The sequence below is a fragment of the Nonomuraea sp. NPDC003707 genome (genome assembly GCF_053587055.1).
This window is the reverse complement of the sequence record NZ_JBSFNK010000060.1, coordinates 1-42,194: the sequence shown is the minus strand read 5'-3', so window position 1 is coordinate 42,194 and position 42,194 is coordinate 1. Positions and strand designations below refer to the sequence as shown.

Below are 42,194 nucleotides of genomic sequence, written 5' to 3'. Positions count from 1 at the left end.
GGCCGCTCTTCTGTCCGGGGTGTTGGTGGTTGTTGGGGGGTTGTGGGGGGGTTGTTTTATTGCGTTCGGGCCTACCCGGTTTCTTTTGGTGGTGTGGGCGCACGGGGGCCTCGTGCCCCCCCCGCTTCCGCCTTCTAGGAAATCTACTTTGTAAAGGGCGCCGGATTGAGACAGGATCTCATTCAGAAGATCACAATGGCACGGGCTTCGCCCGTACATCATCCAAAATCAGGGACCCATCGGGGCCGTTGGAAGGCGGTACCGAGGAGTTGCCGGAATTGCGCTTCTGCCGGCGTTCCAGCTCCGCCACCCGCACGCTCAGCTCACCGCCGGCAACCGAGTCCTCGACGAACGGCTCAAGGCCGCTGGCTCCAACGTCCGTTTCCAAGAGCGGCGAATCGCCGACCTTGAAGCCCGCCTCCTCGACCACGGATCGGGGGCGTAATACCTGTCGCCACTACATCACGGCCTGCGGCAGCCGAGGGGCGGAATCGGGTTGCAGTGGCGGCCGCCGGGCCGGGAGAGTGCCACGATGAGGGAGATTCTTCTATTGCCCGGCGGTGGGCGGAGGTCCACGGACTGGCGGCTCGCTGCGCCGTCGTTGGAGGCAGCGGGGCTACGCACGGTGGCGGTCGGGTTGCCGGATCTAGGCTCGTGGTCTTGGGCTGGAGCTGTCGAGTCTGTGGGTGAGGCGATCAACGACCATGGCTTGGAGGCATCCTGCCGTGGTCGGGCACTCGCTGGGCGGCATCGTCGCGGCCCTGTGGGCTTCAGAGCATCCCGAGTGCCCGCTCGCGGTCAATCTGGACGGGCATACCAATCCCACCGGGCCCTTCGATGGAGTCGACCCGGTCGGTGCCGAGCGCACAATGCGCGCGTTCCTCGCCGAACAGACGGAGGGCGATCCGGGAATGACCCACTTCATCACGCAGATGGACGCGCTCGACCTCGTCGCCGTCTACCGGGCGGCCCGCTGTCGCCTCCTCGTCGTTTCCTCCAGCGGCTCGGACCTGAGTGCGATGTTGCCCCCGGCCGTCTCGGTGGCCTTCGACGCCTACGTCCGCGGCTTCGCTCGCGAACTGAAGACGGTCTCCGCGCAGACTCCGCTGCTCTCCCTTGCCGACCTGGCCACTGGCCACGACATGCACCTGGAGGCCCCGAATGAAGTGGCGCGCCTCATCCTCGGCCATTTGAGCTCCGTAGCCGGGAGACTCGAGCTTGCCGCGCCCACCAGCATGCCGTCGGAGCATCTGATCACGAGTTGAGCACTTCACCGGCGAAGCCCGCATCCATCGCGTTGAAATCGGACCCATGCGCCCTCTGGACGTGTGGACTAACGCCGAACTTGCCAGGCCCGTTGCGCCGCCTGAGCCCTCGGGCTGGCGGCCCTTGTGGTGGGGCTTGCCCACTGGGTGGGATGCGCCGATCTACTCGGCCGATCTGAAGGGCTGGGTGTCCCACGAGGCGTATCGCCGTTACGGCAAGCTGTGGCCGGCCGTACCGGCCGAGTTGGCCACCGCGGAGCATCTGGCCGCGTGCGGGCTGCGGCCGCGCAACGCGCTGGGGCCCGACGCGTTCCTCATCGGTCCTGCCTACGTGAACGGGCATCGAGCTTCCGTGCCCCGGTCTGTACAGAACGCCGCCGTCGACGACCACCATCTCCTCGTGGCCGCATCTTTGGGTATCCCCGGCAAGTTTCCATGCATCGTCGACCGTTACCCGGTACGTGCCCTGTATCGACGCAAACAGGCGCTGCCTCACGACCTACCGCCCACGGCAGCCGAACGTGCCGAGGATCGCTGGGATGCGGCCGCGTGGGCTGCGAGCGTGCTGGCCGATCCCGACAGCGTCATCCTGGAAGTCGGCACCTGGGGAGAGATCGACGACCCCATCGATGGTCCGCAGGAGCGCGCCATGCTGTGCGACCTGGCGATCTACAGCAGCACGGGCGAGCCCTTGCTGAAGACACTGGTCAACCCACTTCCCGGCGAAGTTCTTCCGGCCGCGGACCTAGCACGGCACCACGTCACGCCCAAGCAGGTGCGAGCCGCCCCGGCCTTCCGTGAGATTCATGCCACGGTGGCCGCGATGCTGCAGGGACGCCAGGTCGTGTGCCTGGACCGGGCCCGCACCTACGGCGTCTTGTTCTGCGAGCTGGAATTGCGCGCCGGTGACGGCATCCATTGCGACTTTAACGGCGAGCTGCTGCCCGGGCACAAGGTCATGCTCCACAGGTTGAGCCATACCCGGTTCGCTTGCCTGCGCCTGGCCCGCTCACGATTCACCGGTCAGTGGGACAACCGATGCCAGCCCCAGCTCGCCGGCCGGGTGACCGAATCGGCCCGGGCGTTCGAGCGCGCGCAAGCGGCGCTGCAGACGCTGGCGGCGATGGCCGCGGCGGCCCCGAGCCAGTACCGGCAGTGGTGCCTGCAGGCCGAAGCCGCCGAGCGCACCAGCCGCGATCAAAGGCGGACGTTGATCGTTCGCGAGCAGCGAGCCAGGCAGGCCAGAACTCGCAAGGCTGTCCTGGAGCGCAGCGGCGGCTGGTGTGAGAATCCCACCTGCACCGACACCGGATACCGGCACGATGTCACCGATGCCGGCGGCCCGCTGCTGGAGGTCCACCACGCCGACGGGGACCCCGCCGCCGCGTTCGCCCGCGGAGCCCGTGACCATCCGTCCACCATGCTGGCCCTGTGCCGCAATTGCCATGGCCTGGTCACCCACGGCCGCAACCGCGCCGCGCTTAACCTGGTCTTCGCCGCAGCGGCGAAGGAAGCACATCAGCGACTCTGGGCGCATGCAGCGCGCTCAGGAGCGTCGGGTTGATCTCAACGACAATCGAGGCGCCCCGGTCAGGCCCATGGGAGTGCGGGCTGGGGAGCCGATGGGCGAGACGGGTAATCGTGCTGTCCCGACGGCCTTGAACGAAGAAGCGGAGCGGCTGGCAGCGACGACGGCCCCGCAATCGCGGTGCGGGGAGTCCCAGGAGAAGTACACGCCGATCTGGTGGTTGACGTGCTGGTCCTCCATCCGGGCGAGGGTGTAGCGGGTGACCGGACCGCCCACGGCAAAGCCGCCGATGAGTCGGTGTCGTGGGTGGTGGTCGACGAGGATCTCGAGTTGCATGTCGAGGCGTGCGCGTACCTGGAGGGGCTTCGCGGGGCGGGCCGGGCGTTCAACACCGAGAAGACCTACGCGGCCCGGATCGCCTTGTACTTGTCGTACTGCCGAGGCCATGGGCTGGACTAGGCCGGCTAGTGCGGGACCGTGTGGAGGACGTGCTGGCCCGGCGGGGTGAGATGTCGGTGCTGCTGCGGATCCGGCCGATCCCCGAGGTGCTGGTCAACGCGCACTTCTTCACTGACGCGGAGATCGAGGTCGATTTCGAGCCGCTGGAACTGCAGGGCCAGGAGCGGCTCGACGTGGTGTGCGCGTTCCTGCGGGCCGTCGGCCGGTGCTGGGCAAGCCGATGGTCCTCACCGGAGGGCAACGCCGAGCATCCGTTGATCGGCTATGACCTAGCCACCGATCGCGTCGTGGCGTGGTCCACAGCTTGACTGATGGTCAGATTCGGTGTTCTTTGTGGCGTCGTGACGGCTTCGGCGGTGGCATACTCCCGGAGGAAGATCATTTGCTGAACCGGCTGCCGCTTCTCGAAGGAGATCGACCGTGACGACATCCCTCCGTACGAGTAACCCGAGACTTGAGATAGTCAAAGGGATCGCCCGCGTAGGCAGCCACGTCGTCCGGGAGGGACTCAGCCGGCGCGAGTCGGCCGACATTCCCGTGTCGGGCAAGGAGGTCACCCGCGAGTGGCTGACCGCCGTGATCTGCGCCGGGATTCCGGGGGCGGCCGTCGAGTCGTTCACGACCAGGAACGTGAGCAGCGGCACGTCCTCCCGCTGGAGGATCACGATCGACTACAACGACGCCGGCCGCCGGGCGGGTCTTCCCTCTGTCCTGTTCGCCAAGTCGACGGCGGGGTTCAAGCAGCGCCTCGTCCTGAGCCTGGCCAGCATCCTCGAGGGCGAGCCGAACTTCTACCGCCATCTCCGGCCCGACCTCGGCATCGAGGCAGCGCGCGGTTACTACGGGGCAGTCGATCTTCAGTCGGGCCGCTCGATCTCGCTGATGGAAGACATCGTGGCCACCAAGGGTGCGACCTTCTGCTCGCCCCAGACGCCGATCTCGCGGGAGCAGATCGAGGATCTCCTCGCCAACATGGCGGCCTGGCACGGACACTACTGGAACGCCCGCGGGCTGGCCGGACACGTCTGGCTGAAGCTGCCCAGCTCGCACTTCGGCAACCTCGACAGGCTGATCGGCATGGAGAAGCGGGCCAAGGTCGGAGCCCGGCGGGCCAGGTCGGTGCTGCCGGAGGCGATCGTGTCCCAGCAGGACACGCTCTACCGGGCGCTCGAACGATCACTCGACGTGGCCAGCCAGGGCCCCCTGACTCTGCTCCACGGAGACTCCCACATCGGCAACACGTACATGACCGCGGACGGCCGCATGGGGTTCACGGACTGGCAGGTCGTCATGCGCGGCACCTGGGCCTACGACTTCACCTACACCGTCGCGTCCGGGCTCACGGTGGAGAACCGCCGCGCATGGGAACGTGACCTGCTGGCGTTCTACCTGGACCGGCTCGCCGCGGCCGGAGGCGAGGCGCCGGCGCCGGATGACGCCTGGCTCGCCTATCGCCAGCAGGCGTTCTACCCCTACTTCGTCTGGCTGACGACCATCGGGCACAGCGTCATCCAGCCGAAGTACCAGCCCGACGAGATCAGCCTCGGCATCATCGAGCGGACGGCGAACGCCGTACTGGACCTGGACTCGCGCAGCGCCGTGAACGCCCGAGGATAGGCTGGCGGGCGCCGACCTTCCCGGGCGATCCGCCGACCTTCCCGGCAAGCGCCGCACCGACGACGCCATCACACCCCGAGGCAACAATGGAGGTGCTCGATCCGGTGATCGACCTCCTCCAGGACCTCCCCGACCAGGACCGGCAAGCTCTCGCCGACGTGATCAACCAGTTCGCCTGGCAGGAGACCGACCCTGAGCGGCAGCTGACCGCCTGGGAGGCACCCGAAACCCTAGGTCTCCTCGTCTGAGGGCATGGGCGCCTGAGAACGCCGTGTGAGCGAGGCCCAGATGCCCGCGCGCGCCTCAACGAGGCTGCGGCAACTTGACACAGATCATCGCTGCAAGAAGAGGATACGGCGTGAGATCAATCGTTATCGTGGGTAGTCAAGCGAAATAGCTGGTCAGCTGCTTGAAGGTCTGTCAGGCACGTAAGGCAAGTAGGTTGGCCATGGCAATCTCGGAAGTCGGCGCGGTGCTCTTTAACCGGGGAGTCGCCGTAGCATCCGGGAAATTTTGGGCGGATATGATCGACTAGGCTCCTTAGCTGCGGATCTTCGGGCTGTGGCGAGGGGTGCTGGTTGGTCGCTCAGGTCTTCACCGACCAGCAACTTGAGGCACTGCGCCAGTTCCCGAGATCGGGCGCGAGGAGCTGTTCCGGTTCTTCGCCCTCCGTCCGGATGATGAGGTGGCACGGTGACAAACCACGATGAGGCGGCGGCTGTCCGACCGTTGACACTGGCTTGGGTGAGCCGGCACCTGGAGGTCGGCGAACGGATCGTCGAAACCGAGGCGCTGCACGGCGGCATCAATGCCGAGATGCGGAGGCTGACCATCGGCACGCGGCACGGAGGCACCCGTGACCTGGTGCTGCGGACCTTAGTCAACATGGAGTACGCCGAGGACTGGCTGAACAGGGAGGCCGACGCCCTGACCCTGCTCACGGGGACCGACGTGCCGGTTCCTGGACTGGTCGCGGTTGATCCGACCGCCGCGCATTGCGAGTATCCCTCGCTCCTCATGACACATCTGGCGGGCCGAACGGTCCTCGACGATGAGGGATTGGAGACACGCGTCCCTCTGCTGGCCCGTCAACTCGCGGCGATCCATGCGCTGCGGCCCGCCGAGCGGCCCCGGAAGTATGTGACGCTGACGACCGCCGACACCGTCGTGGTTCCGAAGGGCGCCGACGCGGCGGCATGGGCCGCGGCGATCGACGTGATCCGCAAGCCGGCGCCGCCCTATGAAGGACGATTCCTGCACCGGGACTTCCAACCCGGCAACGTGCTGTTCGACATGTCGCCCCCAAGCCCGGCAGGTGCCCGGATCACCGGCGTCGTCGACTGGGCAGCGACCTGTTGGGGCCCGGCGGATCTCGACGTGGCGCACTGCTCCACCAATCTCGCCCTGCTGCACGGCCCGGCGTGGGGTCTGCGGTTCGCTGAGGCGTATCAGGAGGCCGGCGGTGTGCTGGCCGCGGCCGCGAGCGAGCGGCTGTACTGGCAGGTGCGGGACGGGCTGGCGTGCTCAGAAGAAGTGCAGGTGGTGTCGCAGCCATGGAGGGAGGCAGGGAGGACAGAGCTGACGACGCGTGCCGTGGAGGAGCGGCTGGATGCCTATGTCACCGCCCTGATGGACGCACTGGCCTGAGCCAGGGCGGTCCGGGGCGGCCCTCGGCGCGGTGGGCACCAGGATTTTGCGGCCGATGCGCAGCGCGGGCAGAAATCTGATCACAGCATCAAGACAGCAGCCCTCAGACCAGGAGACCCAGGGTTTCGGGCGCTTCCCAGGCCGTCAGATGCCGCTCAGGGTCAGTTTCCTGCTGCGCGAACTGGTTGATCACGTCGGCGAGAGCTTGCCGGTCCTGCTCGGACAACTCCTGCAGGAGGGCGGCCACCGGCTCGATCACCTGCATCGTGGCCTCGGGCGTGATGGCGTCGTCGTCGCTGAGGTCTAGCCTGATGACGACCTCGGTGAGCGCTTTGGCGAGGGTGTATTCGAGCGGGGTCATGACGGATCTCCTGGCCGGAGTCGTTGGGGGTTGCGGTGCGTCCGGGGACCGGCTGCCATGGCCCGGTGGCGGCCGGAGTCAGCCTGTTGCCGGCTCGGTGAGCCGGGCTTCGAGGTCGGCGATCATCTGGGTGAGCAGGCTGGTGTTCTCGCGCCGGACCGCCTGCGGGCCGACCGTGTCGATGCCGGCGACCTTGGTGATGCACTCGTTGGCGGCTTGGGCCATGGTGGCGAACTCCTGGCGGGCGATGGAGTGGGGGTTGGCGGCCTCGAACGTGGTGGCGCGGTGCATGTCCTTCGTCGCGGTCATCGCGGCTCGTGCGGCGGACATGGCGTCGCGGGCGCTGAACTCGTCGCCGTGCCCGGAGCGCATGTAGCGGGTGGTCCAGACCCGGCGTCGGTCAGCGTCGCGCCGGGCGGGGTCGGCTGAGGGCTGGAATCTTTCCAGGCGGTCGCCCCGGTTGGCCGCGAACACCCGGACGACGCGGACGGCCCGCCGAAGTGGGTGACCGTTTGAGAACTTGACGCCGGCTTGCCACCGTGCTCGGTTGGCAACCGTCTGCTGGTCTCTCTGCCCTGCGGCCGACGGCGAGCGCGGCCAGGCCCCTCCCCCGCCGCTGGCTGGCGCGGGAGCGTAGTAAAGGAGCACTCCCGTCGACGGCCCCGCGGCGTGCCCGGGCGGGGGTTCCTTGCGGGGAAGCGGGCGGCGCTGTCGCACAACAGGATCAAGGACGCCGACCAAGGACCTCGGGCACCCGGTTGTGCTGCCGCACCATGGTGGCCAATCCCGCGTCGATGTAGCCGAGGCACTGCAGGATCGCCTCGTGGTCGGCGACAAGGTGGCGGTGATGGATCGGTCCGTGATGGGCGATCTTGTTACGAAAGATCCTGAGGTGGTCGACCTGACGGTGCAGGAGCCGGCGGCGGCCGCGGTAGGCAGGGAAAGCCCGGTACAGAGCGGTGCGCCAGAGCCGCTGGTCGTAGCCGTTGCCCGGCCCGAGCAACGAGACGTAGAAGCCGAATGGCAGTTCCTCGCTGACCATGTGAGGCGTGGGGGTCAGACCGATGCGCTGCAACTGTTGCTCGGCTTCGATGATGCGCTGGCGGCCGCCGTAGGTGAGCTGAGGGCGCGGATCGCTCCACCAATCCTCACGTCCGAAGTAGGTGGTCAGCTCGCGCGTCATCGCGCTGCGCATGGCCACCTCCAGGTACTGCAAGGGCCCGTAGAACGCCTCGCTGATCTCCGTGTTCCAGCAGTGCAGCCGCAAGGCGGCGACGTCGTCACCGCCGCAGGCCAGCTGGTATTCGGCGAGACGGAGAGGAGACAGGAGCGTACACAACCGCTTGGCCTCAGCTTCCTGCATCGTGGCCGCCTTCTGGTTTCCCATAGTTTCCTGCCAACACAAAGGGTGGTACTGTCGAGGCATAAGCCCCGGTCCTGCCTCTGCATCGCACGCAGCCGGGGCATAGCTATTTCTCGGTGCGGTGCGGCGTTCGTTCAGTCCGCAGCGCGCCGACGTCGGCGCAGCTCGCGTGCGGCCTGGGCGCGCGCGCAGTTCGTCGAGCAGTATTTCACTCCCTGGCTGCGGTGCTGCCCGTGCTGACCATCGTTATCTTGGGTTCTTGGCCTCTTCTCGCAGGTCAGAGCGTGATGATCTTGTAAGGCACGTTGGCTGGCATTGAAGGCATACTGCATCGGTGGCGGCGCTGAGGGGACTGGCTTAGTCAGCGGGTGCATCGGCGGCGGGCGGGGTCGTGCTCGGCGGTGCCGCGAGCTGGAGGTCTCCTCGCCGAGGCGGAAGGCGTGGCCGACGCCGGCCCGACGTTATCTTGGGTTGACGGGCTTGACCCGCAGGTCAGAGCGAGATGATCCTTTCTTTCACGTGTGGCACGTTGACCGCCTCTTCCACCATGTCGCGCAGCCGACTGCTACGCCGCGGTGATGGACCGCTGGGAGGCCGCGGCCGCCGCCACCTGGAACCGGCACCTGTCCGCGCTGGTCTCCTTCACCACCTGGGCGCAGCGCCAGGACCTCCTGGCGACCAACCCGGCGCGCCGCTTGACACGGCGCAAGACCGTCCGCCGCGGTGATCGCGCCATCCCCCAGGCCCGCTTGGAGAAGCTGTTCACCGACGACCGGCACCCGCTGCGGGAGCGGGTGCTGTGGCGCCTGTTGTATGAGACCGCCGCCCGAGCCGAGGAGATCCTCGACCTCGACATCGACGACCTCGACCTCGAGTACCGGCGCGCCCGCGTCACCTCCAAGGGTGGCGCCACCGAGTACGTGCACTGGGCCACCGCCACCGCCCGCCTGCTACCCCGTCTCCTCCAAGGCGGCCAGGCCGGGCCCGTCGTCCTAGCCGGTCGGCGTGCCCCCACCTCCGGACACCGCGCGCCCGCGGCCGCCGACATCTGCCCCGTCACCGGCCGCGGCCGCCTGTCCTACCCGCGCGCCGAGCACCTGTTCAAGACTGCCTCCACCGCCCTCGACCCGCACGGCCACGGCTGGACCCTGCACCAGCTCCGCCACAGCGCGCTGACCCACCTGGCCGCCGCCGGCCGCACCGCCCCCGAACTGCAGGCCAAGTCCCGCCACCAGCACTTGTCCAGCCTCGGCCACTACGTCCGGCTCGGTGAGGAGACCTCCGCCCATATCACCGCCGAGCACGACCCTGCGGCTCGGCGACGCAAGCGCTGAACCGAATCAGACGCCTGGACCACGCGGTGTGTTTCCGGCGTGCTCCGCCCGTACCCCTGCCAGGGCGACTTCAGGCGGCCATACGCGATCGAAGACCGCCCGGACTGGTTTCGACGATAGGCCTCCCGTGCCGCGATCTGGCGGTTAGCCTCTGCCCGGGTACGCCGCGTCAACCGGACCGGCGCGGGATGTGATCGTCGTTCAGGAGGAGTGGACTTATGCCACTGCGGTCCTATGGTGTGCTGGCCGGGCGCGCGGTCGACCGGCGTCGCGAAGGGGGCGCAGACACCCCGCACTACCAGATCCACCTCACCGACGCCGCAGGGACCGATTACCGGGTGGCGGTGAACGTGCAATCGCAGCAGGCCCCTCCGAGCTGCTGTACCTGGCGGCCGAGGACTTCCGCCACCCCGTCGTCCAGCTGCTTCCGGCCGCCGGCAGCGGGTGGACGCCGCTGGCGTCCGCGCCCGGCGGAGCCGCCGTGGATTTCATCCGCGGCAACCTCTTCGACCCCGCCGCGATGCGGCCGCTGCCGCCCGAGCTGCCGGGCGACGACAACGACCTGGCCGACCGGCTCGACCACTTCGTGCAGCGTGCGATCAGCGACCCCGACGCGCACATGTTCGTGTTCGGCGAGCGGTGGGGTCCCGAAACCAGCGCCCCGGACAAGGTCTTCGGGTTCCGGCCGGGCAACGGCGTGCACGACGTCCACATGAACCAAGGCAACAGCGGCCGGTTCCGGTCCGACGACGGCGTCTGGCAAGACGGCGGCCTGCTGCTCCATTTCCCTGGCGCATCGCGGTGGGTCGCCATCTTCCTCGCCTTCCAATCCCAGGCCTGGCACACCGACGACCGCACCGGGCACGCCATCAAGACCGCGCCCGCCCGGCCCGCCGGCGAAGAACCGGTGCGGATTGTGGCCGCGCTGGTCAACCCCGACGGACCGGCGCCAGAGCGCGAGACCATCACACTGATCAACGCCTCGCCCGATCCGATCGACTTGCAGGGCTGGCACCTGACGGATCGGGCCAAGCGCACGCTCGCGTTGCCGGCCGGGCCGCTCGCGGCCGGGGCCACCCTGGTGGTGCCGGTCACCGAAGCGCTGCAGCTGGGCAACAACGGCGGCGCGATCACCCTCCTGGATGACACCGGGCTCAAAATTCATGGTGTCGCCTACACCGCAGACCAGGCCAACCGCGAAGGGTGGACCATCGTTTTCTGACGTCCCGCAACGAAGGGCAGGCACTCCCGTCCTCAACGCCGGGCGGGGGTGTTCGTCGTCTCCTGTCCCATGGTGGCCGCCGCGTCCGCCCCTCAAAGCCGGCGACCCTCCGCCAGGCCGACCACCGAGGACCCCTTTCACTGTGCCGCGCCACCTCACATCCGGGCCCGCAGCGTGATCGTCCGTCTGTGCTTCTCGGTGGCCACCGTGGCGCGGACCTCGGCCATGGACGGGCAGCTGGACGTACTGCTGACCGCGAGCTTCGCCTGGTTGGCCTGCCGGTAAGGATCGCGCCACACGGCCCCAACGAGCGGCGTCGCCAAGGGTCGGCGTGCGCGATGATGTCACTCGTAGAGGGCCGGTTTCGGTCCGGGCGTTCGGGGATGAGTCAGGCGCCCTGCGGCGCGATGACGCTGGATCGAGCGTTTCCGCAGGTCGCGTTGCTCGCTAACAGGCTTTATGTCAACCGGCTGCCCCTTCCAGCCGTACTTGGGCTGTGGGCCTACCCGGCATGGGATGAGGTCGTGGGGCCCGGCCATGCGGCGAGAGGTCTGTGGTCTGCGAGCCCCGACCCGGCCGTAGCCGTCCGGGGGCTCCGCGCGCCTGCCAGCCATCAATTCAAGGGGATTGGCGTCGCGCGCCGGCGAAGCCAAGCCGCTGTCGACACCGATGGATGACCCGTGAGCGTCGGCCATGCCGGTGTCGCTGGGGGACGAGCCTCCTTTAACGTGGTGTAGATCAGTCGCGAGGCTGCCGCTTGGCCAAGCCCCGTACCCCAATGACGGCGACAACCAGGGCGACGATGACCACCACCGGGCCGATGACCGCCCACGCGGTGACGCCGCTCATCACGCTGCCGCCCAGAACGCCCAGCCCTTGCAGCGTCCACACCGCTCCCAGCAGGGCGAACAGCACACCGCCGACGAGCAGGATCCATGCTTTCACTGCTGATCTCGCCTCTTTTCGGGAAGGGGTCACCGCTCAGTGTGCGCACCCTGCCGGCGAAGAGGCAAGGCCGCCATCGACTCACCGGCGGCTGTGTTCGGCCACAGGCGAGCGTGTCCGGCCACGGCCAGTCAGGCTCCGCGCAGGCGGCGGTGCCGTCGACGGCGCCTTTGACGTCCAGGTCGACGCCGAGCACGTTCGAACGCCAGCAGCCGCCGCCGATGTTGTCCCCGGCGAAGCCTCGCCCAACACACGCTCATCGCGGCCAGCACCGGCGCCGCCCGCGACGCCAGCGACATCGGCCAGGCCACCCTCGACAACATGCCCTCCGATCGCGTCACCGACCACGATCGCTCCCCCGCCGACGCGAAACGCTCCCCGCAGCCAGCCCACCGCGATACCGGCAGCTCTCACAGCCCCGCGCCGGCCTACGTACTGCACGACCCCGGCCAACCGTCGAGTTCAGGACACCCGCGGTAGTAGCTCGTGTCGACGTTGCCGCTCGGTCCGGCCCGGCCGTACTGGGGATGCCATCCACTCCAATGACGGGTATTACACGGGCTGCACAGCGGCGAACGAATCTGTGCCGGTGGCAGTGATCCCACACCTGCGCCAGCGGGCAGGCTATTTCGGAAACTGGGCGCTGGCGTTCGGAGCCACCGGCCTTCGAGGGCTTCGGGCGGCCCCTAGCCGAAACGCCTGGGACGACGGCCCGCCATACGACCGGGACAACTACACCGCCACCACAGCAACCACCTGGGCTGAACTCAACCAAAGACCCGGAGCAATCACCCGTCGCCTCATCGGCGCCTTCCTTCGAGCCCTCTCGACCGAGACCTACTACTCGTCAGCTCTCACCGATCCTGACCCAGACAGCAACCTGGGCGGCCAGTAGTTCAGTGAATACATCAACACCTTGATGCTGCAGGACGTCCTGGCCGACCGCGAGTGGGCTGAGCTGCTCAAACTCGCCGACCGGCGTGGGCTGACCCCGCTGTTCTGGCAGCACGTGCAGCCCTACGGCGAGGTACGGCTGGATGTGGCCAAGCGACTTTCGCTCGGCGGAGCTGCGCAAGCTCCGGAGGCGGGCGGCCCGGCGGCGCACGAGATGCCGTTGTCGGCCCGGGCGCGAAGATCATCCCGGCAGTGGAGACTTATACTCCTTCAATGTTTCGATCTTCGTACAATATTCTTGTACTCATGCAAAAAATGTTGCATGCTTCTTGTATGACTTCACGTGAGATGCTTACTGATCTCGCGGCGATCTGCTACCCGATGCCGGTCGCCACCGAGCACAACGAGACCACATCCGAGTCGTTCGACACTGCGGTCGCCGGCGTCGAGGAAGCCCGCGCCGCGTTCGTGGAGAGCCTGGACGCGGCATGGGACGCCAGCGGACCCGGTTTCGATCCCCTGCTGACCACCATCGAGGACTTGGTCGCGGTCAAAAGGGACGCCGACGCTCAGATCCGGCTCCTCCTCGCCTACGGCCGCGTCTACGTCGCCCCGCGTCCCTACACCCTGGAAACCCTGGGGCAGGCCGCCGACCTCAGCCCATCCGGCGCCAGCCGCGCCTTCGGGGCCGACGAGGTCGTCGAGGTTGGCGACCGCACCGGCCTGCGCCCACCCGCCACCAAGATCGAGGACTACGACCCCGCCGATCCCCGACTCGGCCAGGCCAGCCGCACCCGCTGCACCTGGGGCGGCGGCGACCGCAACAACCCCTGCCCCAACGACCCCAAATACACCGTTACCGACAAGTCCGGCACCCGTTGGGCCTGCTGTGACGATCACCTCCCCCGCTACCTCGCCTCCCGGCCCCCGCGCTGAATCAATACCAGGGAAGCCGAGCGGGCAGCTCGAGCACCCTCGTTCTCGTCTCCGCAGGCACCCCTTGGACCACACCACCAGGAGGAACCAGTGTCATACCCGCAACTACTCACTCCCGAGGAGAAGCTCGCCGACGCGAAGAAGCTGTTGAGCCTCCCGCGTATCGTCGTGATCTGTGGCTCCACCCGCTTCATGACCGAGATGACCGAGACCGATCTGCGGGAGACCAAAGCCGGAAAGATTGTCGTCAAACCGGGCTGTGACATGAAGTCGCCGCACGAACTTTGGTCCGATCCTGTCGAGGCCGAGGCGCTGAAGGTTCGACTCGACGATCTGCACCGGGCGAAGATCCGGCTCGCTGATGAGGTGCTCGTAGTCGGCGACTACATCGGAGACAGCACCCGAGCCGAAATCGCCTACGCCCGGTCGCTGGGCAAGCCCGTGCGGTTCACGCGCCCCGAAGTCGACCCTGACGCCTGACCGCCCGCTGCCACCTCGACAACCAGGGCCGGCAGCCCGCCGCCTGACCGTCTCGCGGTGGCTTCGGCCGCCGCCCCACCCACACCCTCCGCAGGCATCCCTTGGAATTGATCATCTAGAAAGACTTGGAGCTCTCATCGTGACCGTGCTCGAGCACGGTCCTGCGAAGACCCTCGCCGTCAATCAGGCGGACTCGCAGATGCAGAGTTGAAGCGGCGTATCCACGGCAAATGGCCGGCCGGACCAGTCGCCGAAGCGCTCGACGAGCCGAAGGCCGCCGAGCGAGACGAGCAGCGGCAGCTCCTGCGGGAAGATGCTCCTGATTTCGAGCGGTGCGACGACGAAGTCGGGCTCGGAGTCAGTCGAGAGGTGCCACGTCCCGCGTGTGACTTGCGCGGGCGCATCGTAGATCTCGGCGACATCGACGCTGACATTGCCACGGTCAGGATCCATGAACGACTCCCGGGTGCGCCGCACGCCATCGGCTTCGGCAAGCAGGCGCACGCTCGGGTTGAACACATCGAAGACGAACCGTGCTCCAGGTGCCAGGTGTCGTCGGACCGACCGGAAGCAGCTCACCAGATCCTCAGCCTCATGCAGATGCAGCAGGGAATTGGCTGTGATGAACACGAAGTCGAATGTGCGGCCCAGATCGAAGTCCCGCATGTCGCCCTGCACACATTCCACCGCCACACCGCGCTCATTCGCCTTACGCTGAGCCTCAGCAAGCATGTCTGACGAGAAGTCCAGGCCGACGCACGGATGCCCGTCGGACGCGATGGGGATCAGCTTGTGCCCGGTGCCGCACCCGAGCTCCAACACGCGCCCGCCTTGCCGATCGGCCTCGGCCCGGTAGAAGTCGACCGCGGGCCCGCCGCCCGGGAACATCAGGTCGTACAACCTCGCGTGCGAGTAGAACGCTTCACTCATCAAGCGCCTCCTCCTTTACGACTCATCCGCAGCTGGCCGTGGTGGCCTGCTGATTCAAGCGTGTGTGCCACAGCCGCGACAACAGCTTTACCGTCATCCGCTCCAACCTCCGCTTCGCCGCGGTGATGACTCGCCAGACCAAGATCAAAAGCTAATCGTTGGTTTTTGCTGGAAGCTACGGGCGGGCCCTTAGCCGCGGTGGGTGCCTGGTTCTTCTTCGAGTGCGGGCAGAGCAGGCCCGGCTTGGGCCTCGGCCTCCAGCCGACTTGCCCTACGTGACAGAAGAGATCATTTCTCCCTGACCTGCAGGAATAGTCCACCAACCCTAGATAACGATTGCATGACGTCGTAGCGGGCCAGCGGGCCCCGCATTGTGTGACGGAAGTCGATGCCGTCCAGGACGATCTTGTCCTCGTACGCCTTACGCGGCGTCCCGGCCGCAATCACTGAGCCGTTCATGGTCGTTACGGTCGCGGACCGCTCTGATGCCCGGCCGGTGTCGCGCTGACGCGGCCGCTGACACGGCCGGCGCGGCGCAGGCATGGGCCTCGCCCCCAGAGCGCATGCCTGCCTGCAACGCAGCCAACATGGCTTACGTGCCTGACAAGATCATAACGCTCTGACCTGCGAGAAGAGGCCAAAGACCCAAGACAACGATTGGTGGACGTGGCCCGCCGCGTCTGGCGGCTGGAGGGGTTCGACGGCTAGGGCACCCTGAAAGCAGCAGGCCCCGGCCATGATGGATGGCCGGGGCCGCGGAAGGTTCGAGAGCTCATGCCTCGGAGGAGTGGTCACTCCCGCCTATGTAGGCGACGCCACCATCCCTTCCATGCAGGTACGTTGCCCGATAAGGCATCGCCACTGCTGTCCCCCATGTCGGAGGAGTCCGATTCGCGGAAGGTCAGCTCAAGCTCACCAAGGAATCTGGTCTTCCACTTCAGCGACTCCACCTTGTGTGCGTCGCCCTTGGCCATAAGGCGAAGGACTCCCAGAAACGCCACGACTGGTAGAGCGATCGGTAGGAGCCAGACGTAGGGGCTGCTGGCCGTTTCACCGATCGCAGCCCACACCTTGTGCTAGCTGTCCTTACGAAGGGCTAGGGACATCGACCCCGTCCTTTCCGATGGCAGGCACGAACGCGTGTAGTCGGGGGAACCCCGCCCCACGGCTTGTGGGACGAGTTCGCACTGCAACAGCCCAGCCCTTGGGCGAGGCATGGTCTGGGAAACCACGCCCCGTGTAGGGCACCTAGCTCTTGGGGCGACCACCGCGTGCACAGGGACGGATGTCGAGTGGCAGATCAACGGATTCCATGTCGGTCTCCGCTTCTCTGCTCCGACACCCCTCGAACTCGATGTGCCATGTCGGCTCACCTTGTCCCGATCGCTCGTCAACAATCTACTCCCGCCAACGGCTGGCGCGGAGGGCGTCTTGCAGGCACCGCGGCCACGCGGAATCTACGAGCCGGCTTGATCGGAGCTTGGCTGCCACAGGATCTGCGGAGGATCAGCGGTGTAGGCGTGCTGGACGACAACAGCGTCATGGGTGATCTCCATGGCGGCAGACGGAAGAGCGAACGCCAGACGCCCGTCGCTCAGGTCGATCTCCGCGTCGGCCAGAGCGTCGCCCAGGATCGGGTCCACGGCGTGGTGGCTCACCCGGAGCCGGACTCGCCGGCCGTACCCGAGCTCGGCCGTCACGCGTTCGGCTATGCCGGTGAACAACCGAGATACCTGCTCTTGGCTGATCACACCCTCATCGGCCGCTGATCCTGGCATCGCCGCGGTGGTGGGTTCGAGTACTGCTGTGGCCGGGTCAACCTCAGTCAGGTCCCCCTCGTCGACGTCTGGAGCGCACAGGTAGTTCGCCCACCACGCGGCGGCGAAGTCGGCACTGGAACATGCTGCGTGCGGATGGATCATGTCGCGGGGGCTCCCTGCGCGGGCTCGCCGGCGGCTCCTTGCTTGCCTGAGGTGGTCATCCCCTGCTCCGGTGTGTCGCCGGGGTCCGAAGCGGAGGTCAGATGCTCGCTGGCCAGCCATTCGTTGAGGTAGTCGAGCACGTCGTCCAGCCGAGGGACGCAGCCGGGGGCCAGACGGCGCCGGTGTCGGGCAGCACGCGAATCTCCGCATCGAGCAACTCGGCTCGGGTGAGGACGGCGCGTCCGGCCTGTCCCTCGAGCACGGCCTGCGGGGCGGCATAGGTGAGGCGTCCTTCGTCGGTAAGCACCGGAACCGTTCGGGAGGGGTGTCCGGCAGGTGCGGGCAGGAGCAGCGGCGTGGCATGGGCGCGGGTGAGCCGAGGCGGATGCGTGGTCACAAGGCATCTCCTTGCTGGAGGCGGGCCGATTGGCCGTCGGGCAGGGGCGGGCCGGGCTGCTCGGCTGTGGGGTAGGTGACGTGTGCGGTCGGGTGGCACAGGACGCGGCCGGTTGGGTCACTGTCGAAGCGCACCAGCAGGTAGGCGCCACGGAAGCCGAGGATGGTGCCCGGCTGACCGTCGACGACGATGCGGGCTCGCCGCTTGGCCGTGGGCAGCTGGTAGCGGCGGCGCACGTACAGGGCGGCCTCGCCCCCGTGGTCCCATTCCCCGGCTTCGGGAGCGGCCCGACCTGGACGGAGCGGTTCGGTTTCGATGCCGTACACCGCTGCGAGCGCGTTCGCGTGGCCACCGCACATGCCGGTGCGCATGAGATGCCGTGCTTCCTCGGTCCTGGTGATCGGGTCCGGGCACGGCTGGTTCAACCGGTCGCCGGGCCACCTGCGGCCGCACTCCTGGCATGCGGTCGCCGCGCTGCTGACCGCGAGCGTCGCTCCATGATCGGGGCACACGCCCCAGGGAATGCCGCACAACGCGCCACGCGTGTGGGTGTCCCGGGTCGAGCATGCTGGGCAGCAACGTTCGTAGGTCAGCCGCCGCTGCTCTGCGCAGATCTCAAGCGGGTCGCCGCAGACCGCGCAGGGCTTGTCGTCGCCGGTATCGGACACTCCGGCCTCCTTGTCGGGTAACCATGCTCGTCAGCGATCGGGAGCAGCGCCGGGTCCATCGTGTCTGCGCCGTTCCACCAGGACACGGAAACGATAGGACTCCAGCAGTTGAGCCGCGGCCAGAGTACCCACTCGTACGGCGGCTCCCGGTCAGCCTGGATCTGGAGGGGTCGCCCCGGAGTATGGCGGACATGCGCCGCGCGAGAGCGCTGACCAGCCGGCACCTGAGCAATGTCCCATTCCTGAAATGGCGTCCTCCCAGGCCGGCGCAATAGAGCGACTGTGGGAGGCAATCCGGTCCTGTGTTGGACACGGTCATCCACAGCAGCCGCCTCAGCGTCTGACCTGCAGTTTCCGGTGACGCCCGACTCGATCCTCCTGGTCGCGATTGAGGCGGTTTTCCGGCGTCTATAGGTCCTCGACTCGCTGGCCTTCGCCAACGCCGGTGTTGGTGACGCCGGGGACGGCCGAGCGCTCGGAGGTGAGCACGATCGTGTTTCGCGTGGTCACGAGCTCGGCAGGGATGTCATTGTCGGCCACGATCAGCTGGATCCGGTCCTTGTATGCCCGGGCGAGGGTGGCCAAGCGGGTGTAGATGCGGCGGCCGAGTTCGCGGTCCCGGTCGACGGTGCCGATCGCTTTGCGCGGGGAGTCGATGATCAGCAGGCTCGGCAGCAGGACGTTGGGGTGGTCGAGCGCGGTGGTGAGCAGGGTCAGGTGGTAGGCGATGTTGAGTGCAGTGCTGGCGCCGCCTCCGCTGGCCTGTAGGTTCTCGAATGCGGTGTCTCCCACCAGCGGCAGGAAGGTGTCCGGATCGATGTGGGCGGTGCCGTCGGTGGGGATGCCGATCAGGTTGACCTCGTCGGTGAACGCCGCGCTGATGTCATCGAGCTGGGCGCCGCGGGCGCGGAGGGCTTTCTCCCGTTCGGTGATGTCGACCTTGAGCTGCCGGTCCGTCTTGCGGTGGGCAGCGGCCTCGGCGCGGACCTGGTCGAGCTGCCGCCACATCTGCGTGTGCCGGCCGGTCTCGTCGATGCTGTGGCGTAGGGATTGCGCCTGCCGGCTCAGCTGGGCGACCGCCTCGATCCGTGGGGAGGCCGTGCTGGCGGTCGCCTGGTCGTATTCGCGGTGGAGGGTGTCCAGGTGCAGGTCCGTGTGGCGGGCCGTCAGCCGGGCCTGTTCGAGCGCGGTGATGTCGGCGTGGAGGAGGGTTTCCGTTTCGGCTATCTGTGCCCGGATTCGGTCGGCGTTCTGGTCGGAGGCGTGGACGTCTTCGATGTCGACCGGGGCGAGCGGCTGGCAGCACAGGCGGCAGTCCGTCTCGGGAACATCGCGGCCGTTGAGGTCCTGCATGCAGCGCGGACAGGTGGCGAATTCGAATGGCGCGAGCAGTCCGATCGCGGTACTGCGCCGTTCGGCTTTGCCCAGGTCTAGGCGCAGCTGGGCGAGGGCGGCCTCGCGGCCGCGAACGGTGACCGCGAGCAGGTCGGCTTCCTCGTGCCGCTTCTGCGATGCGGTCAGGGCCTCGGACAGCTCGGCGCGGCGGTCTTCTTCCGCACTGGTCAGCGCGGCGAATTCGTCGCGGGTCGCCCGCAGCTTGTCCTCCGCCGCTGCGAGCTGCTGCAGCAGATTCATGCGGCGGGCCCGCAGCTCGTCGACATCGGCGATGCCGGTGTCGCGGATGAACCGGTCGATTGCAGCGGCGTCCTTGTCCAGTTGTTTGGCACGGTCGCGGGCGATCCCTCGCTGGCGTTTCAGCTCGACAAGCTCCGGGTCGGTCAGGCCGAACATCAACTCGAACGCGGCGATGCGTTTCGGGTTGATGTTCGTGGTGTCGAGGTGCCCGACCACCGACCGGTCGATCTCCTTGGCCTGCAGGAAGCAGTACCGGAAGATGTCCTTGAAGGTCAGGGCGACGGTGCGGGAATTGACACCGGCCCGGGACGTCGGCACCCGTTCGACCGGGATCCCCAACGCCTCGAGCAGGAACCGGGAGATGGACGGCCCGTCGGCGGGCTTGGGGCTGACCGCCCAGGTGTGTTGCACCAGGTGCGAGCCCGGTTCGAGTATTTCCACCACGCCGGAGTCGGCGCCGATTCTGCGGCGCAGGATCAGCGACGACTCCCCTGCCTGGATGGCGAGGTCGACGTAGGTGACGTGCTGGACCACCGCAGGGGTTAGGGCCGCGTTGCCTCCGAACGCGTGCTTGATCAGCATCAGCAGCGTCGATTTGCCCATCGTCGTCGTGCCGGTGACGAACGTCAGCGGGGAGGTGAAGTCGAACGTGTGCGACGCCCGGTTGGTCGACACGGTCAGGGACCGGATACGCAGGTTCGTGGCCATCAGAGTCTCCCGAGGGGACCGTAGCCTTTAGGTGACGGGGGAATCGGGAGCGGGAGGGCCGCCAAGGCCCGAGCGCGCCGTGGCCTGTCAGGTCTGCGCATCACAGATTTCCTTCCGGGTTTCGTCGCTGCCAGCCGATACCGTGGCGTTCTCGCTGCCGAGCGTGGGAGGTGGGCGTGCGCAGGTCGTTCAAGTTCCTGCTGCGCCCCACCAGCAAGCAGGCTGCCGCGCTCACGCAGTGCCTGGAAGACCACCGCCAGCTGTACAACGCCGCTCTCGAACACCGTCGTATTGCCTACCGCAAGGCCGGGGTGACGGTGCGGTACAGCGACCAGTCGGCGGAGTTGAAGCACATCCGCGCCGGCGACCCTGACGGTCAGGGCCGGTGGTCGTTCTCCTCCCAGCAGGCCACGCTCCGCCGCCTGGATAAAGCGTTTGCGGCGTTCTTCCGCCGGGTCAAACGTGGTGGCAAGCCCGGCTACCCCAGGTTCAAGGGGCGGGGCTGGTTGGACACCGTGGAGTGGCCCAAGGACGGCGACGGCTGCCGGTGGGGCTCCCAGCCGTGCCACCCAGCCGCGACCTACTTGCGATTGCAGGGCGTCGGGCATGTGCGGGTGCACCAGCATCGGCGTGTGCTGGGCACCGTGAAGACGATCAGCGTCAAGCGGGAAGGCGCCCGCTGGTTCGTCATCCTGTCGTGCGACGATGTGCCCGCCGAAACGCTGCCCGCCACCGGCGCGGCCGCCGGCATCGACATGGGCATGGCCTCGCTGGTCACCACGAGCGACGGCGAGCACATCGCTAACCCGCGCCGCCTCGCCGCGACCGCTGACCGGCTCGCAGCGACCCAGCAGGCCCTCGCCCGCAAGAAGCGAGGGAGCAAGCGCCGCCGCAAGGCTGCGGCGCGGGTCGCGGCGCTGTACGCCCAGGTGCGGCGTCAGCGGCTCGACCACGCGCACAAGGCCGCATGCGCGCTGGTCCGCGACTACGACTTGATCGCGCACGAGGACCTGCGCATCGCCAACATGACCCGGCGCGCCGCGCCCAAGCCGGACGGCAAGGGCGGATGGCTGCCCAACAGGGCCACGGCGAAATCTGGTCTTAACCGATCGATTCTGGACGCGGGTTGGGGGGTGTTCCTGACGATTCTCACGCACAAGGCTGAAAGCGCCGGTCGCGAGCTGATCGCGGTGAACCCCGCCAACACCTCCCGCACCTGCTCGCGTTGCGGGCACTGCGCGGCTGAGAACCGCCTGACCCAGGCCGGATTCGCTTGTACGGCGTGCGGCCACCATGCGCACGCCGACGTAAACGCGGCCGTCAACATCTTGAGGGCAGGGCTTGCCCTTCGCGAGGCTGCGGAAGCGGCTTAGCGAGAAGCCGCTCCCTTCAGGGAGCGGAGGAGTCACCTAAATCTCGCTTCTGAGCGGGAGCGCGACGACGTCCGGCAACTGGTCGTAGATGAGGTCTTTCAGATCTCGGCCGGGTAGGTCGAAGTGTGCGCGGAGGAATCGGGCCCGCTCGGCCACGACCGCCCATGGGCTGGTTCTCTCCAAGGCGGCGCTGAGGTCACGTCCGGCATCAGTCAGGGTGATCTCGGTGGAGCCGTCGACCCGGGCGAACGTCGCGAGGCGTTTGCCGACCAGCGCGCCGAGGATGGGGTAGTAGCGATCGTCCCACGGCCCGTACTTGTAGCGGATCATGCGGCTCTCCACCGCTTGTCGCTCGTCGTCGGTCGGTGCGACCGGTCCGGCGGCGCCGGCCGGCAGGAGGCGTTCGGCCATGACCGGATACCGGAGCAGGAAATCGATCTTCGCCAGTTTGGTCAGGCCGCGGAATGGTTCGCCTGGCTGGGTGAACTGGCAGATGAGGATGAGGACCCTGGCCTCGTGATAGAGACTCTCCTGGCGGATCGCCAGGACAGCGGCAGCGGGCAGCGGCGCGGCCATCATCCGCCCCCCGGTCGCGAAAACCCGAACTTGCACATGTCGCTCAACTCGTAGGCGTACCCGAGGATGTGGAAGTCGTCGAGTGGCACGCTGATCTTCTTGCTGAGCTCTGCCCGGCGCAGTTCAGCATGCAGCAGGTCCTGGAACTGGATGCCGTAGTGGCCGCCCTTGCCGATCAGCTGGGCACGGATCCGGCGGACAATGTCGAGGATCTCCATCTCCAACCGGAACTGCGTCTCAATGTCCTCCGGAAACCCGGTCCTGGCCTGCGGCCAGATGTGCAGCCACAGGTCCCGCAGGCCTAAGGCATTGTCCCGTTCGTCATCGCCCATCAGGGCATCACGCATCTTTTCGATAAGGCGATGACCGCCGGGGGCGCGTGGCGGCATCTGTCCGGACCGCAGCAGCGACACCGGGTCGCCGACGGCGCGCCGCGTGCCGAGCCGGATCGCGTCCAGGATCGCGTCACGAGAGACGGTCCGCCGCTGGACCGTCTGCGCGATCTCCGACCGCGGGTCGTAGGCGCCGGGGCTGGTCAGATAGTGGGCCAGATCGACGGGTCGGCCGCTGTCGTCCCGGCTCGCTTCCGCGACAAGATCGACGACCGCCTTGTAGACGTCAGCGGCTGCCGATGTCGCGAAGCCAAGCGTGCCGGCCGCGGGTTCCACAATCTGCCGGATGTTGACGTCCCGGATGTCACGCTTGGCTGGCCGCTCGCAGTCGAACTGGCATCTGCGCACGAACCGCAGGAGCATCTCCAACAGCCCTGCCGGCAGACCAGCCGGGTCGTGCCGTTTCGGTTTGGGCGGCACCGGTGCGGCGGGTTTGGGGATGTTGTCGAGGGTGGTGGACTTCGCCGCCATTTCCATCATGGCCCATGCCAGGTGCGCGACCAGCGCGGTCCCCCGCGGCGTGTCCAGCTCACCGGCCCGGCACACGTCCAGCAGGGCACGCGGCGTGTAGTCACCGGGTCTGCCGCCCAGACGCGTGTTGCTGGCCAGACGTACGACCGGCCGGCTGGTGTAGCCGAGCCACCGGTCGAACAGGTGCGCGATCCCGCCGTGGTCACACAGCGACTTCATTGTGGTGTACACCATCTGGTCGTGGTGCTTGACCGACACCAGCTCCAGCAGGGGCGGCCGGTCCCGCACGATAATGAAGTCCTCCTGCCACTCACAGATGATCTTCACGATCGACGTGTCGGTGTGCAGGCTCAGGCAGTACGAGGCAATAACCTCGGTCTGGTAATGGTAGTTGCCCTGGGTCGGAGCGCCCGCATCTTCGGCCGGCCGCCTAAAGAGATCCAGCTCAAGCTGACCGCTCAGGTCGACGCCTGCAGAGAGCCCGTGCTGCTGCCCGGCTCCTGAAACAGCGTCACTCGCCACGACAAGCGTCCTTCCCGCGACCGGTAAGCGCAAGCTCACGAACAGCGAAACCGATCACGGAGCGGTACGCAATAGCCCGTCGGACAAAGACGACTTGTTCTACAACGTCACACTGGGCACATAAGCAATAGCAACCTCGCAGCAAAGCGGCGCCCTCTCTCCGCCGTCCCGCCCACCCGGACACGACCGACGAAACACCACGGCCGACGCCGCCGAGGATGGACGCCGCCGATAAGGCCGAGCACGTGAGAGCCGCGTACGCTGCCGGTGGATTGTCCCGCAAGGAGGCGGTCGGGAGGCTCGCAGCACTGGCCGGCCGGGAGGGCAACAACGCCGAGCACGGCTGGCGCGCCGACATGATCTTCGAAGGCCTCCTCACGTGCGGCGCGTGCGGCGCGCCCCTGTAGCAGGACCAGGCCGCTGGCGTCCTCTGCTACATGTGCACGGCCGAAGGGTGCGGACAGGTCCGCATCGCAGCGCGCGTGCTCGCACCCGCCGTAGCCGAGCAGGTGCTGGAACGGCTGCGAACACCCGAGCTGGCGCCCTGACTGCTGCTGGCCAATCGCGCAGAAGCGGGGCACTGACGTCGTGCCGCCCGGCGCCGACACCGTGGAGAGCTGGTGGGGCAACGCTGACCTGTCAGCGCAGAAGGAACTGCTCGCCATGCTCGTGGATCACATCGCCGTCAAGCCGGTGCACGCTTCCGGGATCGATGTGGCCGGCTGTCCCAGGCCTGGCGGCACACCGGCTGGCGTCCACGCCGGCAGTCGCTCACCAATCACGATTCGCGCGCAACCGCTGCCCGGATCGCCTGCCACAGGTGACGATGTCGGGGTGAGCAGACGCAAGGTCAACTGGCGAATGTTCGTCGCCGTGCTGGCTGTCTTGGCGGTGGGCGCGGCGGTGGCCGCGGTATGGCGGGCGCTGAAACCAGATGCCGAGGTCAACCTCGCCGATGTCGTCGCCGTGGCGCTGGCCGGGGCGATGCTGGTGGGGGCGATATGGGCTTGGGCCCGGCGTGCCACACCCGCAGCCACCACGGCCGACGTCGCCGGCGTGGAGACAGCCGCGCAGGTGCTGGCCGACCTGGTGGAGCGACAATGGCGCACCGAAGCCCGCCACCGGCTGCTGGACGACCCCGAACCGATTCCGGTGCACTGGCAGCTCACCGCCGACGAGACGGTGATGAGCCAGCCCCGCCTGATCAGCGCCGAGGCCGAGTTCGCCCTGACCGGCCGCAGCGACAAGATCGCGACCTTGGCTGACGCTTTCCGCCGCCTGACCCGGCGGCGGCTGGTCATCACCGGCGACGCGGGCATGGGCAAGACCACCCTGGCGATTCAACTGCTGCTGCAGTTGTTGTCCACCCGCGCGGCCGATCAGGCCAGCGCCTTACCCAGCGAGATCGTGCCGGTGCCGGTGCTGCTACCGGTTTCCGGCTGGGACACACGCGCCCATCCCCGGCTGCAGGACTGGCTCGCCGTCCGCCTGGCCCAGGACTACCCGGCCCTGGCCGCCCCCGAGCTCGGCGCCGGCGCCGCCGCCGCGCTGGCCGAAGGCGGCCACATCCTGCCCGTCCTTGACGGCCTGGACGAAATCCCCGCACCCACACGCGCCCAGGTGATCGCAGCGCTCAACGCCTCGCTAACCACCCGCGACCAGCTCATCCTTACCAGCCGCCGCGCCGAGTTCACCACTGCCATCCTCGACACCGGCCGGCCTCTGACTGCCGCCGCGGTCATCGTCCCCAAACCCATAACCCCGCAAGCCGCCGCGGACTACCTGACCGCCTGCCTGCCCGCCGCCCCCTCCGATCCCTGGGCCCAGCCCCTGACCGCACTACGATCCGGCGCTCTGCCCGGCTTGACCCGGCTCGCCGCTACCCCGCTGGGCTTGTGGCTGATCCGCACCGTCTATCTGGCCCCCGGAGCCACTCCTGCCCCGCTGACCGGCCCTCTCGGCCGCGACGCCGACGCGTTGCGCGCCCACCTACTCGACCTCCTCATCCCCACCCTGATCCAGGCTCGCCCGCCCAGCACTGACCGCGCCGACCACTTCCGGCCCCGCCACCGGCTCGACCTCGACGCCACCCGACGCTACTTAACCTACCTGGCTCGTGCCTTCCCTCCGACCGCCACCCGCGACATCGCCTGGTGGCATATCGCCCGCACCACACCTCACGTCCGGTCAACAGCCGGGCTCGCGTTCGGGGTCACGTTGGGACTCGTAACAGGGTTCCTGTTCGATCTTGGGTTCGGGCTTGTGAGTGGGCTCACGGTCGGGCTCGTGGTCGGACTCGAGCGCGCCAGGTCTTGGGCTTACGAAGCACCCGGCTACGCCAACCTCCGCCTGCGCGGACGAACACTCCTTCTGCTCCGCGCCATCAAAGACAACCTGGTGTTCGGGCTCATTGTCGTGCTCGCAGCCGGACTCGGGGGCGAGAGCATGGCCGGGATCATGGGGCTCATGGGCGCTTCCGCGGGCAGGCTCACGCCCATGCTTGTGCTCGGGCCCGTGATCGGGCTCGCAGGCGGACTCGGGGCCACACTGATATCGGGGCTGATCGACTGGGCGGAACAACCCACGCTCACATCGACCAGCACACCCCACTCCAGCTGGCGAGCCGACAGGGCCCTTCTTGTTCTTCGAACGGTCGTGTCAGGGCTCGTGTCCGGGCTCGTGGTGGGGCTCGCGTTCGTGCTCGTGTCCGGGTCCGGGTCCGGGTCCAAGCTCGTGTCCGGGCTCACGTTCGGGCTCACGGTCGGGCTCATGGTAGGGAAGCATCATGCGTGGCTGGCCTGCACCCTTGCGGTGGCCCGGCTGGCCCTCGAACACCGGCTTCCCTGGCGAGTCATGGACTTCCTCGACGATGCCCACCGCCTGGGTCTGCTGCGTGCCATCGGCCCGGTCTATCAGTTCCGCCATGCGGCCCTGCACGACCATCTCGCCAGCCACAAGGAGTTCAACACGCAGACTTGACGGAAAGCCGATGAGGAGATCGTGGCGGCCTGGTCGCGGCAAGATCCGCCGCCATCGTACCCCGGAACAGGAACCCCAGAACTGGACGGGAGGAGAGCAGCGCCTGCACAGGAGCCATCCTTTCGGGGGTGCACTTCCCCGTGGGAAGCCGTTGACCTGGTGAGATCAACGATCCCGTGCCAGGCGCGCGGTCACAATGGGCCGCTCCCCCTGAAGGGGGGTGTTGTTCGCTCCACCGTCCTCGGCTACATGTCGGGAAGGCCGCGACGCTTCCAGATGACTTTCCCGCACAGGACCGCATCGCTGTCTGGTTTCCACATGCCGTCGTCCCCGCAGGCGTCGTCGGGAGCACCGAGGGGGTACACCCTCGTGAGCTGGACGATGTACTGGTAGCCGTCGGGGATGCCGGCGCCGCATGGGGTGACCGCGTTGTTGTAGATGGAGAGCGTCTCGTCCTTGGCGTGGGCGAACATGCACTGGCCGTCCGCGTAGTTGCGGTCCAGGCAGAGATTGGTGTCGGTGCCGTCGCTGTTGCTGTGGAACCAGGTCATGTCGTCGGAAACGCAGTTCCCCTGCTGCTCAATCGACGTGACACGGAAGTAGGCGTCGGTGTCGGAGCAGTCGGTCACAGTGGGCGTGGAGGGAGTCCAGTCCGTGTCCCTGTTGATGTAGTTGCTCAGACAGTCGTCGGTGGAGACGGCGCTGAACTCCTCGTCCTCGGCGCTGGGCGGAGTGGAACTGTCGCGTGCCGTTCGGTCACCGTCGCCGCTGCTTGTATCGCTGTTGTCGGAGTAGCCGTTGCCCGGGCGCTCGGACGGGCCGGAGGTGTTCTCCTGCGAGATGGTGGGCTGCGGTGAAACGTCCGTTGCGGGGCTGGAATTGTTGTGCGGCAGCATGATCGCGACCAGGACGATCGCGACCAGGGCGGCAGCGAGGGCCAGGTCCATGGGTGCTAACCCCGGCCGTTTGGTGCCGGGTGGGCTGTTTGTCGGCGTGGGTGCGGTTCCCGCCGGGGGTCCTCCTGTGGGGTGTCTTCCTGTGGGGCGGGGAGTCGAGGATGCGTTGGACTGGCTGGGCGTGTGCCCGGTAACGGTCGTTTTGGCGGGGATCGTTGATGCCGTGTTGCCTGCCGCGGTGAGTTGCTCGGCCCACGCGCTCGGCGTCGGTCTGAGGGCTGGATCGGGGTTGAGGCCGGCGCGGGCAAGGTCGCCGATTGCCGGGGCGAGCGAGGCCAGCGCTGTGGGGTCGGTGGCGCTCTGGTGGCGGGCGAAGAGCCGGATGGCGAGCAGGGCCAGCTTGTAGATGTCGCTCGCTGGGGTGGCCTTCTCCTCGCCTGCGGGGATCTGCCAGTCGGGGGTCTCGGTCTGTGGCAGGACGCTCGCGCCGCGCAGCCGCATGGCGTCGCAGTCGATGAGGAAGCATTCGGGCTTCGGGGTCGTGGTGAACAGCAGGTTCTTCGGGGACAGGTCGCCGACCGTGATGCCGATCCGGTGCAGCCGGGTCAGTGTTGCGGCCAGGTCGGCCAACAGCAGCAGACGGTCGTGTTCGCTGACCGACAGGCCGATGCTGGTGACGTAGTCGTCGGTGTTGAGGAGGTACTCCAGGTTTGCCAGGCGCCGGGTGTCCGGGCCGGTGTTCGCCAGGCTCTGGTATGTGAACTGGAAGCGGTCGGGTATGACACGCATGAGGAAGCCGCTGGCGTGGCCCTGCTTTTCGACCAGTGCGGCGGGCCAGGCGGTGCGCTCGCACAGCCACCGTCCCTCGGCCTCGCTCAGCTCGCCGAGCAGGGCGACGCTCGTGGCGAGCGCGGCGGCGTCGAGCTGCGGCAGTACGGTCGCGTTGTACTCCTTGTAGACCACCTCCCAGCCGCCGCCGTCAGCCTCATTGATCTTCTTGTTGGTCACCTGGTAGACCTCGCCCTGGCCGCCCCGGCCGAGCTGCCGGCCCAGGGCGAGCGTGCTGTGGTTCACGGTCGGTACGGGACCCGCTGTCATTACCGCTCCGTCGTCCGCGGCCAGATCGCGAGCAGGGTCCGGTCGTCGTCGAAGGTCTCCCGAGAGAAGTCCAGGACGTGCGCGAACCACAACGGTGGGCAGGGTGCGCCCAGGTGCCCGGCGAACAGCGAGCCGACCTGGCCGTCGCCGTCGCCGAGCGGGTCGGAGAAGCCGTCGGTGCCGACCAGCAGCACGTGGTGCTCCAGCAGGGGGACGCGGGTCTGCTCCAGGGGATGGGGCACCTGGGGCAGCGGAGCCACCTCGTTCGACACCAGGACGGCATCCGGCGCGGTCTTCGGGCGGAACAACGAGGCGTAGTGCGCGCGGGCCGGATCGAGTGCCCAGGCCCCGGAGTCCCCGATGCGGCACAGCTCGACCACGGCAGGACCGTCCGGGACGGGGCGTACGGCACCGGCGACGAGCGTCGTCGCGTGCTGGCCCGCCACCTCGGCGAGCTCGGGCTCCCTGCCGTCCAGCCGCCGCCGCGTGATGTCCCACAGCCGCCGTGCCGCATGGTGGGCGACGTCGGCCAGGTCCAGCGGTTCCGCGCTCGCGGACACCAGGTGGAGCAGGCGTTCCACGGCAGCCCGGCACGCCTCGACGGCCCCGAGTTCGGAGTGCACGGCGCTGGAGACGCCGTCCGCGACGGCGAACACCACGGCGCCGGTCGGCTCGTGTGCGGCGGCGCGAGCCGCGTCCTGGCGCGGCTGCCGGTAGTACCGGTGCTTGGCTCCGCGGACAGAGGCGAACCGCAGGGTCAGCGCGGGCGTCGACCAGCCGTCGCATTCGCTGTCGGGGTAGTCGTAGGCGTAGGAGCCCGGTGGCCGTGGCTCGAACTCCGGTCCCGGCGTGCCCACCGGGATCCGCAGCCAGGGCACAGCCCCGGACGCCGCCACCGGTGGAGCCGACGGAGCCGACGCAGACGCGGGCGGCGCCGCGGCGCCGCCCGTCACGGGTGCCCTCACTAGCGCACCTCTTCGATCGCTATGGTGAACTGGTCGGGCCGGTTCACCACCAGCTCCGAACGGCCGGAGTTCAGCGCCTGCCCGGAGGCGACCAGGCTGGCGGTGAGCGAGTGGAAGAACTCGGAGATCGCCCGGCCGATGTCGGTGCCCGCCTTGGCGACGAAGGCGAACTCGGGGCGGGTCGCAACCGCCACCATGGTGGCGGCCTGGGCATCTCCGATGCCGCACGCGATGATGTTCGGGGCCGTCGGCGTCTGGGACCTGTCGGTCAGCCGGGTGTGCGGCTGCTGCCAGGCGTCCCCGTCCGTGGGCTGCCCGTCGCTGAGGAAGAACACCACCGGCCGGTGCACCCTGTAGCCCTGGTCGCGAAGCCACTTGACGTCCGCCGGGATGCGGCCCAGCAGATCGCCGAACACGGCCCCGTACTCGGTCACGCCGCGGATCACCAACTGCGGCAGGGTCGTCTCGGCGCGCATGTCGGCGACGGCCAGCCGGACCTGCACATCGTCGGAGAAACCCAGCACGGCCAGACGCAGCTTGGCCGCGATCATCGGCTCGGCCCGCAGGCCCTCGCACAACGACCACAGGCCGTTCGACAACTCCTGTTGATAAGGGCTCATCGACGCCGATTCGTCGACCACCACATAGGCCGGCAGCAGTATGCCCTTGGTCTCCGCCATGGTTCCGTCTCCCGTTTCTGGTGCGGTGTTGCCGTGTCGGAATGGTGCAGGGCTGGGTGAACTCCTCTAGGAGCGCCCCAGGAGCTGAAGTATGGTCCGCAGATAGGTATAGACGCTAGCGATACGCGATAAGGGGTGTAGCTTCTGCGGGGGATCGCTACTGGAGTGGCGAAACCGACGAGCCGAAACTGCCGACCTGGCAGCCGACCCCATGCCGTGCCACCGCCATTCGCCCGATCCGGCGCAGGCGGAGTCGCCGCTCAGAGCGGATCGCCTCCGGCAGGTACGGGCGGTTCGATGTGGGCTGGTCCGGCCGCACCGCAGCCCGCGCCGCCGCCACAGGGCCTCGCACCGGCTCCGGGACCGAGCCCCGCACCACCGCACCACAGGCCGACGTCCGCTGCCGTTCTGGCGACAGCTTGTTCAACCGTCTTCAGCGCGGCCGCCAAACGCTCGCGCTCACCCTCGCTCAGCGACGCCTCGCCGAGCCGGTGCGTGAGCAGGTCCAGATGCGTGGCGACGCGGGCGCAGGCATCGGCGGCGATGTCGATCGGGTCGCGGCCCGGCTGCAGGAGAGCGGACGTGCTGGCCACTTCCGTAACGCTACGCTGTCGCGTCGCCACGTGTTTGGGGTTTCACCCTCGAGGGGGTCTCCGGCGGCTCGTGGACATGGACCGGAGACCCGACGCGAAGAACGGCACTCGGCGGCGGCGCAGCGATGAACCGCCCGCCTCACAACAGCTCAGAGCAGACCTTTGACGTCCGCCGAGGCGCGTGGGTTCAGGTAGGCGATGTCGCCCTCACCACCTCAGGTCTGCGTACTGCTCGGGGGCAGCCCACCGCAGCGTGCCAGGCTGGGCTCCGCGCCGGCTGGCCGGCTCTGATGCGCCTGTTCGGCGTGAACGACGGCACCGCCATGCGCTCCATCACCGTCGCCCATCCCGAGCGCGCAGCGAGGCTGCCCCGGTAGCCGACCCGCCCCTGGTCGGGTCGGCTACCGACTCGGGCGACGCGTCGCCGGGCTCGCTCAGCCGCGACAGCCTCCGCCAGCTCGGCCGGGACGTCACGATCGCACGGTCGGCGTCCTCACCAGGGTTCGCCCGGTTGATCCAGGCTAGTACCGGCGGACCGAGCGCCAGATGCGTTCGGGCAGCACGCGGGCGGCCTCCTTCAGATCGAGGTCCCCTACGGTGAGCCAGCGGCGGACGACGCCGATGACCGGGCCCAGGACGAGGGACTCGATCATGGGAGCGGAGAGCTCGGCGAGTTCGCCGGATTCCTGGTGGGCGTGGATCCACAGGGCGATCGGTGTCAGCCGGGCCTCCTGGGACTCACGGATCTGCCCGGCGTGGGCCATGCCCTCTCGATCCGCGCTGACGGAGTGCAGGATGCGGGCCTCGTCCGGATGGGCCTGGACGAAGTCCAGGTAGGCCATGACAACGGCCTGGACACCGGAGCGAGCGTCGCTCGCCTGTGCCAGCGCTTCCACCAGTGTCTTCAGGAGATGGTCCAACGAGCGCAGCGCGAGGGCGACGACCACGCCGTCGAGACTGCCGAAGTGGTGATAGAGGCTTCCGGGGCTGACCCCGCTGGCTTTGGTGATCGCGCCGAGGGTGAGGCCGGCTTCCCCCGACGAGGCATAGATGCCAAGCGCGGCGTCCAGCACCTGTTCGACTGTAGCTTCGCCGCGTTGTTGCTTCCGACTCATCGAACAGACGTCCTCGATCTCATAGCAGCGCATCCCCCGGTCCTCGCCACACAGAGTCTAGAGCATTATTCTAGACTTTTTTCTAGAAAGACGCCCAATCCTGGAGACGGGCCTCCACACTGGACTCCGCGCCGGCCACGAACATCCTGCGATGCGAAGCCGCCGCACGGTACCAGGTGCGATCACGAGCGCGGTACGCCCCCCGCCTGACCAGCACTCCAGACGCAGTTGCCGCAACGCCGCCGACGAGGCGGCAGAGGGACCGACCAGATGAGGAGACGTCATGACCGAGCCGGGCCCTCCACAAGGGCAGCCACCTCCCCAGAGGCAGCCGCAGTTAGGCTCGACGTTCGCTCCACCACCTCCCGGCCACCCACCGGCGCCTCGCCCGCGGACCCGCAGATTCCGGATGCTGACCGGACCTCAGCGCGTGCTGCTCCTCGCCGGGGTCGGTGCTTTGGTTCTGGCGTTGGCGGCGGGGTTGCTGGCCTGGGTGAACCCCTCCGAGTCCAGCACGTCCGCGGCCAAGCGGAATCTGAAACCGTTCGAGCAAGCCGTCGCCAACTTGGCCAAGGCCCCGGGCCTGCGATACCGCGACACGGCGATCGCCGGCATCACCGAACGAGACATCACCGTCACCGCGTCCGGAAGTCAGTTCGGCACCACAGGCGACGGTATCAAGGACCACGATGAAGACGTCCTGCGGATTGGCGGGAAGAGCTTCACCCGGTGGCAGGTAGACCCGGCCCCCGACTTCGACGTCAAACCGGGCACAAAGACCCCCAGCGAATGGGCCGTCGGGCATGAAGACGGCTCCAAGCTGCTGACTGAGGTTCTCGACCAGCGGCCGTCGCCACCGAAACTGGCGGCTCAACTGTCCAAGGCCCTGAAGGATCTGAACGACGTACCGCAGGCGGACAACCCGGAGCAGAAGCCCGTCACCGTGAACGGGAAACCTGCACTCGGAATCGACACCTCGGCGGGCCGTCTGCTCATCACCCGACAGAAGCCTCACCGGGTGCTGCGCCTGGAACCCTACGACCTGTCCGAATTGGCGAAGCGTTTCCTGAACGGGGAAACGCCGACCGAGATCCCTCAGGTAACCACCGGTCCCCTGGTCGAGAGCGACTCCAGGGGGATGGACCTGACACCGATCGTCGGGGACGCCGTCACCCGGATGTTCGACACCCTGGAGAAGCAGGCCAAGCAGCTCAAGGACGCGAGCGACAGCGGCATCAACTTCACCCTTGACGGCTCGGGCGACTTGAACTGCGGCGTAGGGGGCTGCACCGCCAACCAGAAGTTCACCGGAGAGGTCACCAGCGGGGCCCAGACGCGCATCACCAACGGCAAGGTCACCGCCATCATGAGCGCGACCTTCACCATCGGCGGCCAGCCCGCAGGACAGTGCACCAGCAGCCGCAGCACCTTCCCCCTCACCGGCAGCACCGTCTCCGGCAGCCTCACCTGCACCAGCGCAAGTGCCGGCCCCGTCTACACCTCCGTCGCCGCGAAATACAAGGCCGATGCCGAGGCCCAGTCCCGCGCCAGCGGCGGCCAAACAGTCCGATACAGCATCCCTCTCCGCGCCAGAACCCTCATCGACGCCCGCGCCCTCGCCGCGGTCGAAGTGAAACAACTCGTCGACCGCGTACGACGCGAACGGGACACCGCCGACTGCGCGAAGCCCCACAGCTTCCCCTCCGGCACCCCGGTGCTGATGGCGGACGGCAGCCACCGGAACATCGAAGACATCCGCGTCGGGGACCAGGTGACCGCCACCGACCCCGAAAGCGGACTCACTGCCGCACGGCCGGTCACCAACACCATCACCACCGAGAACGATGAGAACTTCACCCGCCTCATCCTTGCCACCGGCCCAGGCCCCGCCACCATCACGGCGACCGACAACCACCCGTTCTGGCTGATAGACGCCAAGCGATGGACCGACGCCGCAGACATCCGAATCGGCGACGAACTACGCAGCCCCACAGGCGCGTCTCCCCAAGTGACAGGAGTACTCGACCAGCAGGGCCGACAGCGCACACACGACCTCACTGTCAGTGGTCTCCACACGTATTATGTGCTCGCGGGCGAGACGCCGGTCCTCGTTCACAATTCCAGCTGCCCTGTGTATATTTCCAAAGGGCGTTGGGATCACATATGGAATCGGCATGTGATCCGGGGTGGAAAATATCCAAACAAAAGCAAGTTCAATACCACAAGCAAAGCCAAGATTCAGAAGATGATCGACCGTGCGCTCGACGGGCAGAGTGCGGATGGCGCGTACTACTACAAGTTCCCGACTCCAATCGGGCGGGATGGTGCTGGAAATGATCAGTATTACATCCGAGTTGTTGTTCGCGATCGAAAGCTGATCTCGGCCTTTCCGTCCAACAGGCCAAAGTGAGGGCGCGGGTATGTGCCCGACGCCTGACGTGGGAGTGATGTCATGGGTGTAGATGTAGTGCTCGTGAGCGTGGAGCAGAAGGGCACTAGTTCGAAGCGGCGACGCGTGCATCAGGTGGACGTGGTGCTGGACACGCAGGACATGTTTGCGCGCCTTTGCATATCGAGTGGCCTCCCGATGCTGAGCCGCGTGGACCCGTACGGAACGCTGATTCTGACCCCGCGGGAAATGGGGCAATTCATTTCCGAGGTGGAGGTTGAATTCGTCAAGAATGATAACCCGGAAGTCGCAGGCCTCCTGGGGGAAGTGCTCAGGCTGGCGCGAGAGTGCGAGACTCAGGAGGCGACTGAATTGCGTCTCGAAGGTGACTAACTTCCATCGTTATCTTGGGTTCTTGGCCCCTTCTCGCAGGTCAGAGCGAGATGATCTTGTCAGGCATGTAAGGCACGGTGCCGAGCCGGGCAGCCATAAGCGCGAGGTTCGCGGCCGTGTCCCTCAAGCGCGATGATCACCAGGAGGCGGTCGGCGTTCCCCGGCACCGGCGGCCGTGGCGCGGTATCGGCCGGCGCATCCGCCGTTCATCCCTTCTGCATGGCCCGGAATCCCCAAAGGTGCATCGAACCGTGTTTCCGAACCCCGCTTGCGGCAGACCAGCGAGGTGCGACGCAGGAGACCGGGGGAAAGGGCGCCGTCAGCGAAGCGGCCATGGTGACGGGGCAACGCCCCTATGCCATGGTGACGGCATGTCCAGGCGATCCCGTACCTCGTCCGGGGCGTCCTGGCCGCAGAACCGATCGGCGAGGACCCGGACGGAGTCGCCGCGGGATTGTTCGGAGGTCCCGCTCGGCGTGAGGATCACATGCCCCTTCGGCCAGGCCCTGTCGGCGGCGGGGATGAGCCCCGCCCGCAACAGCGACGACTTGCCCGCTCCCGAAGGCCCGGTCACCAGCAGCGGCCCGTCCCGCCCGATCTGCGCCGACACCCGATCCCACAGCAACCGGGTCAGATCCCGGCGCCCGCAGAAGTACTTCACATGCTCAGGCTCGAAGACTTCCAGACCTCGGTACGGGCACCCATCGTCGGCGCGGTCGGCGCGAGCATAGGCCTGCTTCCACGCGCCCAGATCGGCTTCGGCGATCCCGACAGCCCCCAGGACCTTGCGCAGGGTCGTTCACCGCGGGAAGCTCTTGCCGCTCACCATGTCGTGCACGGTCGCCACGCCGGTGCCCGCCGCGGTGGCCACCTCCAGGTAGCTGCCTCCGGACTCATCGAACAGCTCGCGCAGCGCCGCGTGCAGGTCCGCACGGCTGTTGATCCCGGCCAGGTCGGCCATCACCCCTCCCGCTGGAGGCGTCTTCCGGTTCGGCTATTCGGTTCCGTTCGGATCGTAGAGCTGCCCGTCGTCTGCTATCTGCCGTTTCCTGTGAATGTGCGATACCGGATGCGTCTGAATGTGGCTGGGCCCGACCGTGGACGTCATGACGACCACGATCCTCACCGCGATCGGCGCGACCGTCCTGCTCTTGCAGACCGCCACCCGCGTCCCGCCCGCCCTAACCGACCTTGTCCGCGCCCTCATCCCCGTACGCGAGGCGCTACGGGAACTCCTGCACCGGCAGGACTCATCCCAGCAGCCCCCACCCCAACCAGAGCGCTAGCGGCTAGCTAGACGCACGTCCTGACAGCGGCCGGCACCAACGTCCTACGTCTGGCCGATCACGACACCCCGGCTTCTACCCCAACCGACCAACCAGCCCGTGCTCACTGTCCCTTCCAGCCACGCTGCCGCCATCCACTGACTGAAGATCACCAACAGCATCCAGACTTGAGCCAGATCCTTAAAAGCGGCAGCGCTTGGAGGCGGTGAATACGGGCGGGGGACTGTTGAGGGCTGCGCGGATCGACTCTTCCAGGGGTGAGTACGGCGTGCCGTCGCTGCGGTCGAGCCGGAGGGGGGCGTGCAGCCCAGCCTCGGTGTTGCTGATGAACCGAGGCGGCCCGGTGTGCTTGAAGCCGCGGGTGTGGAACAGGAACGGGTGGCCGAGGACGACGTCACCGGCGGCGCCCGTGATCTCCCGGAAGTCGCCGATGGGTTCGGCCAGCACTGCGTCGAACAGTTCCCGATGCGTCATGCCCTCCGGATGCGCGGCGAGGACATGGGCGGTGCGCCGATGCGATCCCTCGGAGACCATCGTGCCGCCGCCACGCGGCTCGATATCGGAGAACAGGCCGATCAGCAGCAGTCCCTGGCGATGGGCGTCGACCGTGTGGCGGAACCAGTTCCCGTCGGCATGCCAGCCCTCGGTCGGCACGCCGTATGGCAGGGTGGCGCCGTACGCGAAGTTGACCGGCCAGAAACCCCACGACCGGTCGCCGCGCCAGCGGCCCGGGCCGAGTAGTTCCCTGATCGCCTCGGCCAGCCGGTCGGTGAAGCACGCCAGCACCTCGGGTACGGGCAGCCGTTCCTCGATGTCGTACGCCAGTGGCCAGGTGGTGGAGTCGTCGCGCAGGATGCCCGCTTTCTCCGCCATGCGCTCCCAGACGCGGTCTCGCGCGGCGGCGGCCTGTCGGGCGGTGAACGCGCCTTCCAAGACGCAGAGCCCTCGCTCTATGAAACTTTCGATGCGTGCGCGGCCCAGCATGGTCACCAGTACAGGAGCCAGCGTCCGGCGCTCCAAACCCCGTGGCCCTGCAGGGTGAGGCGTTCGTCGTCGGCCCGTACTCGGCTGGTGGGTGCGACCTGGTGCAGGATGTGGCCGGAGTGCACGGCCATGGTGCCGGCCGTGTAGGCGACATGCGTCAGTGTGTGGAAACGCTGCAGGTCAGTCGCACTCTCGATCCAGCCCTTGGCTCGTGCCCGCTCGAACTGCTCGAACGTGGCGTCCCAGACGTTGAGCCCGCCGCCAGACTGCGGCAGGCGGATTGGCAGGGTGAACGACACCAGCCGGTCGAGGTCGGTTCCGGGTGGCCAGTCGAAGGCGCGGTATTGCAGGTCGAAGTGGACGGGCGCCTTTGGCTTGGTGAACACCGCGGGCGCCAGCCAGATGTGGAATCCGGGCAGCGCCAGGTCGTCCGGGTAGCACGCCGATGCCCCGAGGTGCTCCCTCAGCACCGTGCCCAGCCGCTTGTACAGCCAGCCGAACCGGTCGTACAGCAGGCTGCGCGCGGCCTCGGCCCGCTTGTGGTAGTTGCCAGTCTGAGGGTTTTGGGCCAGGTCCAGGTAGCTGGGGGTGCCCAGGGTGAAGAAGGACGCGGGCTCCTGGCCGCGAGGGATCCAGTGGGCCCGCAGTTCGTGCACGGCATCGCGGACGTCCGCGCACTGCTCCGCGGTCAGAACGGGCAGCGCCTCGATCACTGCGCCGCCCCCCGGGTGAGCAGGCCAAGCAGGGACGCGGTGATTGCGCCGCCGAGCCTGCGGTCGTACCAGTCGTATCCGGGCATCGGGTTGACCTCCAGACACCAGTAGACGCCGTCGCCGGCCACCTTGAAATCCCAGCCCGCGAACGCCATACCGAAGTCGCGGGTACACACGGTCATCCGGGCGGCCAGCGAGGCGGGTAGTTCGCACGGTGTGAAAGCCACCTGCTCGCGCGGAGCGGCCCGGTAGTCGACTCCCGAGGAGACGATCTCTTCGGCGTGTACGCGCGTGCCGACCACATGGGCGCGCACGTCGGCGCCGGCGATGTACCGCTGCAGGTGCACGGGCCCCTGCCGCCGGTCGAAGCCGTCGAACTCCTCGGGACGCACCAGCCGGCAGGTCACCCTGACCCCGGAGACGGCCTTCACTACGGTCGGCCCAGACTCGGCAAAGGCGCGCAGCCGATCGCCTTCGGAGGTGGTCAGGCTTTCGGGCACGGCGAACCCGGCGTTCGCCAGGGACCACTCGTGCAGTGGCTTGCTGCCGTTGTCGGCACGTACGGCGGGGCGGTTGACGACCTGGCCGGGGATGTGGTCGAGCCACGCCGTGAGCGCGGTCACCAGGCTCTGCCACCGTCGCGCCTGCCGTACGTCGTCCTGGAGGGCGGACAGGTCACTGAGCCGGCAGAAGTAGGATGCGGCCGGATCGAGCCGGTGGGTCTCCTCAGCGGTGGGCAGGACGCTGTCGCCATCGTCGGGAACAGCCAGCCGCCATCTCCCCTCGGCCACGACCTCTCGCAGGTCGACGGCGGCGACGGGCGCGTCGATCCGCCGGGTCTCGGACACGAAGTGCGCATACGTCGGGTCGGAGCCGACCCCGATGGCGTAGATCATGGGAACAGCACCTTGAGCAGCCGGGGGCCGAGACCGAGCCAGACCATGCGGAGTTGTTCCAGCGCGGGGAACGGTTCCACGCCGATCAGCACGGCAGAGGTCAGATCGGGGACCAGCCGCCAGGTCACCGCAGCCAGGTCGAGCCCCAGCTCGGCGGCGATCCCGACGCTGCGCCCGGTGAGGTCGAGGTGCTCCAGGTCGGCGGTGGTGCACCGCCAGGCGCTGTCACCGAGCACTACGACCGCTTCGAACACCGGGTCGGCGGCCGACCAGCGGGCACGGTACGGCCCGCCCGTCTGCCCGTCCATGTTCTCGTTCCACGGCGCGGTGGTGCCGGTGACCATGTCACGCACCCACCAGGCGGCGTCCTGCGACCCCTGCGCGGGAACCGGCGCTGCGGGCGGCGGAGGCAGCGCCGAGAACACCTCCACAGAGCCGACGGCGACCCCGGCCCGCATCTCGGTCAGCGCAGCCGAGAACGAGACCCGGCTGCCGAGCCCGTCGGGTGTTGGCCGGTTGATCACGGGTGCGGGGGTGAGCGCGGCGACCGCCCAGAGCTGGGCCAGGCACTCGCCGAACTGGAACTCGGCGTCGAACCCGGCCCGCGGCACCGGGGGCGGCGGCAGGCGCAGGAACATCGAGTGCTCCGGGGTGACGATCGCCACGCCGCCCCGCACCGCGACCGTGAACAAATGCGCCGCCTCGAAGACATCGAGGATCCGCGCACGGTGACCGTTGTCGGTGACGAACTCGGCGACCTCGTTGGCGACCTCGTCGGCGGGGTCGGCGACCACGATGAGTTCTGCCGGCTCGCCCGGGTCAGATGACAAGGCCGTTCCTCCTCAGGAACCGGTTGATCCGGGACGCCCGAAGCGTCTCGACGATCTCCTCCTGCTCACTTCTCGGCGGCGCGGATGACCTCTCGGCGGGCGGCGAAGGCGGGGCGGGTATGGGCGGCGGGGCGTATGCCTCGGGCCGCGTGACTGAGATAGGCCAGTCGGATACGTCTTTCCCGTCTTTCCCGTCCTTGGCGTCCTTTAGATCTTTGTAATCTTTCGAATCTTTGTCATCTTTAGAATCTTTGTGGTCCTTGTGATCCTTGTGATCCTTGTGATCTTTATAGTCCTTGGTGTCCTTGTCGTCTTTGTGGTCCTTGTGGCTCTTGGCAGTCGCCGGGCCCGGGAGGGCCGGCGCCGGCTCGGCGGCGTTCGGGAAGACCTGCCCGGCCGAGGGCGGCCTCCACAGCGCCCTGGTGACGTCGCGCCGCTCGGCCGCCGTCAGGAACGGCATCACCCGCGAGGCATCCACGATCCAGGCCATCAGTTGAACCTCCCCACTGCGAACCCGTGGTCCGCGCTCGAATCGGCCCGCTCGTGATACCGGCGCAACGCGACGGCGAGCCGCCGCTGGGCGGCCTGGTCATGCGGGTTGAGGTTGCAGATGAGATGCTGGACACCGAGGTCGCGATAGGCCAGCATGCCGTCGGCCACCTGGTCGGGCGGGCCCCCCAGGAAGGCGCCGGGCGGTCCCTCCCGGGCGAAGGCTTCGCCAGCGTCGCTCACCAAGACGTTCACTCCGAGCGTGACGCCGAGAGTTCCGGGATCGCGCCCGGCCTCCGCGCAGGCGCGGCCGAGCCGCGACAGCGCGTGCTCAGCAGTGCCGGCCGCGCCGAACCAGCAACTGTTCCACAGATCGGCGTGCTCGGCGGCGAGCCGCATCATGCGCGGCCCGTGCGCCCCGACCAGGATGGGAGGGCCGGTGGAACGCGGCCCACGAGGGCGTAGCTCACCATCATTCAGGCGATGGTAGGGCCCGTCGTGGCGGCCCAGCCCACCCGTGCGCAGCAGCGGCACGATGATCCGCAGCGCCTCCTCGAACCGGTCCACCCGCCGGTCGTACGGCACGCCGAACGCGTCGAACTCCGGCTGGTGCCATCCGCATCCGAGCCCCAGGATCAGCCGGCCGCCGGACACCTCATCGAGCGTGACAGCCATCTTCGCCAGCACGGCCGGATTGCGGAACGCCGTGCACAGCACCAGCGTCCCAAGCGTGACCCGCTCGGTCGCCTCTGCCAGCGCCGACAGGACAGTCCAGCACTCCCAGATACCTTCGGTGGGCAACCCCGGCTCGCGGAACAGCAGGTGATCGAAGAGCCACACAGAATCGAACCCATAGTCCTCCGCCCGCAGAGCCAGCGCCCGAACCTCCGCATAGGAGGGCTGCCTCCCCGGATACTCCGCCAGCGGAAGAACAAGGCCAATCTTCATCGACCCCTCACATTTCCCACCGATCATTTACAGAACAGTCTGACTATACGTCGCCTGGCGCTCACGGGAAATAATGACTTTCCCGCCCGGAAATCAGATCGCTGGTAGCATTTCCCGCGCAATTCGCAGCGGTCGGAATGTAAAAGCAATAACTCGCGGGCCAATATTGTGGGCGAGCAGGGCGAGGTGAGCTCGGAAAAAAGTCCCCGCGCTGGCCACAGCCGGAAGCGGGCTACCAAGCCTCGCACCGCTCTGCTCACGGCTTCCAGCTGGGTACAATCCGGTTGGTATTCGCTGGCCAACGGCTGGCACACCGCCGGCCAGGGCGGCGATCTTGCTGATATCTGAGTGGATGGCATGGCCCTGCCGTCCCTGTGCGGTGCCATAACTCATCACGCCGTCTGACCTGACCTCCTATCCTCGGCACTCGTGTACCTACGGCCTCCTGTGCTTGCTGACGGTCTGGTTGTTCGGCTGGCCGACGCTTCTCGTGCGGGGGGCGATGCCTCCAAGGTGGTGGAGATTTTGGTGGTCGCTGTCCTGCGTGGTCAGGTTGCCCGGCTGCGACCGGACTGGGCCGGACGGGTACTGCTGGCCGCAATGGCTCGGCTGCTGCCCGCGCGGCCTGCGCACCGGCCATATATACGGCATCTTCTTCGACCACTCCTCGCTCCTGGCGCCCGGGCTGCTGCTGGCCATCGCGCAGAAGCGGGGCGCCGACGTCGTGCCGCCCGGCGCCGACACCGTGGAGATCTGGTGGGGCAACGCTGATCCGGCGGCGTAGAAGGAACTGCTCGCCATGCTCGTGGATCACATCGCCGTCAAGCCGGTGCACGATTCCCGGATCGACGTAGCCAAGCGCCTGTCCTTAGGGTGGCGACACACCGGCTGCGGCGAGCTTCTCACCATGCAGGCCGGTCACGCCGTCGATGTGTCCCAGCCACCAGGATCCGCCGGGTCCGAGCATCCAGCCGATCGCGATGACGAGCACCGCGGCGGCGACGGTGACAACGATCGGGAGAGGCTTCATCGTCGTCCTCTGGCGTCCTCTAAGGATGCTTCGAGCTCGCAAGGTCTGCCCTCAACCTTGGCGGCTGTCAGGCGATGAGGCCCAGTTTCAGGCGCTGCCCAGGCGGGGTCCGTCCAGTAGTCCTAGACACACCCCCGGCTGCGAATGTGGACCATAGGCGGTACGTGGGAGTGTCGACGATCACAGAATTGAGCAGGCGTGAGCCCTCTGCGATCACGTAATTGACCACCTCGATCACGTTATTGACCCTGGTCACGGCGTGCGT

47 protein-coding genes and 1 pseudogene are annotated in these 42,194 nt (G+C 67.7%); 19 read left to right on the top strand and 29 right to left on the bottom strand.

The features are described from left to right. Positions 1-190: 190 nt before the first annotated feature. A complete protein-coding gene (locus ACWDRB_RS62740) occupies positions 191-430 on the bottom strand; it encodes a hypothetical protein (protein ID WP_449911521.1) in 240 nt (79 codons plus the stop codon). Positions 431-725: 295 nt separating this feature from the next. On the opposite strand from ACWDRB_RS62740, the gene ACWDRB_RS62735 reads away from it, so the two are divergent. From ACWDRB_RS62735 to ACWDRB_RS62705, 7 genes are all read left to right on the top strand, one after another. Further along, entirely contained in the window at positions 726-1,265 is a 540-nt protein-coding gene (locus ACWDRB_RS62735) for an alpha/beta fold hydrolase (RefSeq protein WP_449911519.1), read from the top strand. Positions 1,266-1,311: 46 nt separating this feature from the next. Further along, entirely contained in the window at positions 1,312-2,829 is a 1,518-nt protein-coding gene (locus tag ACWDRB_RS62730) for a hypothetical protein (RefSeq protein WP_449911517.1), read from the top strand. A gap of 180 nt (positions 2,830-3,009) precedes the next feature. Further along, a complete protein-coding gene (locus ACWDRB_RS62725) occupies positions 3,010-3,252 on the top strand; it encodes a hypothetical protein (protein WP_449911515.1) in 243 nt (80 codons plus the stop codon). An 8-nt stretch (positions 3,253-3,260) separates the two neighbouring features. Next, entirely contained in the window at positions 3,261-3,560 is a 300-nt protein-coding gene (locus ACWDRB_RS62720; RefSeq protein WP_449911514.1) for a hypothetical protein, read from the top strand. A 112-nt stretch (positions 3,561-3,672) separates the two neighbouring features. Beyond that, complete coding sequence (locus ACWDRB_RS62715; protein ID WP_449911512.1) at positions 3,673-4,869, top strand: aminoglycoside phosphotransferase family protein; 1,197 nt, start codon at positions 3,673-3,675, stop codon at positions 4,867-4,869. A 104-nt stretch (positions 4,870-4,973) separates the two neighbouring features. Beyond that, positions 4,974-5,117, top strand: a complete 144-nt coding sequence (locus tag ACWDRB_RS62710) for a hypothetical protein (protein WP_449911511.1) — start codon at positions 4,974-4,976, stop codon at positions 5,115-5,117. 496 nt (positions 5,118-5,613) lie between these two features. After that, entirely contained in the window at positions 5,614-6,516 is a 903-nt protein-coding gene (locus ACWDRB_RS62705) for a phosphotransferase family protein (protein ID WP_449911509.1), read from the top strand. A gap of 103 nt (positions 6,517-6,619) precedes the next feature. On the opposite strand, the gene ACWDRB_RS62700 is transcribed toward ACWDRB_RS62705, so the two are convergent. From ACWDRB_RS62700 to ACWDRB_RS62690, 3 genes are all read right to left on the bottom strand, one after another. Then, on the bottom strand, positions 6,620-6,877 hold the full coding sequence (locus ACWDRB_RS62700; protein ID WP_449911507.1) for a hypothetical protein: 258 nt from the start codon (positions 6,875-6,877) through the stop codon (positions 6,620-6,622). A gap of 78 nt (positions 6,878-6,955) precedes the next feature. Further along, entirely contained in the window at positions 6,956-7,351 is a 396-nt protein-coding gene (locus ACWDRB_RS62695) for a hypothetical protein (RefSeq protein ID WP_449911505.1), read from the bottom strand. A 250-nt stretch (positions 7,352-7,601) separates the two neighbouring features. Further along, the gene (locus ACWDRB_RS62690; RefSeq protein WP_449911503.1) at positions 7,602-8,264 is read right to left on the bottom strand and encodes a hypothetical protein; all 663 of its coding nucleotides are present in this window, start codon (positions 8,262-8,264) and stop codon (positions 7,602-7,604) included. A gap of 554 nt (positions 8,265-8,818) precedes the next feature. Here ACWDRB_RS62690 and ACWDRB_RS62685 point away from each other — a divergent pair. From ACWDRB_RS62685 to ACWDRB_RS62675, 3 genes and pseudogenes are all read left to right on the top strand, one after another. After that, positions 8,819-9,574 (top strand): tyrosine-type recombinase/integrase, encoded by a 756-nt coding sequence (locus tag ACWDRB_RS62685; RefSeq protein ID WP_449911501.1) that lies wholly within the window; start codon positions 8,819-8,821, stop codon positions 9,572-9,574. 218 nt (positions 9,575-9,792) lie between these two features. Beyond that, positions 9,793-10,376 (top strand): annotated as a pseudogene (locus ACWDRB_RS62680) (DUF2278 family protein); the annotation flags it as partial. A gap of 105 nt (positions 10,377-10,481) precedes the next feature. Then, the gene (locus ACWDRB_RS62675) at positions 10,482-10,796 is read left to right on the top strand and encodes a lamin tail domain-containing protein (protein ID WP_449911525.1); all 315 of its coding nucleotides are present in this window, start codon (positions 10,482-10,484) and stop codon (positions 10,794-10,796) included. Positions 10,797-10,951: 155 nt separating this feature from the next. Here the strand turns inward: ACWDRB_RS62675 and ACWDRB_RS62670 are convergent, their stop codons facing one another. The 3 genes from ACWDRB_RS62670 to ACWDRB_RS62660 all read right to left on the bottom strand — a co-directional run bounded on the left by ACWDRB_RS62670 (position 10,952) and on the right by ACWDRB_RS62660 (position 12,816). Beyond that, complete coding sequence (locus ACWDRB_RS62670; RefSeq protein ID WP_449911499.1) at positions 10,952-11,095, bottom strand: hypothetical protein; 144 nt, start codon at positions 11,093-11,095, stop codon at positions 10,952-10,954. 439 nt (positions 11,096-11,534) lie between these two features. Then, on the bottom strand, positions 11,535-11,741 hold the full coding sequence (locus tag ACWDRB_RS62665; RefSeq protein ID WP_363973284.1) for a hypothetical protein: 207 nt from the start codon (positions 11,739-11,741) through the stop codon (positions 11,535-11,537). Between the two features lie 847 nt (positions 11,742-12,588). Next, positions 12,589-12,816: a hypothetical protein gene (locus tag ACWDRB_RS62660; RefSeq protein ID WP_449911498.1), complete on the bottom strand. Its 228-nt coding sequence runs from the start codon at positions 12,814-12,816 to the stop codon at positions 12,589-12,591. A 152-nt stretch (positions 12,817-12,968) separates the two neighbouring features. On the opposite strand from ACWDRB_RS62660, the gene ACWDRB_RS62655 reads away from it, so the two are divergent. Next, positions 12,969-13,571: a hypothetical protein gene (locus ACWDRB_RS62655; protein WP_449911496.1), complete on the top strand. Its 603-nt coding sequence runs from the start codon at positions 12,969-12,971 to the stop codon at positions 13,569-13,571. Between the two features lie 90 nt (positions 13,572-13,661). After that, on the top strand, positions 13,662-14,051 hold the full coding sequence (locus ACWDRB_RS62650) for a hypothetical protein (protein WP_449911495.1): 390 nt from the start codon (positions 13,662-13,664) through the stop codon (positions 14,049-14,051). Between the two features lie 183 nt (positions 14,052-14,234). Here the strand turns inward: ACWDRB_RS62650 and ACWDRB_RS62645 are convergent, their stop codons facing one another. The 6 genes from ACWDRB_RS62645 to ACWDRB_RS62620 form a co-directional block, all read right to left on the bottom strand. Beyond that, positions 14,235-14,981: a class I SAM-dependent methyltransferase gene (locus ACWDRB_RS62645; RefSeq protein WP_449911493.1), complete on the bottom strand. Its 747-nt coding sequence runs from the start codon at positions 14,979-14,981 to the stop codon at positions 14,235-14,237. A gap of 288 nt (positions 14,982-15,269) precedes the next feature. Next, positions 15,270-15,440, bottom strand: a complete 171-nt coding sequence (locus ACWDRB_RS62640) for a hypothetical protein (RefSeq protein WP_449911491.1) — start codon at positions 15,438-15,440, stop codon at positions 15,270-15,272. A 998-nt stretch (positions 15,441-16,438) separates the two neighbouring features. Next, the gene (locus tag ACWDRB_RS62635) at positions 16,439-16,903 is read right to left on the bottom strand and encodes a hypothetical protein (RefSeq protein ID WP_449911489.1); all 465 of its coding nucleotides are present in this window, start codon (positions 16,901-16,903) and stop codon (positions 16,439-16,441) included. Beyond that, the gene (locus ACWDRB_RS62630) at positions 16,900-17,043 is read right to left on the bottom strand and encodes a hypothetical protein (RefSeq protein WP_449911488.1); all 144 of its coding nucleotides are present in this window, start codon (positions 17,041-17,043) and stop codon (positions 16,900-16,902) included. The genes ACWDRB_RS62635 and ACWDRB_RS62630 overlap by 4 nt, the downstream gene beginning before the upstream one ends. A 253-nt stretch (positions 17,044-17,296) precedes the next feature. Next, positions 17,297-17,968: a hypothetical protein gene (locus ACWDRB_RS62625; RefSeq protein ID WP_449911486.1), complete on the bottom strand. Its 672-nt coding sequence runs from the start codon at positions 17,966-17,968 to the stop codon at positions 17,297-17,299. A gap of 408 nt (positions 17,969-18,376) precedes the next feature. Next, a complete protein-coding gene (locus tag ACWDRB_RS62620; RefSeq protein ID WP_449911484.1) occupies positions 18,377-20,311 on the bottom strand; it encodes a hypothetical protein in 1,935 nt (644 codons plus the stop codon). A 176-nt stretch (positions 20,312-20,487) separates the two neighbouring features. On the opposite strand from ACWDRB_RS62620, the gene ACWDRB_RS62615 reads away from it, so the two are divergent. Further along, the gene (locus tag ACWDRB_RS62615; protein WP_449911482.1) at positions 20,488-21,684 is read left to right on the top strand and encodes an RNA-guided endonuclease InsQ/TnpB family protein; all 1,197 of its coding nucleotides are present in this window, start codon (positions 20,488-20,490) and stop codon (positions 21,682-21,684) included. 36 nt (positions 21,685-21,720) lie between these two features. Here the strand turns inward: ACWDRB_RS62615 and ACWDRB_RS62610 are convergent, their stop codons facing one another. Together ACWDRB_RS62610 and ACWDRB_RS62605 are read right to left on the bottom strand one after the other, a co-directional pair. After that, the gene (locus tag ACWDRB_RS62610; RefSeq protein ID WP_449911480.1) at positions 21,721-22,263 is read right to left on the bottom strand and encodes a hypothetical protein; all 543 of its coding nucleotides are present in this window, start codon (positions 22,261-22,263) and stop codon (positions 21,721-21,723) included. Beyond that, a complete protein-coding gene (locus ACWDRB_RS62605) occupies positions 22,260-23,645 on the bottom strand; it encodes a dsDNA nuclease domain-containing protein (protein ID WP_449911478.1) in 1,386 nt (461 codons plus the stop codon). The genes ACWDRB_RS62610 and ACWDRB_RS62605 overlap by 4 nt, the downstream gene beginning before the upstream one ends. Before the next feature lie 245 nt (positions 23,646-23,890). Between ACWDRB_RS62605 and ACWDRB_RS62600 the strand changes: the two genes are divergently transcribed. Both ACWDRB_RS62600 and ACWDRB_RS62595 read left to right on the top strand, forming a co-directional pair. Continuing rightward, a complete protein-coding gene (locus ACWDRB_RS62600; RefSeq protein WP_449911476.1) occupies positions 23,891-24,052 on the top strand; it encodes a hypothetical protein in 162 nt (53 codons plus the stop codon). A 181-nt stretch (positions 24,053-24,233) separates the two neighbouring features. Continuing rightward, positions 24,234-26,624: an NACHT domain-containing protein gene (locus tag ACWDRB_RS62595; RefSeq protein WP_449911474.1), complete on the top strand. Its 2,391-nt coding sequence runs from the start codon at positions 24,234-24,236 to the stop codon at positions 26,622-26,624. Positions 26,625-26,869: 245 nt separating this feature from the next. On the opposite strand, the gene ACWDRB_RS62590 is transcribed toward ACWDRB_RS62595, so the two are convergent. From ACWDRB_RS62590 to ACWDRB_RS62570, 5 genes are all read right to left on the bottom strand, one after another. Further along, complete coding sequence (locus ACWDRB_RS62590; protein WP_449911472.1) at positions 26,870-28,594, bottom strand: LppU/SCO3897 family protein; 1,725 nt, start codon at positions 28,592-28,594, stop codon at positions 26,870-26,872. Positions 28,595-28,617: 23 nt separating this feature from the next. Next, positions 28,618-29,583 carry a protein phosphatase 2C domain-containing protein gene (locus tag ACWDRB_RS62585; RefSeq protein ID WP_449911470.1) on the bottom strand — a complete coding sequence of 322 codons (966 nt, stop codon included), beginning with the start codon at positions 29,581-29,583 and terminating at the stop codon, positions 28,618-28,620. Continuing rightward, a complete protein-coding gene (locus ACWDRB_RS62580; RefSeq protein ID WP_449911468.1) occupies positions 29,583-30,263 on the bottom strand; it encodes a vWA domain-containing protein in 681 nt (226 codons plus the stop codon). The genes ACWDRB_RS62585 and ACWDRB_RS62580 overlap by 1 nt, the downstream gene beginning before the upstream one ends. A 260-nt stretch (positions 30,264-30,523) precedes the next feature. Then, a complete protein-coding gene (locus tag ACWDRB_RS62575) occupies positions 30,524-30,856 on the bottom strand; it encodes a hypothetical protein (protein ID WP_449911466.1) in 333 nt (110 codons plus the stop codon). Positions 30,857-31,377: 521 nt separating this feature from the next. After that, positions 31,378-31,929, bottom strand: a complete 552-nt coding sequence (locus ACWDRB_RS62570; RefSeq protein ID WP_449911464.1) for a TetR/AcrR family transcriptional regulator — start codon at positions 31,927-31,929, stop codon at positions 31,378-31,380. A gap of 472 nt (positions 31,930-32,401) precedes the next feature. On the opposite strand from ACWDRB_RS62570, the gene ACWDRB_RS62565 reads away from it, so the two are divergent. Then, entirely contained in the window at positions 32,402-34,381 is a 1,980-nt protein-coding gene (locus ACWDRB_RS62565) for a polymorphic toxin-type HINT domain-containing protein (protein ID WP_449911462.1), read from the top strand. 42 nt (positions 34,382-34,423) lie between these two features. After that, positions 34,424-34,753 carry a hypothetical protein gene (locus tag ACWDRB_RS62560; protein ID WP_449911461.1) on the top strand — a complete coding sequence of 110 codons (330 nt, stop codon included), beginning with the start codon at positions 34,424-34,426 and terminating at the stop codon, positions 34,751-34,753. 319 nt (positions 34,754-35,072) lie between these two features. Here ACWDRB_RS62560 and ACWDRB_RS62555 read toward each other — a convergent pair whose 3' ends face one another. Continuing rightward, on the bottom strand, positions 35,073-35,438 hold the full coding sequence (locus ACWDRB_RS62555; protein ID WP_449911523.1) for an nSTAND1 domain-containing NTPase: 366 nt from the start codon (positions 35,436-35,438) through the stop codon (positions 35,073-35,075). A gap of 114 nt (positions 35,439-35,552) precedes the next feature. Continuing rightward, positions 35,553-35,714 carry a hypothetical protein gene (locus ACWDRB_RS62550; RefSeq protein WP_449911460.1) on the bottom strand — a complete coding sequence of 54 codons (162 nt, stop codon included), beginning with the start codon at positions 35,712-35,714 and terminating at the stop codon, positions 35,553-35,555. Between the two features lie 145 nt (positions 35,715-35,859). Here ACWDRB_RS62550 and ACWDRB_RS62545 point away from each other — a divergent pair, with 145 nt between their 5' ends. Next, positions 35,860-36,039 carry a hypothetical protein gene (locus ACWDRB_RS62545; protein ID WP_449911458.1) on the top strand — a complete coding sequence of 60 codons (180 nt, stop codon included), beginning with the start codon at positions 35,860-35,862 and terminating at the stop codon, positions 36,037-36,039. A 180-nt stretch (positions 36,040-36,219) separates the two neighbouring features. On the opposite strand, the gene ACWDRB_RS62540 is transcribed toward ACWDRB_RS62545, so the two are convergent. Genes ACWDRB_RS62540 through ACWDRB_RS62515 form a run of 6 tightly spaced genes read right to left on the bottom strand, consistent with a single transcriptional unit; the run spans position 36,220 to position 40,899 of the window. Next, positions 36,220-37,023 (bottom strand): phytanoyl-CoA dioxygenase family protein, encoded by an 804-nt coding sequence (locus tag ACWDRB_RS62540; protein WP_449911456.1) that lies wholly within the window; start codon positions 37,021-37,023, stop codon positions 36,220-36,222. 2 nt (positions 37,024-37,025) lie between these two features. Further along, positions 37,026-37,736: a hypothetical protein gene (locus ACWDRB_RS62535; RefSeq protein WP_449911454.1), complete on the bottom strand. Its 711-nt coding sequence runs from the start codon at positions 37,734-37,736 to the stop codon at positions 37,026-37,028. Then, on the bottom strand, positions 37,733-38,632 hold the full coding sequence (locus ACWDRB_RS62530; protein WP_449911453.1) for an ATP-grasp domain-containing protein: 900 nt from the start codon (positions 38,630-38,632) through the stop codon (positions 37,733-37,735). The genes ACWDRB_RS62535 and ACWDRB_RS62530 overlap by 4 nt, the downstream gene beginning before the upstream one ends. Continuing rightward, positions 38,629-39,462 (bottom strand): hypothetical protein, encoded by an 834-nt coding sequence (locus tag ACWDRB_RS62525; RefSeq protein WP_449911451.1) that lies wholly within the window; start codon positions 39,460-39,462, stop codon positions 38,629-38,631. Before ACWDRB_RS62525 ends, ACWDRB_RS62530 begins: the two co-directional genes overlap by 4 nt. Next, positions 39,452-39,952, bottom strand: coding sequence for a hypothetical protein (locus ACWDRB_RS62520; protein ID WP_449911449.1), 501 nt, complete (start codon positions 39,950-39,952; stop codon positions 39,452-39,454). The genes ACWDRB_RS62525 and ACWDRB_RS62520 overlap by 11 nt, the downstream gene beginning before the upstream one ends. Then, positions 39,952-40,899: an LLM class flavin-dependent oxidoreductase gene (locus tag ACWDRB_RS62515; RefSeq protein ID WP_449911447.1), complete on the bottom strand. Its 948-nt coding sequence runs from the start codon at positions 40,897-40,899 to the stop codon at positions 39,952-39,954. Before ACWDRB_RS62515 ends, ACWDRB_RS62520 begins: the two co-directional genes overlap by 1 nt. A 544-nt stretch (positions 40,900-41,443) precedes the next feature. Between ACWDRB_RS62515 and ACWDRB_RS62510 the strand changes: the two genes are divergently transcribed. After that, positions 41,444-41,683 (top strand): hypothetical protein, encoded by a 240-nt coding sequence (locus tag ACWDRB_RS62510; RefSeq protein ID WP_449911446.1) that lies wholly within the window; start codon positions 41,444-41,446, stop codon positions 41,681-41,683. A gap of 84 nt (positions 41,684-41,767) precedes the next feature. Here the strand turns inward: ACWDRB_RS62510 and ACWDRB_RS62505 are convergent, their stop codons facing one another. Beyond that, a complete protein-coding gene (locus tag ACWDRB_RS62505) occupies positions 41,768-41,929 on the bottom strand; it encodes a hypothetical protein (RefSeq protein ID WP_449911444.1) in 162 nt (53 codons plus the stop codon). Positions 41,930-42,194: the final 265 nt, after the last annotated feature.

Coding starts and splice junctions, on each gene's coding strand:
- ACWDRB_RS62700 (WP_449911507.1), bottom strand. CDS start 6,877: ATGACCCCGCTCGAATACACCCTCGCCAAAGCGCTCACCGAGGTCGTC.
- ACWDRB_RS62610 (WP_449911480.1), bottom strand. CDS start 22,263: ATGATGGCCGCGCCGCTGCCCGCTGCCGCTGTCCTGGCGATCCGCCAG.
- ACWDRB_RS62515 (WP_449911447.1), bottom strand. CDS start 40,899: ATGAAGATTGGCCTTGTTCTTCCGCTGGCGGAGTATCCGGGGAGGCAG.
- ACWDRB_RS62505 (WP_449911444.1), bottom strand. CDS start 41,929: ATGAAGCCTCTCCCGATCGTTGTCACCGTCGCCGCCGCGGTGCTCGTC.
- ACWDRB_RS62560 (WP_449911461.1), top strand. CDS start 34,424: ATGGGTGTAGATGTAGTGCTCGTGAGCGTGGAGCAGAAGGGCACTAGT.
- ACWDRB_RS62685 (WP_449911501.1), top strand. CDS start 8,819: ATGGACCGCTGGGAGGCCGCGGCCGCCGCCACCTGGAACCGGCACCTG.
- ACWDRB_RS62520 (WP_449911449.1), bottom strand. CDS start 39,952: ATGGCCTGGATCGTGGATGCCTCGCGGGTGATGCCGTTCCTGACGGCG.
- ACWDRB_RS62550 (WP_449911460.1), bottom strand. CDS start 35,714: ATGGCCGACCTGGCCGGGATCAACAGCCGTGCGGACCTGCACGCGGCG.
- ACWDRB_RS62655 (WP_449911496.1), top strand. CDS start 12,969: ATGACTTCACGTGAGATGCTTACTGATCTCGCGGCGATCTGCTACCCG.
- ACWDRB_RS62640 (WP_449911491.1), bottom strand. CDS start 15,440: ATGAACGGCTCAGTGATTGCGGCCGGGACGCCGCGTAAGGCGTACGAG.
- ACWDRB_RS62690 (WP_449911503.1), bottom strand. CDS start 8,264: ATGGGAAACCAGAAGGCGGCCACGATGCAGGAAGCTGAGGCCAAGCGG.
- ACWDRB_RS62545 (WP_449911458.1), top strand. CDS start 35,860: ATGACGACCACGATCCTCACCGCGATCGGCGCGACCGTCCTGCTCTTG.
- ACWDRB_RS62580 (WP_449911468.1), bottom strand. CDS start 30,263: ATGGCGGAGACCAAGGGCATACTGCTGCCGGCCTATGTGGTGGTCGAC.
- ACWDRB_RS62635 (WP_449911489.1), bottom strand. CDS start 16,903: ATGATCCATCCGCACGCAGCATGTTCCAGTGCCGACTTCGCCGCCGCG.
- ACWDRB_RS62730 (WP_449911517.1), top strand. CDS start 1,312: ATGCGCCCTCTGGACGTGTGGACTAACGCCGAACTTGCCAGGCCCGTT.
- ACWDRB_RS62540 (WP_449911456.1), bottom strand. CDS start 37,023: ATGCTGGGCCGCGCACGCATCGAAAGTTTCATAGAGCGAGGGCTCTGC.
- ACWDRB_RS62620 (WP_449911484.1), bottom strand. CDS start 20,311: ATGGCCACGAACCTGCGTATCCGGTCCCTGACCGTGTCGACCAACCGG.
- ACWDRB_RS62645 (WP_449911493.1), bottom strand. CDS start 14,981: ATGAGTGAAGCGTTCTACTCGCACGCGAGGTTGTACGACCTGATGTTC.
- ACWDRB_RS62530 (WP_449911453.1), bottom strand. CDS start 38,632: ATGATCTACGCCATCGGGGTCGGCTCCGACCCGACGTATGCGCACTTC.